Here is a 56,326-nt window from a genome sequence, read left to right as displayed (position 1 = left end):
CCGCACGCCACAGCACCTGGCGGTGAGGCAGGCATGATCCGCAGTCGACTGATCGTCTCCGGTGAAGTCCAGGGCGTGTATTTCCGTGACACCTGCCGGAGGGTGGCACGGGAGCACGGCGTGGCCGGCTGGGTACGCAACCTCCCCGACGGAACGGTCGAGGCCGTGTTCGAGGGCGAGGCCACGGCCGTCGAACGGCTGGTCACGTGGGCACGGCATGGCCCGTACGCGGCCGTGGTGGACCGAGTCCGCGTCCACGAGGAGGAACCCGAGGGGCTCGTGGGCTTCGAGATCCGCCCGACGCCCTGGGGCGGATAGGCAGAGCTCGTGTCCCTGGATGGTGCGACTGCGGTTGCCGTCCTGAGGACGAGCGTGTCGGAAAGTCGATCCGCGACAGAGCCGTTCTTCTTACAGACCCGTCCGGGAGGCGAGTGCGGCGGTGATGATCCTGAGGGCGGGGCGGTACTTCACGGTGGCGGCCAGACGGCTGAGCTCGGCGTAGGCATCCTCGTCGCCGAGCTGGGTCAGGGCGTGCACGGCGGCGCCGGCCGTCTTGGGTGATCGCGGGCCGATGCCGGGGAGGCGTATCAGGGCCGCTTCCACCAGTTGGCCCAAGGCCGCCGCGGACTGCGGATGGGCCTGTGTGAGAGCCAGTAGCGCCGCAAGGCCCTGTAGCGCGCGAGTGTTGAAGGGGTCGAGTTCGAACTCGGCGGTACCGGCGCCGTGGTGGGATTTCACAGGCGCGGTACGGGGCTCACCCACCGGGGCAAGCCAGGAGGTGATCGCCCTGCGGGCGCGGTCAGGTCCCACGTCCGCCAACAGTCCGCGTCCAAGGCGCTGCCACGTGCCGGTGGGGCGGGAGCCCTTGGCGGTCAGCGCGTGGGCGACCAGCGCATGCCACGCGGGTTCGGCCCCGGTCAGATCGGCGATCACGCGCTCGGCCCACGGCTCGCCGGGGTTGAGCACGGGCTCCACGATCCTCGCGGCGAGGGTACGGAGTTCACCGGGTGTCTCGGACGTCAGCGCGGTTCTGCGGACGGTGGCGACCACCGGATCGGGCAGTGCCCGCCCCGCCGCCTGCTCCACCTCGACCAGGCAGGTCAGCCGCCAGCCCTCCCACAGCGTCATCTTCGCCGCCGCCTGGGCCATCAGCGGCTCTTGCCAGGCGGCCAGTTGCTCGACAGGCAGCCCGTGCGCCACCAGGGTGACCAGCGAGGCGAGGTCCCGGCAGCGACCCGGGTGGTGAACGGCCGTCTCCTCCAGCCCATCGGTCATCCGTCGCAGTAGCAGGACCCGGGTGGAGGCGGGCATCTCCCGCAGCAGGCTGATCAGTTGGCCACCGTCGAACGTCCAGTCACCGTCGATGTCAGCACACAGCTGGTAGAGGTTCCTGTCCAGGCCGGTCACATCGCCGGCGTTCGCAAGCTGTCGGATCCTGGCCAGACGAGCAACCTGCTCGTTCTCCTGCAACACCGGCTACCTCTCCGCAGAACCCAGCTCGCCTTGACGACACACGACACTAGGCGAGGCCACCGACAGCGCGGCTGGCACCACCTCTGACCGGCGCAGATGACCTCGGCTACCGTCCTGCCCGCAGGACGAGGAGGCCGCCGGATCCGGCGCGAGGCGCGACACCCCGGGTCGTGCCGCACGGGGCTTGCGGTGGTTGCGGTTCGGGTTGTATTCACCCCGTTCGACGAGGTCCGGCCCATGGTCACCGTCGGACAGCCGGGACTTTCCTCGGGGCTCCACGTCCGGCTGGAGGAGCAGGCGAGTGTCCGGGATCACAGGGTGGCTCGTTGGGTGGGCGAAATGCCTTGGCCGCCGGAATGGTTGGCACCTGTACGCATTCCTGAACGCGTGCGTATCGTCCGGCACCCATGAGGAGCACCTCCGTGACCGTCACTGCGTCCTCCGCCTCCCGCGCGGCCGAGATCCTGTCCCGGCCGGTCGCGCTGAACGGGCTGACCGTCCCGAACCGCATCGTGATGGCTCCGATGACGCGCATGTTCTCCCCGGGCGGCGTCCCCGGTGAGGACGTGCGGTCGTACTACGCCCGTCGGGCGGCCGCCGGTGTGGGCCTGATCGTCACCGAGGGGACCTACGTCGGCCACGAGTCGGCCGGGCAGAGTGACCGGGTGCCGCGGTTCCACGGTGCGGAGCAGCTGGCGGGGTGGGCGAAGGTCGCCGAGGCCGTTCACGCGGCGGGCGGGGCGATCGTGCCGCAGTTGTGGCACATCGGCATGGTGCGCAAGCAGGGCGATCCGCCCTACGCCGACGCCCCCGCCGTCGGCCCCTCCGGCATCCGTGTCGACGGCACCGAGGGCACCGGCAGGGCGATGACCCGGCGCGACCTGGACGAGGTGACAGGCGCCTTCGCCGAGGCCGCCGCGGCCGCGGAGCGCATCGGCTTCGACGGTGTCGAACTGCACGGCGCCCACGGCTACCTCCTCGACCAGTTCCTGTGGGCGGGGACGAACCGCCGTACCGACGCCTACGGCGGCGGCCCCGTGGCCCGTACGAAGTTCGCGGCCGAGATCGTGGCCGCGGTCCGCGAGAGCGTCTCCCCCGAGTTCCCGGTGCTCTTCCGCTACTCGCAGTGGAAGCAGGAGGCCTACGACGCGAGGCTCGCCGAGACCCCGGAGGAGCTGGAGGCGATCCTGGCCCCGCTCGCGGCGGCCGGCGTCGACGCTTTCCACGCCTCCACCCGCCGCTACTGGCTGCCGGAGTTCGAGGGCTCGGATCTGAACCTGGCGGGCTGGACCAGGAAGCTCACCGGCAGGCCCACCATCACCGTCGGCTCGGTCGGCCTCGACGGGGACTTCGTCCGTGCCTTCATGGGCGAGGGCGCGCCGGTCCGGGGCATCGACAACCTCCTCGACCGCCTGGAGCGCGACGAGTTCGACCTGGTCGCCGTCGGCCGCGCTCTGCTCCAGGACCCGGAGTGGGCGGCGAAGGTCCTGGGGGGCCGGTTCGAGGAGCTGGAGCCGTACGACGCCGAGGCGCTGAAGACGCTGAGCTAGGGAGCCGGCGCGGGCCGCCACCCACATCGCTACGGGCGCGTCCCTCACGAGTTCGAACCCCGTGCCCTCCACACCCCGTCCGCCAGGGCGACTCCGAGGTCCCGACCACACAGTGGTCGGGACCTCCGGCGTTCTCGACAGCCGCCCGGGTAGCCCTGTGCCTGACCGGCCGCGGCAGCCCGGTTCTGGTTGTACCGCCCCCGCGGACGGTTCCGGCCATGGCCCGAACCGTCCAAGTCCGGCGTCTACCAAATGATTTGCGGCTTTGGGCAGGATCGGTCCCATGTACCTCGTTCATACCGCCCTCCAGCCCGGGGCAGCCGGCGGCCCGCTCCCCCCGGATGCCCGCGAGCTTCTCCTGGCCGCCGCGCGGGTCGAGGACCGGATCGAGCACGTCGTCCTCCACCCGCACGCGGTGCCGCACCCGGTCCTGGGGGTCTATCTGCTCGCCGACTCCATGGAGGAGGCCGAGGCGCGGGTCGCCGGTTTCTGCGACCGGGCCCTGGCCGCCGTCCGGCCGTTCACGGGGTGGTGCGCGGCCCCGCCCACCGTGCCGCTCGTCGTTCCCTTCTACGAGCGGCTGCTGGCGGAGTACGGTCGGCCCGGCCGAAACGGGCCAGGACGGCTGCCGCCCGCGTGAGGCGTTCGCACCGCGCTCGGGCTGCGGGCGACGGCCCGAGGAGGGCGGCCTGCGGGCCGGAACGGGTCGGCCCCGCGTAGCGGCTTTCCGCGCCACGCGGGGCCGACGGACCAGGTCAGCGCCCGGCCGGGACGGGCTCGGCGAGGCCGGCCGGGGTGTCCGTCGGGGTACCGGCCGGCTTGGACCGCTCGCGCATCAGGACCAGGGTGAGCCCGGCGGCGGCCAGGACGGCGAAGGCACCCGCGGTGAAGGTGGTGGACGTCGCGGTGGTGAAGGCGTCCCGGGCCGCGGCGGCCAGGCCGTCGTCGCCGGTGGACGAGGCCAGGGCGAGCGCGTCGGTGATCGCGTGGCGGCCGGCGGCCGGGGCGTCGGTGGGCATCGCGCCGGTGTAGGTGCTGGACAGGACCGTGCCGAGGATGGCCACGCCGAGCGCCGCGCCGGCCTGCTGGACGGTGTCGTTGAGCGCCGAGCCGACCCCGGCGTGCTCGGCCGGGATGGCCCCCATCATCGCGGTGGCGGCTGCGGGCATCGCCAGGCCGCAGCCGGCCCCCAGCAGCAGCATGGCCACGGCGAGCCTGGTGAACCCCTCGTCGACGGAGAGGGTCGCCAGCACACCGAACCCGCCGGCGATGACCAGCAGGCCGGAGGCGGTCATCACCCGCGGGCCGATCCGCTTGCCGAGCGAGGCGCCCAGTGCGTTGAAGACCAGGGTGGCCACGGCCAGCGGGATGAAGGAGAGACCGGTGTCGGTCGGCGAGTAGCCGAGAACGAACTGGAGGTACTGGGTCAGCACCAGCATCAGCCCGCCGTTGGCGAAGGTCAGCAGGACGAGCGAGAAGCTGGCGCCGCTGAAGACCCGGTTGCGGAACAGGCCGAGCGGGACCATCGGCGACGAGGTGCGCACCTCCCGGACCGCGAAGCCGGCCAGGGCCAGCACGGTGACGGCGAGCGCGGCGAGGGTGCCGGGGTGGGAGATGCCGTCCTTCGGGAGCACGATGATCGTCCAGACCAGTGCGGTCATGCCGACCATGGAGAGCGCCATTCCGGGGAAGTCGGGCTTGCGCCACGGTCCCTTGGACTCCGGCATCAGGACGACGGCGGCGAGGATGGCGAGCGCGGCGATCGGGACGTTCAGCAGGAAGACCGCGCCCCACCAGAAGTGGGCGATCAGGGCACCGCCCAGGACCGGTCCGCCGACCAGGCCGATCATGGCCACCGCGCTCCAGGCGGCGATCGCCCTGGGGCGTTCCTCGTCGTCGAAGACGGTGATGAGGATGGACAGGGTGCTGGGCATCACCAGGGCGCCGCCGATGCCCATCAGCACGCGGCCGGCGATGAGTTGGCCCGGGTCGGCGGCGAAGGCCGCCAGCAGTGAGGCGGCTCCGAAGAGCGTCAGCCCGACGATCATCACCCGCCGTCGGCCGAACCGGTCGGAGAGACTGCCGGAGGTCAGCAGCAGGCCGGCGAAGACCAGGATGTACGAGTCGATGATCCACTGGATGTCCTGGGCGCCGGCCTTCAGGTCCTCCGCGATCGGCGGGATCGACACCGTGAGCACCATGTTGTCGATCACCAGCACCAGGCTGCTGAGGCAGAGCACGATCAGGATGAGCCAGCGTCGCGGATGACGGTCCATCGTGAACCCTTTCGAGCGTCCGTGCGCCGCCGGGCACACGCGATGACGGATAGCGGAAGGAGCGCGGGAGAGCGGGAGGTGCGGGAAAGAGGGCGCGGGCACACCGCCCTCCGTCCCCACGGGTACAGTGTGCGCCGCTCCGCACACCGTACGGATTCCGCACACCGTTCGTAAAGTCCGAACGGTGTGCGCTTCTCGCGCTATCCTTGGCCGGGAGGCGGCCCGGCGCGCGTCGCGCCAGGCCGGAGCCCCGCTGAATCGAGAGGAGGCCGCCGTGGCGGCCAGGAAAGAGCAGATTCCGTCGGTGTGGACCCGCCCGCAGCGGGCCCGACGGCGGGACCAGCCCGCGCTCAGCCGGGAGCAGATCGTCGCCGAGGCCATCGCGATCCTGGACGCCGACGGGATCGAGGCCCTGAGCATGCGACGGCTCGGCACCCGCCTCAACGCCGGCGCCACCTCGATGTACACCCATGTGGCCAACAAGGAGGAGCTGATCGAGCTGGTCGTGGACGAGGTCCTCGGCGAGCTGCGACTGCCGGACACCACCGCCCTTCGGGGCAGCGGCAGTTCAGGTGCTGCCGGATCCGGCAGCGTCGGATCCGGAAGCGCCGACCCGGATGCCTGGCGGGCGGCCATCACCGAGTGCGCGGACGGTGTGCGCGCGACCGTCCTGCGCCACCCGTGGCTCGTCTCCGTTCTCGGGGACGTGGGCCTGGCCTACCTCGGACCGAACATGATGCGCTTCTCCGAAGCCATGCTCACCGTGCTGGAGGAGGCCGGTTTCGAACTGCTGGAGGCCAACGACGCGATGGGCGTCGTCATGGCGTTCGTCGTCGGCATGGCGACCAGCGAGGCCTCCTGGCTGACCACGATCGCCCGGCACGGCACGGACGAACAGGCCTGGGTGGAGCAGCTGCTGCCCGCCGCCAAGGAGGCCGCCCGGGGGCACCCGCGCCTGCACCGGCTGTACCTCATGCAGCAGAGTCTGGATGCCTCCGCCACCCGCGAGAAGGGCTTCGCCAACGGCATCCGGCTGGTGCTGGACGGGATCGAACTCGCCCACCGGGCCCGGACCGAGAACCGCTGAGCGCCGCGCGGCGAGTCGGTCGTCGCGTCGGGACCGGTGCCGACGGCCGGTTCACCATCGGCCGGCCGCGAGGCCAACCCCGGTGAGGCTAACCCCGGTAAAGGCCCTGAACCGCCGAATAGCCGGGTGTCGAGGCGGCCACCGGACCAGTGGCTCCCGCCCGGATCGCCGTGGCGGTTTCCACGGCGGCGGTCAGTGCGACGCGGTAGAGCAGTGAGCCGAGGCTGACCCGGGCGACGCCCAGGGCCGCGAGTCGGGCGAGGGGCGGGCCGGCGGGGGTGTAGAGGATGTTGAGCGGGACGGAGAGCCGGCCGAGCAGGACCTCGATGGCGGCGGGATCGGCCAGTCCCGGGACGAACACGCCGTCGGCTCCGGCCTGTTGGTAGCTGTCGAGGCGGCGGACGGTCTCCGGGGCGGGGCGGTCGAAGCCGGTCCAGTAGGTGTCGGTGCGGGCGTTGACGAAGAGATCGGGAGCGGCGGCCTTGACGGCTGCGATCTTCGCGGCGTGCAACGGGGCCGGAGCGAGCGTACCGTCCGGGCGGCCGTCCTCCAGGTTGATGCCGACGGCTCCGAGGGCCGACAACTCGGCTGCCAGAGCGGCGACCTCGTCCGGATCGTCGCTGAAGCCGGACTCGGCGTCGACGGAGAGCAGGAACCGGCCCCGGCCGAGGCGGCGGGCGAGCCGGAGGGTCTCCCGGCGGGTGGCCGCGGCGCCGTCGGGCAGGCCGGCCGCTGCCGCCACACCGAGGCTGGTGGTGCCGATCGCGGTGAACCCCTGCTCGGCGAGGGCGACGGCGGAGGCGTGGTCCCAGGCGTTCGGGAGCAGCAGCGGTCGGCCGGGGTGATGGTGCAGGGCGGCGAAGGGGTTCATGAGGCCTCACTCCCAACGGTGTTGGCGTTCACGGTGGCGGTAGTGGCGGTAGTGGTGGCGAGGGCGGCGGGGCCGGCAGTGGTGGCGGCACGCGGGGCGAGGGCTCCGATGACGTCCGCGTAGTAAGCGGACTCGGCGACGTGGAAAGCGAGTTGGCGGAAGGTCCAGCCGGTGCCCGGGGAATGGTCGAGCTGGTCCGGGGTGAGGGTGGCCAGACGGTTGGACCAGATCCGGGCGAGCCGGGTGAGACGGCTGCGGGCCTCGTCGAGGTCGGCCGGGGTGAAGGGGGCGAGATCCGACGGGGTGGTGGCGGCGGAGGCGTGCCAGTGGTCGGGCTGGGTGGGTTCGCCCGCGAGGCGGGCTTCCAACTCGGCCAGATGGTCGATGAGATGATCCGCGACCCGACGGATCGCCTTGTGCTGGGTGCAGGTCCGGCCGTCGACGGCGACCGGCTGGCCGTCCCAGTCCGTCCAGGTGGCGGCGAGGGCCAGGACATGGTCCACCATGGCCGGGACGACCTCGGCGGGCACGTGGCCGCTGGTCGTCGGCGTGTCGTCCGCGAACGGGCCCGCCGGGTCGGAGGCGCCGTGCAGGATGCCCGCCGCGAGGGCGAGGGCGTGCGCGCGACCCGGGCAGACGCGGGGCGGGGCGCCGAAGGACAGTGGGGGCAGGTCGGCGTTCCCGGTGGTGCGCCGGGCGGTGCTCTGGGCGGCCGCGATGTCGAGGACGACCCGGGTACCGGCGGGGAGTTCGACCCCGGCGACCGTGGTGTCGCGGGTGGCGACCCGGCGCATCTCCCGTACGGGCGGGTCGTGGCGCAGGGTCTCCGTGAGCAACGCGGCCGGGAGAACGCCCCGGGCGGCGGTGCGGCGGGCGTGCTCGACCAGGAGAGCGGTGGCATCACAGGCCTGAACGAGGAGGCCGATCCGGTTGGCCGCCCGTTCGGAGGCGAGGGGGCCGGACGCGAGGGGGTTGGATGCGAGGGGGTTGGGCGCGAGGTCGTCAGGCGCGCAGGCGGCGGACTCCGTGGCGCCGGCCGGATCCATCCGCGGCAGCAGCCAGGCCACCGCCGCATCGGCCTCGGCGTCGTCGGGCAGTTCGGCGAAGTACGCCCGCGCCACCACGACGACCGCCCTGGCGACGGCCTCCGGCTCCGCCAGCCCGAGGGACTGTGCGAGGACCCGGACCGCTCGCAGCCGGGCGTCCTGCTCGAATCCGGCCGCAGCCGCCAGGCGCAGTGCGGCGGGGTCGAGGCCGGCCAGGTCCGCCTCCACCAGGGCGCGGCGGGCGGCGTGCACCTCGCCCGTGCTGAACCGGGCCACGGTGGCGCGCAGCCAGGCCACGCCGCCGGGAGGCCCGGGGACGGCGCGCGGCGGCACCGGGTCGGGGCTGGCGAGGGCGGACGTGACGTCCTCGTACCCCTCGAACACGGCGTCGGTGGCGTCGGTGGCGACGGGAGTGACGGCGGGGGTGACGGAGGCTGGACTGGCCGAGGTGGTCATGGGCGTCACGCTAGGGGCGGCACGGTTCGGTGAGCGCCGAACCGTGCCGGGGGCACCATGGAGGCATGTCACTCGCCCAGCTCGCCGGACTGCTCGCCGATCCGACCCGCGCCGAGTTCTGCACGGCGCTGCTCGACGGCCGGGCCTGGACCGCCGGTGAACTCGCCCGGCACGCCGGCGTCGCCCCCTCCACGGCGAGCGAGCACCTGTCCCGGCTGATCGCCGGAGGGCTGCTGGCGGAGGAGCGACAGGGCCGGCACCGGTATGTCCGGCTGGCCGGCCCGGCGGCGGCAACCCTGATCGAGGACCTGTCGACGTACGCCGACACCACCGCGCCCACTCAGCCGCCACCGCGCAATCTGCGTGACTCCACCCGGATGAGCGCCGAGGCCCGTGCCCGGACCTGCTACGACCACCTGGCCGGGCGCCTCGGCGTGGCCGTCACCGACGCACTGCTGGAACGGGGGCTGGTCGCGGACCGGGACGGGCTCACCATCACCCGGCGCGGCCGGGCGTGGCTGGCCGATGTCGACATCGAGCTGCCGGACCGGACGGGCCGCAAGGGGGGCCGTCCGGTCGTCCGCAGCTGCCTGGACTGGACGGAACGCCGCAGTCACCTGGGCGGCGCGCTGGGCGCCGCGCTGTGCCGTACCGCGCTGGACCGGGCCTGGGTGGAGCGGATCGGCTCGGGCCGGGCACTGCGGGTGACGGCGGACGGCCACCGGGCCCTGCGCGAACTGCTCGGGGTGGAGATGGAATCGGGGCGGGGCGACGGCTGACCGCCGGCGGCCCACCGCCGACCGGAGAACAACCGACAGAGAACAGCTAACAGAAAACAGAAAACAGATGTTGAAAGCTGTTATCTGTTTCCTGTTACCCGCCAGCTGTCCGGCCGCAGCTCACTCGCCGTGGTGCGCCGGGCGCCCCACGCCCATCAGGCGTCCGCCATCACGGGCAGGTCGCCGGACGTCTTCCCCAGGTCGATGACGCCGAACGCGGCGCCCTGCGGGTCGCCGATCGCCGCGAACCGACCGAACGGGCTGTCCATCGGGCCGAAGTGGAGCGTGCCACCGCGCTCGGTCGCCCTGGCCACCGTGGCGTCGCAGTCGTCCACCGCGAAGTAGACGCTCACGTACGACGGCACGTCCGGCGGAAGATCGTCCGGGCCCATCTTCATCCGGCCGAGAACGGGCGCCCCATGGACATGGAAGATCTTGTAGTCCACCTGGTCGGTGTCCATCCGCTTCACGCTGAACGGGAAGACGGCGGGAAAGAAGGAGTCCGCCTTGCCCGGGTCACGGGTGAGCACCTCGGCCCAGGTGTACGAACCCGGCGCGCCCTGCTTCTCGAAGCCCTCGTGGCGGCCGGCCTGCCAGACCCCGAAGGCGACGCCGCCCGGGTCCTTGCCGATCACCATCGTGCCGAAGTCGCCGACCTGGAGCGGCCCCATCAGCACCTCACCGCCATTGGCGCGGATCCGGTCCGCGGTGGCGGCGGCGTCCGGCGAGGCGAAGTACAGGCACCAGGCCGACTGGGTCTCCTGGCCCGGCATCGGCGGCACCACGGCGGCGACCGCCTTGCCGTCCGAATACGCCTGCGTGTAGTTGCCGAACTCCGACGAGCTCTCGCTGAACGTCCATCCCAGCACGTCACCGTAGAACGCCTTGGCGCCCTCCAGGTCGGTGAACATCGCGTCGGCCCAACAGGGTGTGCCCTCAAGTCGCGCGGCCATCTCTCTGCCCTCTCCTGCGGTGGTGGCACCTGTCCGGAGGCACATCGCGGCGACTCGCCCCTGGCGATTTGCCCCGATTCGCCACAGTAGCCAGTCCGCCGCCCCACCGCGCGCTCAGCGTTACCCCAGCTCAGCGGCGCCACAGCAGTTGCCACGCCCCACCACAGCCACGCCCTACCGCAGCCGGGCCACCGAAGCACGACGACGGCCTGCCGGTTCGCACCCGGCGGGCCGTCGCTGGACCGATCTGCCGCTACCCGATCGGCGATGACACCGGCGTCGGCAGCGGAGTCGACACCCCTGCGGCCGGCGACGGCACCAGCGGCCGCGCACCCGCCGTCCCGAACCCGCTCGGGCCGGTCGGCACGAGCCCCGGACGCGGCACCGTCTCCACATCACCCGCACCCGAACCCGCCCGGGCCGGAGCCGCCAACGCCGACGCCGACGCAAGCCTTGCCGCGGACGTCCCCAGCCCCGTCGGCCCGAACGGAACCGAGCCGCCCCACGCCGCGCCCGCCGACGACGCACCACCCGGCACCGCGCCCGCCGACGACGCACCCTCCGGCAGCTCACCCACGAAGTGCCGCCGCAGGTCCGCCTCGCCGTACCGGCGGCAGTCCCGGTGCCAGATCATGATCCCGGCGAGCCAGTTCTCCAGTTCGGTCACGTACCCGTCCAGCATCGCGCGCGCCTCCGGCCCCAGGTCGAAGTCGTCGTACAGCACGGGGAACTCGTTCGCCCCGACGTGCTGGAACTGGGCCAGCCGCGAGTGCATCAGGTCGTCGACAATGCGGACGGCCGCCGGGTAGTCGCAGTTGAAGAAGTTCTGCACCACCAGCACCGCGTTGTGCACCTCGCCCTCGTACTCGACCTCCTTCTGGTACGAGTACAGGTCGTTCATCATGCAGGCGTAGTCGGCGGCCGCGTTCTCCAGCGAGCGCATCGGCCCGCTCTCGTAGATCTCCGGCGGGACGGCCTGCCCGTGGGCCAGCCGGCAGAGGCTCATGGTGAGGTCCGAACCGAAGGTCTTCCGGCGCATCTCGATGTAGTCGACCGGGTCGGGGATCCGGTGCTGTGCCTGGTTGTTGAGCTCCCAGAGCCAGCTGAGCGTCATGTCCTCGACCGCCTTGCGGAACTTCCGCCTGGCCTCGACGGTCATCGGCCCGGCGGTGCGGGCCCAGAGGTCGGCCAGGCCGCGCTCCAGGGCGTTGGTCGGCTCCGGCGGCACGCTGCCGTCCACCGGCATGAAGGCCGAGAGACGGTCGTTGGCGGCCTTGGCGCCGGCCAGGTCGCGCGTCCGCCCGAACACCACCGGGAAGTAGTCGTCGGCGTATGTTCCCCAGGTCAACCAGCCTGAGGTGAGGTCGAGTTGCTCGGCGGTCGCGTCCGGGTGGATGCCGGCCGAGCAGAGCGGGAAGTCATAGTCGGCGACCTTCTCGGCCGTCCAGATGTCCGATCCGGCCACGCCCGGCTGCGGCTCCAGCATGCCCACCCGGCCGGACCATTCCACCGTGCTGCGCCGCGAGGCGTCCAGGTGGGGGCTCAACGAGACGGTGAACGGGAGCTTGAAATCGGGCAGTTGGGACGGTCCAACCTTCTGGAACGGCACATGGCTGTGCGAACGCGCCCGCCGCACAGCCGGATCGACGCCCCCGGCCGACCCGGCACCGGACCCGCCGCCCAGCCCACCAGGCACACCGGACGCGCCGCCGGCCCGACCGCCCGCCGCCCCCGACCGCAGGATGTCCAGCGCCGACGTGCCGACCCCACCGATCGCGAACGGGTCCCACCAGTTCGACGAACCCGCCGCCGCCCCACCGCCGTTCATGTACCGGCTGGACCGCATGTGCCACTCGTGGCCGCCCGACTGCCAGTCCTGGAGGCCCTTGACGTACGCCAGGACCTTGGCGCAGCCCTCCGGGTCGAGCCCGGTCTCGGCGAACAGCGAGGGGAGTTCGGTGAACACGGTGTTCTCGAACTGCTGCAGCCGCGAGGTGAGCAGGTCGTTGACGGCGTCCGCGGCCTCCTGCGTCGAGCAGCCCAGGAAGGTCTCCAGCACGAGGACGCCGTTGCTCAGCTCGCCCTCCTCCTCGACCTCCCGCTGGTAGGAGAAGAGGTCGTTGCGCAGGTGGACACCGTCCGAGAAGGCGTCCATCAGCACTCGCAGCGGCCGCGAGCCGGAGACCGTCTTCGGCACCTCCGCGTTCGCCGCGTACTCGATCAGCCCCGCAGACCAGGGCGCGCCGCCGACCTTGCGACGCATCTCGATGTACTCGACGGGGTTGGCGATCCGGCCCGCGTTGATGTTGGCGAGCTCCCAGAGCGACTCGTTGAGCAGGTTCCGGGTGCTCTCCGCGAACCGGACCCGCCAGTCCTCACCCATCGCGGGCACGGTCCGCCGCCACAGGTCGGCCAGGCCGGCCTCGACCGGGTTGGTGGGCTCGGGCACGGGGGTGGCCGGGTCGGCCGGCATGAACAGCGGCAGGCGGTCCAGGTATGCCTTGCCGCCCTCGCGGTCGTTGGTGCGCTTGAAGATCTCCAGGAAGTGGTCGTCGAAGAAGAACACCCACACGTACCAGTCGGTGACCAGCGACAGTGCCTCGGCCGAGGCGTCCGGGTGGGTGTAGGCGCAGAGCAGGCCGTAGTCGTGGGCGTCGAGGTCCGCCCGTGTCCAGATACCCGACCCTTCCAGCATCCCCATCTCCCGTGCCCACTCGCTGGAATGGGTGCGCGCCTCCTCCAGATGGGAGTTCAGGCGCGCCGGATGCGGCACGTAGAAGGAGGGCAGTTCGAACGGCTGAGTCACCGGGCGAGCCTTTCTGGACGTGTCGAGGAGGCCGACCGGCGCGACGAAGCCGGTACGTCCAGCCACGCTTCCGCCCATAAGTCCGCCACCCGGTCGGCTCAGCATTACCCCTGAGCAACGATCTTCACCGGACAACGGGAACAGTCATATGAGATCAATCCTTTTGATCGAACTCCTGCTCCAATTACTGGCCTTCTCTGGTTCACCTGTACGGATATCCGGCCCGGCACCGCGCAGGCGGCACCGGCCGGGGCACCACGGGAGGGTCGGGCGCCACCGCCCGCCCCTCCCGTGGTGCCTCCCCCGGCTCAGCCCTCCCCGCCGCGCTCCGCCCGCCCGGCCGGATCCGCCCGACCCGCCCCCGGCGAGGTGCCGTCGACCGAGTCCCTCGTGAACACCTCCCAGGCCGCGGGCCGCTGTTCCTCCTCCCCGCCCACGTCCTCGGCAGCCGGCCGCACCGGCCCGGGCACAAACCACGACCCCGTCCAGGAGCCCGCCCCGGAGCCCGAACCCGTCCCCGGCTCCGGCCCCGGCTGCTCCGGCTCCGCCGCACCCCCCGCCGGCCCGTCCCCCGGATCCCCCAGGCTCGCCCGGATCAGCGCGGCCTCCTCCGGCCGCCCGATCGCCTCGGTGAACAGCGCCACCCGGTGGGCGTAGACGGTCCGTTCGCCGTCCTCCTCCTTGAGCTTCACATCGTCCATCAGGTCGTTCAGCGGCCCCACCACCGACGGCCCCCGCCGCCCCCCGCCGTCCACGTCCGGATGGTGCAGCGCCGCCCCGGCTCCCGGCGCCGCCCCGTCGAGGAACGGCACCGGCTGCCGGACCGGCCGGACCACCAGGTGCTCGTACAACTCGTCCACCGCCTGGTTGTTGGCGACCGCCGACAACTGCGCCAACGGGCCGATCAGGTCCACCGCCCGCGTCACCTCCTCGTCGTTCCGGGCCAGCCACCACACCACCGCGCTGCCGGGCGACTTGAGCACGTCGTCACCGAGGTAGGCCCGCTTGTTCCGCTCGTACCGCCGCTCGTGCTCCCAGACCTCCTCGGCCTTGCGCACCTCGGAGAGCTTGCCGAGCCGGTCCCGGTCCGCCTCCGGCAGGCCGAGCCCGACCCGCCCGGCCATCGCCACCACCAGCCCGGAGGCGTCCGGGCTCTGCGTGCCGAGCACCCCGTCCAGCCGGTGCCGGACGAGGTCCAGCCGCGCCGGGTGCTCGTACTCGGTGACGGCACGGGCGCGGGCCAGGACGGTCTCGACGGCGAGGCTGCCCGGGTTGGCGTGGACCAGTCCGCTCCGGTTGTGCAGCGGCCGCCACCAGACCGTCGCCGAGAAGACGAAGTCGTAGTCCGGCACCCCGCTGGGCAACGCGACCCCCTCCACCCGGGCTTCCTGGTACGGAAGTTCGGCCGGAGCTTCCGGCGGAACCACCGCCGAGGGATACGGCGGAGGCGAGGGGACCACCCCCTCCCCCTCCGGACCGCGCACGGTCAACTGCGTGACCAGCAGGGCGATCACGGCCGCCGCAACGACCCACACCCACACGGGCCAGCCCAGCCCCCGCCCGACACCGACGGGCACCAACCCGGCCGCGGCGGCCAGGGCGGCGGTGCGGGCCTTGTTCCTGGAGTGCGTGGAGTTCACGGTGTCCTCTCCTCGGTGCGGCGCGCCCCGGACGCGCCGATCGGCTCAATGCCCTGCGCGAGATCGATCTTCTGCCAGAACCGGGCCGCCACTTCGGCCCGGCTCGGCTGCCCCTCCGTCCGGTCCGGGGCGTTCGCCCAGTCGTGTGCGACCAGGTAGAGCCGACTGAGCCGGTCGGCCCACCCGTCGGCCGCGTCGACCAGCACACCCATCAGCCGCTCCCGTTCCTGCGGCGCCACCGACCGCATCGCCGACAGCCACCGCTCGACCGTCGGCCCCCACCGCTGCGCGGGGGCCACCGCCAGCACGCCCCGCCACCCCCGCACCATCGCGGCCGCGGGCACCCACGACAGCGACGGATCGGCCAGTTCCAGGAAGAGCCCCGCATCCGGTGAGTCCGGCCGCCCCGCCTCCAGCCCGTCCCACAACCGGGCCAGCAGCTTCGCGTACAGCCGCGGATCACGCCGGACCAGCTCGAACAGGGCCTCCCGGGCGTCGGGGGGGCCGCTCTCGGCAGTCCCGCGTGCGAGATGGTGCAACCGGACGAGTGCCTGGTCAGGGTGGGTCGGCGCCATCACGTCCAGGCAGATCCGCGCGAGGACCCGGACCAGGTTCGGATGCAGGCCCGAGGTGACCGACCAGTCGTAGATCCTCGCCCGGAAGGCCGAGCCGAACCGCTCATGTGCCAGCCCCCGGGCGAGCACCTCCATCGCTTCGGGCATCAGCCTGGTCTCCGCCGCCCACTGGTCAGCCAGTGTGTAGAGAGGTCCCAACGTGGCGACCCGCAACGACTGTTCGGTGAACCGGGCGACCAGATTCCGCCGGTCGTCCGGGCCCAGCAGCCCCTGTCCCCGGACCGTATCCCCCACCCAGTTCCGGAAGGATTCCCGCAGATCGGGGTAGTACGTCCAGAAGTGGGAGCGGACCGCCGCGTCGTAGGCCAGCGAGTCGAACCGGACCCGTCCGTCGCGGTCGACCTCGACTCGCAGGGCGTTCAGCCGTTCGGTCAGATCGGTACGGTCGAGCCGGGGCCGCTCGTCGGGTGGATGCCTCAACGTGACCAGCAGGTCGTCGGCTTGCCGGAACACCACGTCGGCGGGCGCCCCGTTCAGCATCGCCGCGGTCAGCAGCAACGCCCGCTGGCGGCCCTCGCCGAGTGCGGCCACCTGCTCGGCCACCTCCTTGCTGCGGTCGCTGAGCGCTTCGGCCGCCTGCTTGGCCCAGGACTCGAAGTCGCCACCCGCCCCTCCCCCCGAGCGGGCCTGCGCCACCAGGGCGGCCAGCCGCTGCAGTTCCCGCATCGCGGAGCGCTCCAGCAACTCCGCGAGCACCGAGGCCCGCAGATCCGCCGGCGGGATGCCGATGCCCGCGTGCACCAGGTGACGGGCCAGCACCACATCCCCGCGCGGGCGCTCGATCGTCGCCATCAGCTGCCGGAAGTCCGGTCGGAGCAACTGCTCATGCCCGTAGGGCAGTACGACCACCAGTCGGGCTCCGCGCCGCTCCACCGTGTCCCAGTACGCGGACAGCAGCGGCTGAGCGTCCAGATACTCCTGCTCGGAGGCCCCGGAGAGATCGAACAGTAGCCGGTCTCCGGACGCCAACTCCGTCATGTCGTCCCGCTTGTCGGTCAGGGAGACCTCGCGGAACCGGTCGTCATCCCCACCCAGCCGGTGCAGCAGCATGACGGCGGCGGTCCTCCGCCCGCTACCGGGAGGCCCGGACAGCAGGACGGTCGTACCGGCGTTCTCCAGCCGCTCGGCCGCGACTCCGTAGCCTGGTGGAGGGACGAATCTCTGACTCAGCCAGCGTCGTTGCTCCCGGGCCATGCGCCGTGGATCGCTGCCGGTGCGGACCAGCCGATCCGCACCGGCGATCAGGTAGTGGAAGTGGTTGTGCTGATCGCCGGGCCCGGTGTGCGTCGGCCCCTGGGCCTCGCCGATCCAGGTCCCGTCACCACCATCGGTCACCGCTGGCCGTCCTCGCCGTGGCGGCGTCCGCCGAACTGATGCCTGATGTCGCCGCCCTGCTCGACGTAGCTTCCGCCGTCCCCGTTGAACTGCACGCCCCCGTGCTGCACCTTGTTGTGCTGGTCCCCCGTTCCCGTGTGCAGCGGACCGCTCGCGTTGTTGACGAAGGTCCCCAGGTCGCGGCTGGCGTTGCCGACGCCCCCGTCGTAGTCCCTCGCCTGCACCACGCTGCCGTCCACCCGGCCGGTCCGGACGCGGCTTTCCGGCTCCACCATCGTCTGGGCGATCTGCCGCTCCGCCTCGGCGAGTTGGGGAAGCGCCTCGGCCAGGTCGTCGCCGATCCTGGCGAGGTCGGCCTCCGCGTTGCGGGTGTCCAGCCGGCGGTACTGGCAGTCGGCCAACTCGCCCAGCTCGGCCGGGAGGTCGCGCCGGTTGAGGCGCGTCGCCCGGCCGATCAGGACCGGCACGACCAGCGCACCGCTCTCGAACGCCTCCACGATCTCCCGCCTGGTCCAGTCCTCCGGGTCGTCCAGCGCCCGTCGCCCGTCCGCCGTACGGGCGTCCGCCCAGTGCGCGCCGATGACGGCGATCAGCACGCTGCTGCGGCGGACGGCGGTCAGCAGTTCCTGCGGGAAGCGGCGGCCGACCTTGATGGACTTGCTGGCGCGGAACACCCGCTCGCTGCCGAAGCGGCGCGACAGCTCGCGCTCGATGAGGGTGGCGCCGGTGTCCTCGTCGGTGGTGCGGTAGTTCACGAAGATGTCGGGCATGAGGGATCACCTCTCCAGTGAGTGACGGCAGGATCGGGCCCGGGGTGTGTCGAGGCTTCGACCGGCCTGTGGGTGAAACACCTGCGGATGGAGCGCTACCGGCAGGACGGCTGCGGACGGCGCGGCTCGGGCAAGGCGCCTACGGGTGCAATGCCTTCGCGAGCGCGGGCTGGAGGTCGAGCACGGCCCGGTTGGCCCGGAACCGCGCCAGCTCACGGGCCAGCCGCTCCACGTCGGTCCTGATGGTGGCCGACCGGAGCGCGGGAACGAGCGGCAGCAGCTCCGCCGCCAGCGTGCAGGCGTGCTCGGCCTCCCCGGTGGCCGCGTGCGCGAGGGCGCGCCGGAGGCCGTACCGGGAGCGGCTGCGAACGGCGTGCGGGGGGATCCGCGTGTACTCGTGGTCGAGCACCTCGGCGGCCTGCGCGGGGCGGCCGAGGTCGTAGAGACACCAGCCGGTGACCATGGCTGCCGGGTCGACGAGGTTGGTCGTGCCGAGGACGGGCGCGACGGGTCCGTCCTCCGCCGCCGCCCTGGCCAGCAGTTCGCGCGCCCGGTCGAGGCTGCGCAGGCTGGCCGTGTGGTCGCCGGCCAGGGCGTGGCCCTGGGCCTCCCGTTGGGCGGCGAGGCCCCTGATTCTGGGCGGCAGGTGTCCGCCCTGGGCCTGGGCGACGAGTTGGACGGTCTGGTCGGCGTCGCCCGCGTAGAAGGTGACCAGCGCCCGGCGGACCAGCGCGTACGAGGCGAGGTCCCGGTCGCCACCGGCTTCGGCGAGTTCCACCGCGCGGGCGGTCCACCAGAGCGCGGACGGGTTGTCACCGCTCTCCTGGGCCATCCAGCCCGCGTACTCGGCGTACCGGGCGGCCAGTCCCAGCAGCCTCGGCCGGCTCGACGCGTCGGCCTGGACGGCGAGTTCGCGCAGGGTGTGCGTCTGCACGGTGAGGAGCGGCAGCAGCATGCCGGGGTCGGTGGTCTGGCCGAGCCTGCGCATCTGGTCGAACTGCGCGCGGAAGATTCCCACCGGGGAGCTGTCCCCCGACGGCTCCGCCCCCGCACCGGCCCCGACTCCGGCACCAGTACCACCGAGCACCGCAGCCGCCGCAGGCCCCGCCGCCCCGGCCGCAGTGGCAACCCCAGCTCCCAGCAGCGACGTTGCCCCCACCGTCAGCAGTTGGCGCCGTCCGAGCCCCCCGGGCCAGCGGACGCCGTCGCGGCCGACCCGAAGCAGCCAGGCTTCGTCGTCGGTCGCGGCGCCGTCCACCCCCGTCCCGCGCTCGGGGGATTCGGACGGCACCAGTCTCTCCAGCTCGCCGCCGGCGGCGAGCTGGGCGTCACAACGGCGGGCCAGGTCGAACGGCGGCGTCTTGTGACCGCGTTCGATCTTGCTGAGATGGCCCTTGCTGTAACTGAGCAACTCCGCGAGCCGGGTGAGCGTCAGTCCGGCGGCGAGCCGCCGTCTGCGCAGTTCCGGACCGAACTCATTGGATGCGTGCATGCCAACCCCCTCTCTGGAACCGTCCGCCCGTGGTTCTGCGTCCTGGGCCGGAAGCGGTCTCCCCTCGCTTCCGCATGAATCTTGGCATGCGACTGAGGGGGGTGGACCGGGAATGGCGGCGTTTCCCGTTTCCTCTTTTCCAGGTGCCGATTTAGGGGCGTCTCGGCCTGAGGACAAAGGGAGTTAGCGACAAGTCCATTGAGAGGAGAGCCCAAAGCGCCCGGCGGAGGGATCACCCGGCGCGCGCGCCGCCACCTGCGCCGAGGCTTGCGCCCGCGCACGCGCCTGCCACCAATTCACGCCCGGGGAGCCGCCCGGGAGCCGCCCGCCGAACCGGAGTTCAGGCACCTGCGGACGGCCACCTCGCGAACGCGGATGAACGAGCACCGACCCGGGTGAACGAGATCGGACCCGGGCGGCCCGGGCGCACCCGGCGGAGCGAAACAGAAGGGCCGAAACAGAAAAGCCGGAGCGGAAAGGCGGACCGGTCCGGCGCGACGGGACACCTACCGCGCGTCGTCCTCCCCGCCGCGACGGCGGCTCCAGGCCGCCATCCAGTCCTGGCCCCAGGGGATGCCCACCATCAGCGCGGCCGCGTTCACCATCCACCAGACCAGGCGGCGCAGGCCCGGCTGGCCGGGGCCGACCAGGAGGGCCGCGACGGTGGAGATCCCGACGGAGGCTCCGACGACCAGCAGCACCGCCGCCACCTCCGCCCAGGCCGACGGCTCCGCGCCCGAACCCTCGGTCCGATCAGAGAGAAGGCGCGTTCGAGAGTGGCCTGGCGACGACGGAAGAGGTCCACGACTGTCACGGCGCTCGTCGGCCGTCATCCTGCCCAGCATGCTCATGGAGGAGACTCCTCGGGTTTCTCGGATCTTTCCGGGAAGGTCAGGACTTGGCGGCGGCCGGCTGCCGGCCGGCGGGCCGGCGGGCCGGAGTGGACCGAAGCGCCGCACGACGACGACGCCGGGCGACCGGCGGGCAGCCCCACCACTCACCATCCACGCCCACGGCGCGGCGCCCCCGTGACACCCGAACCACCCGGACCGCCCGGACCACTCACACCGCCCGGACCACCCCACACCCCGGCCCAAGACCAAGACCAAGACCAAGACTGATTGTTCGTCATATCTACGCCACCCCCGTTCGTTGACGATCCACCCCGGATCCTCGACAGCCGGCCTTGTCTGCGGACATGCCATGTCACCCCGAAGGCGGTGCCCGTCACGCGGAAGCGGCAAAGTTTCGCCAATCCCTTGCGAATTGAGTGTCGTCCTGTGACCGTGTAATAACCAAGGGTTTCCGCAAGACCTTTCAGACACTCTTATGGCAGGGAGGTGGGCGCAGGTGGTACGCCGGAAGGCCGACACCGGCGATCGGCCGAGGACCTGGGGAGATGAACTCGCCTACTGGCGAAGCGCATCCGGTCTCCGCCAGGACGAACTGGCGAAGCTGATGAACATTCACCAGACACGCGTGTCCCAGTTCGAACTGGGCAAGTCGCCACCGACGCTCGAAGATGCCACAAGGTTCGACAACGCTTTGCACGCGGGCGGCCAACTGATCAGAAGCTATGAACTGGTCGCCCCCTACTTGCACGATTATCACCCGGACTGGTTCCAGGAGTTCGCGAAGTCCGAGGCCCAGGCGAGCGTGATTCGCGAGTTGCATACCGGCCGCGTCTCCGGACTGCTGCAAACCGAGAGCTACATGAGGGCCCTCTTCGCCGCCCACAACGAAAACCTGGGCACCGCGGAGATCGATGCGCTGGTGCAGGGGCGATTGGACCGACAGGAACGCCTTCTCCTGCCCCGCGACGCCCCGATACTCGTTTCGATCCAGGAACAGGCGACTCTGGAACGCGTGATCGGCGGCCCGGACGTCATGCTCGCACAACTGAATCATCTCCTGGCCAGAATGCGACGCCGCAATGTGGTCGTCCAGGTCCTTCCGTTCGACGCGGCCGCAAGCGCGCGAATGTCCGGGATGGTGCTGCTGGAGATGCCGTCCGGCCGCAGCCGCGTCTATTCCGAGAGCCTGACCCGGGGCCACTTCATCGACGAGCCCGAACAGGTTCGGAATTGGGCCGCCGACTACGATCGGATCAGGGCAGCGGCGCTGTCGGAAGCCGAGTCGGTCCGACTGATCCACCGCGTCATGAGAGGACTTCGCATCCATGTCCCAGGTGCCCGACCTGACGAACGCGACCTGGCGCAAGAGCAGCCACTCGGACGGAAACGGCGGCAACTGCGTCGAAGTGGCCCACGACTTCCCCCTCCTCGTCCCCGTGCGTGACAGCAAGGACCCCCACGGCCCCGCCCTCGCCTTCCCCTCCGATTCCTGGCGGGCCTTTCTCACCGGCCTCCACTCCGGCGACTTCGGCACGGTCTGAGCACGGCCCGAGCACGGTCCGAGTACCGCCCGCCAAATCTCCCGCCGAACCGCCCCCGAACCGCCCCCGAACCGCCCGACGGACCACTCCGGGCGGGTCTAGCACAGAGGATGGATCGTTCTGCAACGAACCAACCAGTTATTTCAAGGTGTTGCCAGGTAAGCCGAACCCCGCCCACGGGCGTGTTGACCCCCTCCTCTCCTCCGCCGTCCACCAGACTGGACGGCGACCACCCGCGTCTCCACACTCCGAGAAGGGCCTGCCCATGAACGTCACCGTGCGGCTCGCGCAGCAGCCTGAGGCCGACGAACTGCTCGGGCGCAGCCCACTCGCCGCGCTCGTGGGGATGCTGCTCGACCAGCAGGTCCCGATGGAATGGGCGTTCACCGGCCCGCTGACGATCGCTCAGCGACTCGGCCACGAAGACCTCGACGCGCACGAGATCGCCGTCTACAACCCCGAGGCCTTCGTCGCCCTCCTCTCCGACAAGCCCGCCGTGCACCGTTATCCGGCCGCGATGGCCAAGCGGGTGCAACAGCTCTGCCAGTTCCTGGTGGCGCAGTACGACGGCGACGCGGCCGGCGTCTGGCGGGGCGCGGCGACCGGCAAGGAACTGCTGAGCCGCCTCAACGCCCTTCCCGGGTTCGGGAAGCAGAAGTCGCAGATCTTCCTCGCGCTGCTCGGCAAGCAGTACGGCGTGACGCCGGACGGCTGGCGCGAGGCGGCGGGCGCGTACGGCGAGGAGGGTTCGTACCGCTCGGTGGCCGACATCACCGGCCCGGAGACCCTGGAGAAGGTGCGCGCCCACAAGCAGGAGGTGAAGCGCGTCGCCAAGGAGGCCAAGGCCAAAGCCACCGCCTGAGACCTCACCCCGCGCCTAATCGCGGACCCGGGCCCGTGCCCCGGATCCCAGGCCCGCCGCCCCTGAGCCCCTCATGACACCCGCCGGTACACGTACCGCCCCCGGATCGCCCGGTTGAAGTACCGCCCGTGGCTCTCCGCCGCCATCAACTCCCGGTGCACCCGGGCCGGCACGTCCGCGTACGTGTACACGTGCCCGCCGGTGAACTCCAGCTCCAGCGCCCGCGCGGACCGGTCGTAGCCGACCGAGAGCAGGAGCGACGAGTCCACCGGCGTACGGTTCATGGCCTTCCCAGTGTGTGCACGGGGGCCCCGGCCGCGCATCGCGACCGGGGCCCCCGAGCACCCGCCTCAGATCAGAACCGGCGTCTGCTCCACGTCCGCCGTCGGCTCGCCGGAGGCCGCCCCGGAGGCCGGCTCGGACCCCGCCGCCGCACCCGCCGCGGCGCCCGCCCCGGAGGCCGCCGCGCCACCCGTCCGCTTCGGCAGCGCGAACATCAGCAGGAACACCACCGTCAGCACCCCCACGACCCACCACAGCGCATGGACGAACGCCCCGCTGAACGCCGTCCCCACCGCGTCCGGAGCCGGCGCCTCGTCCATCGCGCCGAAGAACGCCACCGAGACCAGCCCGAGCCCCAGCGCCAGCCCCAGCTGGTTGACGGTGTTGATCAGCCCGGACGCCGACCCGGCGTGCTCACGCGGCACCTCCGCCAGCACCGCGTCCGTGATCGGCGCGACGATCAGCCCCATCCCGAGGCCCATCACCACCAGCGGCAGCACCATCTGCCAGGCGGTGATGGCCGTCCCGTACCGCTCGGCCTCCCAGATGTACGTGACCACGCCGGCCGCCATCACCAGCGCGCCGCTCTGGAGCACCTTCCGCCCGAACCGCGGCACCAGCTTCTGCACGGACAGCCCGGCCGCCGTCGAGACCGCGATCGAGAACGGGATACCCGTGGTCCCGGCCTTCAACGGGCTCCAGCCGAGGCCGATCTGCATGTACAGGGTCCAGACCAGGAAGAAGATCCCGGTGACCACGCCGAAGGTCAGCTGCACCCCGATGCCGGCCGCGAAGCTCTTCACCCGGAACAGCGACAACTCGACCAGCGGCGAGCCGTCCCGCCGCGTCTTGACCCGCTCGTAGGCGACGAACAGCGCGAACACCGGCAGGCTCCCGGCCATCGAGAGGTGGCCCCAGAGCGGCCAGCCGGCCTCCCGGCCGTGCGTCAGCGGGTAGAGCAGCATCAGCAGGCCCACGCTGGCCAGTACGGTGCCGAGCAGGTCCAGCCGCAGCGCCTGCTCCGCCCGCGACTCCCCGATGAAGCGGCGGCCCAGCAGCAGCCCGGCCACCCCGACCGGCAGGTTGATCAGGAAGATCGGCCGCCAGCCGAGGCCGAACAGGTCCCACTCCGTCAGCAGCGCGCCGATCAGCGGGCCGGAGACGGCGCCCAGGCCGACGATCGCGCCGAACAGGCCGAACACCTTGCCGCGCTCCTCCGCCGGGAAGGTCGCATGGATGATCGACAGCACCTGCGGCACCATCAGCGCGGCCGTCCCGCCCTGCAGGACCCGCGTCGCGACCAGCATCTCGGCGCCGGTCGCCAGACCGCAGAGCGCCGAGGCGATCGTGAAGCCGCCGATTCCGATCAGGAACAGCCGCTTGCGACCGTAGATGTCACCCAGCCGGCCGCCGGTGATCAGGCCGATCGCGAAGGCCAGGGCATACCCGCCGGTCACCCACTGGATGGCGCTGAAGGAGGCGCCGGTGTCCTCCTGGATGCTCGGTATCGCGACGTTCACGATGGTGACGTCCACCAGGTCCATGAAGGAGGCGGTCATCACGATCGCCAGGGCGATCCACCTCCGCCGGTCGACCGCCGCCGGGTCCTTCGTCCTCATTCGCTGCTCCTCGTTCTCGCTCTTCGGCACGTCGGCGACGATAGGGGGGATATAGGCCAGATCCTGACCCACTTGTCCGGCATCCTGGACGGTATGACCGACACCCCGGCGCGGCTGCTGAGCCTGCTCTCCCTCCTCCAGACCCCGCGCGAGTGGCCCGGCAGCGAGCTGGCCGAGCGCCTCCAGGTCAGCCCGCGGACGATCCGCCGGGACATCGACCGGCTGCGCGAGCTGGGCTACCCGGTGCGGGCCACGATGGGCGCCGTCGGCGGCTACCGGCTGGTCGCGGGGACGGCGATGCCGCCGCTGCTGCTGGACGACGAGGAGGCGGTGGCCATCGCGGTCGGGCTGCGGGCGGCGGCCGGGCACGCCGTGGCCGGGATCGAGGAGGCGTCGGTCCGTGCCCTGGGCAAGCTGCTCCAGGTCCTGCCGGGCCGGCTGCGGCAGCGGGTCGGCGCGCTGAACACGGCCACCGTGCCGCTGCTCAGCGGGGACGGGCCGACCGTCGAGCCGGAGGACCTCACCGTGCTCGCCAACGCCGTGACCAACCGGGAGCGGCTGCGCTTCGGCTACCGGGCCGGCGACGGTGCCGAGACCAGGCGCCAGGTGGAGCCCAACCGCCTGGTCTCGGCCGGCCGGCGCTGGTACCTGGTGGGGTACGACCTGGACCGGGACGACTGGCGGCTCTTCCGGGTGGACCGGATCAGCGAACCGTTCGCGACCGGCGCCCGGATCACCCCGCGCGAACTGCCCGCCGAGGACGCGGCGGCCTATGTGGCGAGCAAGCTCCGCCGGCTCGCTCCGACGCACACCCTGGTGGCGACCCTGCACCTGCCCGCCGCCGAGGCAGGGCGCTGGTTGAACCGCCACGGCGACTGCGAGATCGAACCGATCGACGAGCACAGCTGTCGGCTCCGCTCCAGGGCGGACTCACTGGAGTGGCTGGCGATGCGGCTGCTGATGCTCGGCTGCGAGTTCGAGGTCCACGAGCCTCCGGAGATGTCCGCCCTTCTGCGCGAGCTGGCCGCCCGCGCCGCCCGCGCCGGACGGGCGGGCGACCAGGCGGGCGACCAAGCAGACGACCGGGCCGACAGCCTCAGACGCCGAACTCGGCCGTGATCACCGCGCGGGCCAGCGTGTGGAAGGTGATGTTGAAGCCGACCTGGGCCGGCGGGATGTCGGCGGCGACATCCAGCGCGTCCACGTCCAGGGCGTGCACGGCGAACGCGTACCGGTGCGCCGGCCCGGGCGGCGGGGCGGCGCCGTCGTACTTGTTGGCCGGGAAGTCGTTGCGGGCGTGGAAGGAGGCCTCGCCGGGCAGGTCGGCGTCCGAGGCACCGGCGCCGCGCGCCAGGCCGGCGGTGTCGGCGGGCAGGTTGAGCGCCAGCCAGTGCCACCAGCCGGAGCCGGTCGGGGCGTCCGGGTCGAAGCAGGTGACGGCGATGCTCCGGGTGCCCTCCGGCAGGCCCGACCAGGCCAGCTGCGGCGAGAGGTTGCCGCCGGAGTAGCGGAACTCCTCGGCCAGCTCGCCGCCTTCGGTGATGTCCTCACTGGTCAGTTCGAAGGACGGCACCTGCGGCAGGAACTCGTACGGCAGCGGCGGACGAACGCTCATGGATGATCACCTCTCGACAGGCTGGCTGTTGCTGAAGACCGGGCCGGGGGACCGGCCGAGGGCCGGGCCGAAGATCGGGCCGGATGACGCGCCTCACTTTAGGGGGTGCGGGCCGGATCGGGCTCGGCCTAGAGTCGGCACCATGGCCTCGGACGACCGCACCGGTTCCCCACTCCCCCTCGACCCCGCGCGCATGATCGCCGATGCGCGCCGGGCACTCTTCACGATGGTCGGCGTGATGGCCGTCGTCTGGGCGTTGCAGCTGGTGAACTGGCTGGACGACTACGGCCTGAGCAGGGACTACGGCGTCATGCCGCAGCAGATCGACCGGCTGCCGAACGTGGTCACGGCGCCCTTCCTGCACTGGAACTGGGCCCATCTGGAGGCCAATTCGGGGCCGCTGTTCGTCTTCGGCTTCCTGGCGGCCTACCGGGGGGTCAAGAAGTTCCTCGGGCTGACCCTGCTGGTCGCGCTGACCAGTGAGCTGACGGCCTGGATCTTCGACAAGCCGAACTCCATCGGCGTCGGCGCGAGCGGCGTGGTCTTCGGGTACTTCGGCTACGTGGTGCTGCGCGGGCTCTTCGACCGCAACCTGATCGACACGCTGATCGGCCTGGTGCTGGGCGCCTCCTACGCCTACATGGTCACCGGCGCGCTGCCGGGCGTCGCTCCGGGGATCAGCTGGGCGGCCCACCTCGGCGGTCTGGTCGGCGGCTTCGCGGGCGCCTGGATCTTCCGGGACCGTGGCCCGAAGCCCGCCGACGGCAAGGCGGCCGCTCTCCCGACGCGGTCCGGCGCCGCCGGCAGCGGTGCTCCCACCAGCGGCGCCCCCGGTTCCAACGCCGCCCTGCTCAAGGAACTGGACGACCTCGGCCTCTGAACGCCGACCGCTCTCCTCGGGCCGCTCTCCTCGGGCTGCCACCCTCACGCCGCTGACCTCGGGCGACGCCGCCCGCGCCCGTCTCCGCCAGGTATAGACCAATCCACACCCGGCGGCTAGCGTGAGAGGGCACCCGTCCCCCTGCTCCGGAGCCGCACCGTGGAGTCGTCCGTCCTCGCCTTCGCCACCGACCTGCTCGACGAGGGCGCCGACACCTTCTTCGGCAACCTCACCGCCCGGGCCGGGGTGGGCGGCGTCACCCTCGCCTCCGTCTACCACGAGGCCAGGGACGTCTTCCCGCACAACCCGCACCGGGTGATCCGCTACCTGGAGCCGGGCGCCGCCTACTTCCGCCCCGACCCGGCGCGGTGGACCGGCCGACGGCTGCGGCCCGTCCCCTCCACCGCGATCGGCGACCGCGACCCCTTCGCCGAGGCCGCCGCCGAGGCGCGGCGCCGCGGGCTGAAGCTGCACGCCTGGACGGTGTTCTGCCACAACGACCGGCTCGGCTTCGAACACCCGGACTGCGCGCCCGCCAACGCCTTCGGCGACCGCCACCTCACCGAGCTCTGCCCGGCCAATCCGGAGGTCCGCGAGTACGCGGTGACCCTGGTCGCCGAACTGGCCCGCTACGGCGTGGACGCGATCCGGGCCGAGTCGCTGCACTTCCACGGGCTGCGCCACGGCTACCACCATGAGCGCTACTTCGAGGAGCTGGGCCCGGTCGCCGAGGCGCTGCTCGGCATCTGCTTCTGTGACCACTGCCGGACCGCCGCCACCCGCGCCGGCGTGCCCGCCGACGAGGTGGCCGAGGCCGTCCGGGGCGAGTTGCGCCGCCGGCTGGCCGACGACGCCGCGGCCGCCGAGCCGGGTGCGCTGGACGAGCTGGCGGGCGGCGGCCTGGCCGCCTACGTCGACGCCTCCGCCGCGACCGTGACCTCGCTCGCCGCCGAGGTGGCCGAGGCCGCGGAGCGGTACGGCATGCGGCTGAGCTTCATGGACGGCGGCGGCCCCGGCAAGGGCTGGCTGTCGGGCATCGACCTGCCCACGCTCGCCAAGGCCGCCCACCAGATCGAGACGCTCGGCTACGCGAAGACCCCGGAGGCCGTCCGCGAGAAGATCGCCGCCTTCGCTCTGCACGGCGTCCGCCCGCAGGACATGGCGGTCATCCTCCGGCCGATGGCCTCGGACTGCGACGGCCCCGCCAACCTCGCCGCCAAGATCGCCGTCCTCCGTGAACTGGGGGTGCCGGAGGTCGAGTTCTACAACTACGGCCTGATGCGGCTCTCCTCGATGGACCGGATCGGCGCCGCTCTGGCCGGATAACGCCCCTGGTCAGCGCAATCCGCCCTGGCCATGTCAAGGTTGAGAATCTAGGCTCCCCCTCGTTGTGATCTTCCAACGAGGGGGAGCCCCCATGCCACCGTCGAACGGCCGGATCAGCCGCCGCACACTCATGACCGGAGCCGCGGGCACCGCCGGAGCAGCCCTGGCCGCCTCGGTCTCCACCGGCGAGGCTGCCGCCGCCTCGACCACCTCCGAAGCCACTGCCGCCGCAACCGCCGTCCCCGCGCCCAACCCGTACCCGCTCAAGCCACCGCACCAGATCGAGGCCGAGACGCTGATCGACCACCTGCGGCTGCGCCCCTGGAGCCACAACGCCAACCAGTACAAGACCGCGGGCGAGTTCGACGACGTCCACACCAGCGTGACCTGGGGCACGGCCGGCCATCCGGAGGAGTTCTCCAACCTCTCCCAGTGCTCGTCCTTCCTCACCCTGGTGCTCCAGCGCGCCTACGGCGGCACCGTACCGGTCGACTCCCCCGACCGCCCGCTCCCCTGGCCGGCCGCCAACTACGGCTGGGCGACCCGGGAGTACTTCCAGCGCTACTTCCGGACGGACCGGCCCTTCCCGACCGCCGAGCTGTTCCAGCAGGGCTTCGCGAACGCGGCCGACATCCCGCACTTCACCGCCGTCACCAAGCCGGTCAACCTGCGCCCGGGCGACCTGGTCGCCCTCGACTACGACCCGGCCTCGACCACCACCCCGTACACCGGACACATCGTCATGATCCGGGAACGCAGGGGCACCTGGCCCGACCCGGTGGACGCACAGGTGGGCGCCGGCGTGGTCCCGTACATCTTCGAGATCATCGACTGCACCAGCGACCCGCACGGCAACCCGAAGCCGAGCGGCGCCACGGAGCTCTACCGCGCCTTCCCGGACACCCGGATCGAGGAGAGCGCCGACCCGAGCGGCCAGCCGGTCTGGACGGAGCACAACGGCGCCGGCTACGGCCACATGATCTTCTACGCGGATGCCGCCACCAAGCTGTTCGCCGGCTACCGCTGGAGCGTCAACTCGTCGACGCCCCGCAGGATCGCCGACCGACCGATCTCGGCGGCCCGCGTCTACCTGGGCTGACCCGCACGGCCACCCACGCCCCGGCCGGGTCGAAGCCGCCGCGCACCCGTGCCGGACGGCCGGTCACCGCCGGCGTTTGGACGTCCCGAACAGGCTCCGCGAGATCTCCCGCCCGAGCTGCGTCCCGGCCGTGCGGGCAAAGGACTTGAGCGCCGGGCTGCTCAGCAGCGAGCCGAGCAGCCCGCCGCCCTCCGGCTCCGCCCCCTTGCGGGACGCCGGCCGCCCGGTCCGCCCGGCCCCCGGCTCCGGGGCCGGCACCGGCGCGGGTTCCGGCCGGGCCGCCCGGGCGGCCAGCTTCTCGTACGCCGACTCCCGGTCGATCGCGTCCTTGTAACGGCCCGTCAGTTCGGATCGGTCCACCAGCGCCTGCAGCGCGGCCGGTTCGACCGGGCCCATCAGCGACCGCGGCGCCCGCAGCCGGGTGGCCGCCACCGGTGTCGGCGCGCCCTTCTCGGAGAGCACGGTGACCACGGCCTCACCGGTACCGAGCGAGGTCAGCACCTCGCTCAGCTCGTACGCCGACCGGGGGAAGGTGGAGACGGTCGCCCTGAGCGCCTTGGCGTCGTCCGGTGTGAAGGCGCGCAGCGCGTGCTGCACCCGGTTGCCCAGCTGGGCGAGCACATCGGCCGGAACGTCCTTCGGCGTCTGGGTGACGAAGAAGATCCCCACCCCCTTCGAGCGGATCAGCCGCACGGTCTGGGTGATCGCCTCCAGGAAGGCCTTGGACGCGCCCTTGAAGAGCAGGTGCGCCTCGTCGAAGAAGAACACCAGTTTGGGCTTGTCCAGGTCCCCGACCTCGGGCAGTTCCTGGTAGAGGTCGGCGAGCAGCCACATCAGGAAGGTGGAGAAGAGCCGGGGCCGGTCCTGCACCGCGGGCAGCTCCAGCACCGAGACCACACCCCGCCCGTCCGGCGCGGTCCGCAGCAGTTCGGCGGTGTCGAACTCGGGCTCCCCGAAGAAGGCCCCGGCGCCCTCGTTCTCCAGCATGGTGAGCGAACGCAGGATCACCCCCGCCGTCGCCGCCGAGAGGCCGCCGATGCCCTTCAGCTCCTCCTTGCCCTCGGGCGAGGTCAGGAAGGTGATGACGGCGGCGAGGTCCTTGAGGTCGTCCAGCTCCAGCCCGCCGCGGTCGGCGTAGTGGAAGACCAGACCGAGCGAGGACTCCTGGGTCTCGTTCAGGTCCAGCACCTTGGCGAGCAGCAGCGGCCCGAAGCTGGTGACGGTGGCCCGGATCGGGATGCCCGCGCCCCGGCCGCCGAGCGAGAAGAACTCCGTCGGGCAGCCCCGCGCCGACCAGTTCTGGCCGACCTCGGCCGCGCGGGCGGCGGTGCGCGCGCTCGGCGTGCCGGGTGCGGCGACCCCGGAGACATCGCCCTTGACGTCGGCGAGGAAGACCGGGACGCCCTGCTCGCTGAGCTGTTCCGCGATCAGCTGGAGGGTCTTGGTCTTTCCGGTGCCGGTGGCGCCCGCGACCAGCCCGTGCCGGTTGAGCACGCCGAGCGGGATCCGCACCTGGGCGTCCGGGTAGGCGGTGCCGTCCAGCAGCACCGCGCCGAGGTCGAGGGCCGGTCCGGCGAAGGCGTACCCGGCGGCGATCTCCCGGACGGCGGGCGGCACCACCGCCGGCGGGGCCGCGGCGGGCGGACTGGGGGCGGAGGACGGCGGCTCGGCGGTGGACATCGGGGCACACTCCCGGGCAGAACAGGGACGACGTTCGCGACATTTCCCATGAAACAGCCGCAATCGCCCGCTCGCAGCTCACACGGGAGCGCGTGGCGGCGCCACGGCTGCTGCGCCGGCCGCCGCCCTAACGGTAGGCTTTCCGTGTGATCTTCAAGCGCATCGGCAATGGGCGGCCGTACCCGGATCACGGCCGGACCAGCACCCGCCAGTGGGCGGACGTCGCCCCGCGTCCGGTGCGGCTGGACCAGCTGGTGACCACCAAGGGACAACTGGACCTGGAAACACTCCTGGCGGAGGACTCCACCTTCTACGGAGACCTCTTCGCCCACGTCGTGAAGTGGCACGGCGACCTCTACCTGGAGGACGGGCTGCACCGCGCCGTACGGGCCGCGCTGCAACAGCGGCAGGTACTGCACGCCCGCGTCCTCGAAATGGAGTGACGGGTCCCGCCCGCACAACCCCCGTACCGCCCTCCGGCCACCTCCGGAGGGCGGTCTACTCATACGCCGGTACCTCCTTTCGGGTACCGACGTACTCCAGATGATGATCGTTTAGTACCTTCGCAGGCGTACGGCACTAATCTGCTGACTACGGCCGCGACCCGCGGCGAACTCCCACCTTCCGGGCGGGATTCGCCCCCACGCGTCGGCCGGACCCGTCACTCGAACCCCGCCCCGGCACGAGGGGGAGACAAACCGTGAGCATGTTGACTCCCCAAGGCCTGAAGGGGAAGCAGTACCGCATCACCGGCAACGCCTATCCGCGGCTGGGCCGGCCGCCGAAGAAGAGCCGCAAGGTACTGGCCCTGATCGGTGCTCTGCTCGCGCTGGCCCTGATCGGCCTCGGCGGTGTCCAGCTCTGGGACATCTTCAGCGGCAAGGGCAGGAACGCCTCCGCCCAGGCCTGCGAAACCCCCTCCGGCAAGGCGCTGGCCGCACCGGCCCAGGACGCCTCCCCGGACGCGCCCGGCGCCTCCGCCGCACCGGCCGACCCGCACGCCATCCCGCAGCCCGCCACCGTCACGGTGAACGTCTACAACGCCACCGCCAAGGCCGGGCTGGCCGCCCGGACCGCCGAGGAGCTGAAGAAGCGCGGCTTCGCCATCGGCAAGGTCGGCAACGCGCCCGCCGAACTGGACAAGAAGGTGCCCGGCACCGCCCAGGTGATCGCCGGCCCGGCCGGGGTGGGCGCGTCCACCCTGCTCGGCTCACAGATCGCCGGCGCCACCACCACGGCCGACGCCCGGACCGACGCCACCGTGGACTTCGTGATCGGCGACAGCTACAACGCCCTGCTGGACGAGACCCAGGCCGCCGCCGCCCTGGCCCTCGCCACCAAGCCCACCCCGGCCCCCAGCACCACGGGCAGCTGCTGAGCCCCGGTCCGCACCCCGCGCTCGAACGGACGAGAGCCCCCCGGCCGGCCGGGGGGCTCTCGTGTGTCCGAGGACGAGGTGGAAGAGGTGCTCAGCCCGCGGTGCCGTACAGGCGGTCGCCCGCGTCGCCGAGGCCGGGAACGATGTAGCCGTTCTCGTTGAGCCGCTCGTCGACGGCGGCGGTGACGACGGTGACCGGCATCCCGGCCAGTTCCTTCTCCATCACCGCGACGCCCTCGGGGGCGGCCAGCAGCACGACGGCGGTGACATCGGTGGCGCCCCGCTCGATCAGCATCCGGATCGCCGCGACCAGCGTGCCGCCGGTGGCCAGCATCGGGTCGAGCACGTACACCTGGCGGCCGGAGAGGTCGTCCGGCATCCGGGTGGCGTAGGTGGAGGCCTCCAGGGTCTCCTCGTTGCGCACCATGCCGAGGAAACCCACCTCGGCGGTCGGCAGCAGCCGGGTCATCCCGTCCAGCATGCCCAGGCCGGCCCGGAGGATCGGCACCACCAGCGGGCGGGGGTAGCTCAGCCGGGTGCCGGTGGTGACCGCCACGGGCGTGGTGATCTCCACCTCGTCGGTGCGGACGTCCCGGGTGGCCTCGTACGCGAGGAGGGTCACCAGCTCGTCGGTGAGGCGACGGAAGGTCGGTGAGTCGGTGCGCTCGTCGCGCAGGGTGGAGAGCTTGTGGGCGACCAGGGGGTGGTCGACGAGGTGGATCCGCATGTCTCGACGATAGCCCGGGACCGGACACCCGTACGACACGCCGCGACCCGCCCGGATGACCCGGCGGCCGACCCGGTGCCCCGCCGGGCTCACTCAGTCATGACACGCCGTGACGCACCGAGAAGGTGAGGACGGAAAGGCCTCCTGTGGTATCAATCGGGCCGATTTGGGAATGTGACCTCTTATGACGAGCAACCCGAGGACCGGGGACGGCTCGGCGGACGAGCCCACGGGCCCGTCGGGCGGCCTCTCGGCCCCGCCCCCGGACCATCCGGAGACCGAGGCGGAACGCCGCAAGCGGCGGGCCGTGTTCCTGCGCGAACTCGCCGAGGCACGCGAGCTGCGCGAGCGGGTCCAGCCCCGGCGGACCAAGGAACGCCGCATGCGCGAAGCCATGCGGATGCGAACCTTCCGAATCTGACGGGCCCGACGGCCGTCCACCGGCTCCCGGCCGGCGCTTCCGACACGACCTGCAAAGACGCGCTGCAGAACACCCCCCGCAAAGGCGGGCTTTCTGTCACGATTCCGATGGGACGGTCCGAACAGCGGACCGCCTCTGGCGCGGGGGCGGCCAGATTCCGCGTTGCCCAAACGCGCCGACAGCCGAGACCGAGATCTGGGAGTGTCCCTGGTGGCGTACTTCGCTGCAGTGCTTGCTCGCACCGAGGACGGGTGGGATGTGAGCGAGACGGAGCTCGACGACGTCGAAACCCTGGCCGATCTGGCGGATCTCGCCCGCGCGGCCTCGCAGGGCGACGACAGCGTCCTGGTCTTCATCGAACAGGAGGATGCCTGGTTCGCCATCGTCCGGGTGGACGGTGAGGAGGATCCTCGAATCTTCGTGTCGGACGGCGCCGCGGCCGCCCGCAGTTCCTACGGCTCCGTCCTCACCGACGAGCTGGTCGACCAGGCCGGCGAGAGCGAGTTCGGCGACCTCGACAACCTGGTCGCCGAGCTGGAGGACGAGACGGAGGCGCAGGAGGAGGACGAGGAGGAGGCCGCCCTGCGGGGCGGCGTCCCGGTCGGCCCGCTCGGCGACGCCCACCTGCTCACCGAGTTCGGGCTCTCCTCCGACGAACTGCTGGCCCTCAGCGGCGAGGGCGCGGTGCCGGGCGACGCCCTGGAGGAGATCGCCGAGGCCCTCGGCTGCGGCGAGGTCCTGGAGGCGGTCCGGTAGCGGCCGGTGCCCATCGCCGGATGCCGGACACTGGATGCCATGCAGTCCGCCTCCGCCCCGCAGACAGACCCGCAGCCAGACCTCCAGCAGATAGCCCCGCGGATAGCCCCGCTGCCCGCCCCCGTCCGCCCCGACCCGGTCCGTGACCGCTGGGCGGCGCCGATGCGCCTCGCCATCGCCGAGGCCGCGCTGGCGCCGGCCACCGGGGACGTCCCGGTCGGGGCGCTCGTCCTGGGCCCGGACGGCGAGGTGATCGGACGCGGCCACAACGAGCGCGAGGCGGTCGGCGACCCGACCGCGCACGCCGAGGTGGTCGCGATCCGGCAGGCTGCCGAGAACCTGCGGACGGCCGCCCGCGCCACGCCCGGCGGACGGCGCGAGGGCGAGTGGCGGCTGACCGGCTGCACACTGGTCGTCACCCTGGAGCCCTGCACCATGTGCGCGGGCGCCATCGTGCTGTCCCGGATCGACCGGGTGGTCTACGGCGCCCTCGACGAGAAGGCCGGTGCGGCCGGCTCGCTCTTCGACGTGATGCGCGACCGCCGGCTCAACCACCGCCCCGAGGTGATCCGGGGCGTCCTCGCCGAGGAGTGCGGCGCGCAGCTGCGCGGGTTCTTCGACACCCACCGCTGACGCCCACCACTGACACCCGCCGTTGAACGGGCGCCCCGATACGGATTTCGTGACGGCGCCACCCGTCCGGTAGAGTTCCCCTCGGTAGCGTGTCCGAGCGGCCAAAGGAGCACGCCTCGAAAGCGTGTGTGGGGGCAACTCCACCGTGGGTTCGAATCCCACCGCTACCGCCAGCATCACGAAGGGCCCCGACCGGAGACGGTCGGGGCCCTTCGTCGTTCCACCGTTCGTTCCGCGCCACGCCGGTGCGCCGCGCCGACCGCCGGACATGGAAAAGCTCCGTACCCGGGGCCGATGACCACCAACGCCCGGCGAGTACGGAGCCTGGAGGGGGGAGCGGTTCGGGGGGATGACCGCTCCCCCGGGCGGAGTCCCACAACCGGGGCCGCGTCGGGGGGAGTCGCGGCGCCCGGTCCCACAGCGGGGAACTCCGGATCCACGTGCCGGGGGATTCCTGCCAGATCCTCGGCACATCACCCATCCTGCTTCACCACCCGCCTCCGGGCACCCGGAGAAAGGCCCCACTCACGGGGACCTTCGTCCCGCCGGGTGAACGCGTCGCACACTTGATGGGCCGTCCGGTGGATAAGCTGCCACTGCAGAGGGACGTTCGGGGACCGAATGGCGGCGACCCACGGCAGGGAGGAAGGTCATCAGATGGCGCAGGCGAAGAAAATCGGCATGGTTCTCCTGCTCATCTTCGTGCTCTACACGATCATCACCTCGCCGACCCGGGCCGCCGAGCTCGTGCAGCTGGGGTTCGAGGGGATCTCGAACGCGGCCAAGGCGGTCGGCACCTTCATGACCGGGCTGGTGAAGTAGCCGGGGTCGCTCGTTCGGCCCCGGGGGCACCGGCTACGGTGGGCGGGACCCTCAAACCCCGTCCGCTAGGAGCGGCATCGTGATCCGGCACCTGGTCCTGTTCAAGCTCAACGAAGGCGTCGGCAAGGACGACGAGCGCGCGGTCGCCGGCGCCAAGGCGTTCGAGGCGCTCGGCTCGGTCATCCCCGAGCTGCGCGAGTGGGAGTGCGGCTGGAACACCACCGACCGTGACATCGCCTACGACTACGCGATCAACAGCCTGGTCGAGGACCGCGAGACGCTGCAGTCCTACATCGCCCATCCGGCGCACCAGGCCGCGGCCGGCCAGTGGCGCGAGTTCGCCACCTGGGTGATCGCCGACATCGAGGTCTGATCCCGGAGCACCCCCCGGACGGCCTGCGGCGCCCTGCCCGAGACCCGGGCGGGGCGCCTCGCCCTGTCCGCGAACGCCCCTCCGGGCACCCTCCGCCGGGCCCGGCGCGGCGCCGGCCCGGCACCAACACACCTCAGCGCGGTGCTTGCCCGCCTGCGCCCGCCTTGTGATGCTATGACCGGTTTTGCCGGACATGGCGAGGTGGTGAAACGAGACGCGACACCCGCTCCGCAGGTCCCATCATTGTCGACTTCGGGAGGGGTGACGTGTCCGTGCGGACACCAGGGAGTGCGCCGGGCACCGGCACCGGACCATCCGCCGCGCAGCCACCTGCGCAACCACCTGCGCAACCCCCCGCGCAGGCCGCCGTACGCCCGGCGGCACAGCCCGGGGACGAGGTGCTGGCCGCCGTCATCGGCCCGGCCGGCGAACTGCGGCCGGACGGCCTGCGCGGCCCCGGCGGCCGCCCCGTCGTGGACGTCCGGACCCTGACCCGGGTGCTGTTCGAGCGGCTCGCCGAGCTGCCCCCGGACACCCCCGAACGGGAGCGGGTCAGGGCCGCGCTGATCGAGGTCAACATCCCGCTGGTCCGCTACGCGGCCACCCGCTTCCGCAGCCGCAGCGAGCCGATGGAGGACGTGGTCCAGGTCGGCACGATCGGCCTGATCAACGCGATCGACCGGTTCGACCCGACCCGGGGGGTGCAGTTCCCGACCTACGCGCTGCCGACCATCCTCGGGGAGATCAAGCGGTACTTCCGGGACAACGTCCGCACCATGCACGTACCACGCCGGCTCCAGGAGCTCTGGGTGCAGGTCAGCGGGGCGATGGAGGAGCTGACGGTGGTCCACGGGCGGGCGCCCAAGGTGCCCGAGATCGCCGCCAGCCTGCGCATCCCGGAGGAGGACGTCCGGGCCTGCCTCGACGCCGGACGGGCGTACAACGCGGCCTCACTGGAGGCGGCGCAGGAGCACGAGGGCGGGCTCGCCCTGCTCGACCGGCTCGGCTACGAGGACTCGGCGCTGGCCGAGGTCGAGCACCGGGACATGGTCCGCCACCTGCTGGTCCAGCTGCCGGAGCGGGAGCGGCGGATCGTCATGCTGCGATTCTTCGCCAACCTGACGCAGTCGCAGATCAGTACCGAGCTGGGGATGTCCCAGATGCATGTCTCACGGCTGCTCTCACGCATCCTGACCCGGCTTCGGACCGGCAACTCCTGGGAGGAGTAGGCCCCGCAAACCCGCCGGAACCCGGCGAACCGACCGGCCGGATCAAGATTGCTGCGCGTTACCGAGGCGTGACATCTTGCGACGTTCGGGTTTGCCGTGGACCGTGTTCCGGTATGGAGGGGGAGGGCGTCGCCGGGAACCATCGCGCGACGGCACCCGTTCAACTGTCAGTCACGAGGGGGTGGGTGCATGTCCGGCGAACTGGGCACTGCGGAGATCCACGCTGGTCAGGCCAATGGCACGGCGGTCGCCGTCGACCGGATCCCGCTCCAGCGGGGCCCGGCCGCACCGCCCGGGACCGGCCCGGAGCCCGAGGCCGCTCCGGGAGCCGCGCCCGCTCCGGAGGCACCACCCGGCGCCGGGCTGGACACCCGGACGCTCTCCCGCTCGCTCTTCCTGCGGCTGGCCGCCCTGGAAGCCGGCAGCGAGGAGCACACGTACGTCCGCGACACCCTGATCGAGCTCAACCTGCCGCTGGTCCGGTACGCCTCGGCGCGTTTCCGCAGCCGCAACGAGCCGATGGAGGACATCGTCCAGGTCGGCACGATCGGCCTGATCAAGGCGATCGACCGGTTCGACCCGGAGCGCGGGGTGGAGTTCCCCACCTTCGCGATGCCCACCGTGGTCGGCGAGATCAAGCGCTTCTTCCGGGACACCAGCTGGTCGGTCCGGGTGCCGCGGCGGCTCCAGGAGCTGCGGCTGGCGCTCACCAAGGCCGGCGACGAGCTGGCCCAGCGGCTGGACCGCTCCCCCACCGTCGCCGAGCTGGCCGGCTGCCTCGGCGTCAGCGAGGAGGACGTGGTCGAGGGCCTGGCGGTGGGCAACGCGTACACCGCCAGCTCGCTGGACTCCAGCCCGGGCGAGGAGGACGGCGACGGCCCGCTGGCCGAGCGGCTCGGCTACGAGGACCTCGCCCTGGAGGGCGTGGAGTACCGGGAGTCGCTGAAGCCGCTGCTGGCCAAGCTGCCGCCGCGCGAGCGCCGGATCATCATGCTGCGGTTCTTCGGCAACCTCACCCAGTCTCAGATCGGCGAGGAGATCGGCATCTCCCAGATGCACGTCTCCAGGCTGCTGACCAAGACCCTCACCCAGCTGCGCGAGGGCCTGATCAGCGAGGGCTGAACCGACGGCCGGGCCGGGGCGGGCGGGCTCCCGGCCGGCCTACGGCTCCAGCAGGTTGGCGCGCAGGCCCGCCAGCACCTCGTCGTCCAGCCCCAGGCCGTCCTGCCAGAACTTGTCGAAGGTGACCCAGCCCGAGGCGACCTCCTCGAAGGCCGCCTCCAGGTAACAGCGCTCCGCCCGGAAGACCGGGAGCAGCAGCTCCGGCTCCCGCATCAGACCGCGGGTGCCGAAGCCGTCCACGACGGCCTCCACGATCGCGGCGGAGCGCTCGTTGGTCAGCAGGTAGTCGGCGAAGACCGTCTCGCGGTCCACCCCGAGAGCGGTGAGCAGGACGGCCGCCGTCCAGCCGGTGCGGTCCTTGCCGGCCGAGCAGTGGAACAGCAGCGGTGGCCCGTCCGGCGCGGCCAGCAGGCGCAGCACGGTGGCGAAGCGCTCGCGGGCCACCGGGTCGGTGACGAACCAGCGGTAGAGGCCGGTCATCATGGCGGTGGCCCGGCCGTCGCCGAGCAGCGCGCGCTGTCTCTCCGGGCTGCGGTCGGCCAGGGCGTCGCGCAGCGCGACGTAGATGTCGAAGTGGGCGGCGAAGACCGGCAGATGGTGCAGGGTCACACCGTCCGGGGTGGTGCGCTCGACGGTGATCGGGGTGGCGGACAGCTCGGCGGCCGCGATCTCGGCGACCGGCAGGCCGGGGATGCGGTCCGGTCCGGCCTCGCGGACCTCGTCGAGGCTGCGCAGATCGACGACCTGGCGCAGGCCGAGCACCCCGAGCAGGCGGAGGTCCTCGTCGGTGAGCCGGTTGAGGCCGTCGCTGCGCAGGGCGACGCCGTGCCGCAACCGCCGGCCGTCGGCCGTCCGGTAGCCGCCGAGGTCACGGGCGTTGACGGCCCCGCGCAGGCCGAGGGTCCGGGCGGCCTCGGCCGCCCGCGCCGACGGCTGCGTCGTTTTCCCGGCGTGCTGGATTGCGGGGGTCTCGGTCTGCTGCTCGGTCACGCGACGGCCTCCATTGGATATTCGGGCTCCGGCATGGCACAAGCCGCCGGATATTGCATGAACCTGCCCACTGGAAGCGGCAGATGTGCAAGAGTGTCATGCGCGACGCCGCCAGTGTAGGGTGCCGCCGAACCGCCTCCGCCATACGATGCGTGACCAGCGGTAACACTCCGGCTCCGGTCTTTAATTTTCAATTCGTTATTTGCGCAACCAGTGCGGTTCCGGCCACAATCGGCGCCTCCATGGCATCGCCATGAACGTTGGTAACAGATTCGCTGCACTCCCGCCTTTTCGGTCCCAATCGGGGCGGAGTCTCCACCAGGATGGGCGCGGGCAGTCTGCTGCCCCGCGAACAGCGACAGGGCAGGCGAGTGCCGAGCAGCGGAGCGCTCTGCCCAGGGGAGGAACACACATGGGTCGAGCGACCCGAAGAGTTGCCGTCTGCGCGGCGGCCGTGCTGCTGGCCGGTGGCCTGCAGACGTCCCTCGCACACGGTGTCACCACGGCCCCCAGGATCGACCTCACGGTCCTGGTGATCGACGACGGCGGGCCCGCGACGGCGGCCATCGCCGCCGAGCTGAAGAGCCAGGGCACGCCCTACAAGCTCATCAACCTCAACGACGCCAACCGCCCGGTGATCGACGCCGCGTTCCTCAGCGACACCGTCAACGGGCAGCCGCGCGGGAAGTTCCAGGGCGTCGTGATGCCCAACGACAACCCGTTCGCGGCCGGGTCGGCCGAGATGGCGGCCCTCGCCGCCTACGAGGCCGCCTTCGGCGTCCGCCAGGTCGACGCCTACACCTACGCCCGCCCGGACGTCGGTCTCAACTGGGCCCAGAACCCCGGCTACATGGGCAGCCTCGACGGCTTCCAGGCGGCGGTCACCACCGCCGGCACCGCCGGCCCGTTCGGCTACCTCAAGGGCGCCGTCCCGTTCGAGGACAACGACCCGGCGGTCAGCGAGAGCTACGGCTACCTGGCCACCCCGCTCGGCTCGCTGCCGGCCGGCGCGTCCTTCACGCCGCTGGTCGACGTGCCGATCCCGGGCTCCACCGCCCGCGGCTCGCTGGTCGGCGAGTACAGCCACGACGGCCGCAAGGAACTGGTCGTCACCTTCGTCTACAACCAGTACCAGCAGCAGTACCGGCTGCTGGCACGCGGCATAGTCGACTGGATAACCCAGGGCGTCCACCTCGGCTACGACCGCAACTACTTCGCGGCCCACGTGGACGACGTCTTCCTGGCCGACGACCGCTGGGACACCGTGCTCAAGTGCACCCCCGGTGACGTCACCTGCCCGCCCGGCACCCCCGAGACGGCCAACCCGATCCGGATGACGACCGCCGACGCGCAGCACGCCAAGCAGTGGCAGACCGACAACGACTTCACCATGGACATGGTGTTCAACGGCGGCGGCAGCGAGGACTGGAAGGCCGACCACAACACCACCACCGACCCGGTGGTGAACCAGATGATCGCCGACCAGACCAGCTACCGGTGGATCAACCACACCTACACGCACCCGTACCTGGGCTGCCTGCAGGACGTCTCGGTGGTGCCGTGGAAGTGCACCAAGAACGCCTCCGGCAGCACCGTCTGGGTCGACCAGGCCACCATCTCGTCCCAGGTCAAGAACAACATCGACTGGGCCGCGGCGCACAGCCTGGGCATCGACAGGACGGAGCTGGTCACCGGTGAGCACTCCGGCCTGCTGACCGCTCCCCAGGAGACCAGCGACAACCCGTACCTGGCGCCCGCGCTGGCCGCCAACGGCGTCAAGTGGACGGCCAGCGACGCCTCCCGCGAGTCCGCCCAGCGGGCCGTCGGCTCGTCCGTGCTGACCGTGCCGCGTTACCCGATGAACGTCTTCTACAACGCCGGCACGGCGAAGGAGCAGACGGACGAGTACAACTGGATCTACACCAGCACGGCGAACGGCGGCAGCGGCGTCTGCGAGAACAACGCCAACTCCACCTGCCTGCCCACGCCGCTGGACGTCAACACCGGCTACCAGTCGTACATCGTGCCGCTGGAGGCCCGGATCGACCTCGGCCACGTGCTGAGCAACGACCCGCGGCCGCACTTCGTCCACCAGTCGAACCTGTCCGAGGACCGGATCGTCTACCCGGTGCTGGAGAAGGTGCTCTCCACCTATCGTTCGCTGCACGCCGACAACGCGCCGATCGTGAACCTGCCGCAGCGCGAGATCGGCGCGGAGTTCCAGCGCCGCGCGGCCTGGAACACGGCCCTCGCCTCCGGCCAGGTCACCGCCTACCGGGTCGGCGAGACCGTCACGGTGGTCGCCCCGACCGGCGTCCAGGTCCAGGCCACCATGCCAGCCGGCACCACCCAGACGATGACCATCGGGTCGGCCGCGTTCGGCACCGCGTACGCCGGTACGCTGTCCGGCTGGGTGAAGCCCGGTCAGCTGCAGAGCAGTGTCACGCTCAAGCTGACCGCGGCCGGAACCCCGGCGGCCCCGGCCGTCGCCGCGCCGTCCGCCGCCGCCAAGGCGGTGCCGGCTCCGGCGCCGGCCGACAAGAAGGTGGTGCCCCAGGGCACCGTCGACGCCGTCCCGGCCGGCCCGGGCGACACCGCCCGGACCGACGCCCCGACGCTGGTCCCCGGCAGCGGGGCTCCGGTGGCGGGCAAGGGCGTCGTCACGAGCAGCAGCACCAACGGCAACGCCAAGGGCGGCGCCAAGGGCGGTCAGGCCTCCGGGGGGAAGGCCGAACCCGCCAGGAAGACCGCCGGCCAGCCCGGCACCCGCTAACAGGTGATACCGGTGGTGGGGGCGGGCCGTCCCCCGGCCCCACCACCGGCACCCGGACCGGCCACCCAGGCCGGACGCTTGACGCAAGGACAGGAGGGGGGACAAGCATGCGCGTCACCCTGCTCACCGAGGGAACGTATCCACACCAGCACGGCGGTGTGAGCGTCTGGTGCGACCAGCTCGTCCAGGGCATGCCGGACGTCGACTTCGACGTCATCGCCGTCACCGGCACCGGCCACGAACCGCTGGCCTGGGAGCTGCCCGCCAACGTACGGTCCGTCACGACCGCGCCGCTGTGGGGCCCGCCCTCCGAGGCGAGGGCGCCACGCGGCAAGGAGATGCGCCGTTTCCTCAACGCGTACGAGCGCTTCCTGCACTCCATCCTGGACCCGGTCTACACCACCCACTTCGGCACCGAGCTGTACGGCTTCGCCGACCTCGCCCGGCGCGGGCTGCTCAGCCCGGCGCTGCGCAGCGAGCGCGCCCTGCGCACCCTCCAGCACGTCTGGACCCGCGACTACCTCTCCACCGCCGTCTCCCGGCCCACCCTGCACGACGCGCTGAACGCCACCGACCTGCTGGAGCACGCGCTGCGCCCGCTCTCGGTCGAGCCGCCGCAGGACGGCGTCGCGCACGCCGCCAGCGGTGGCCTGGCCACGCTGCCGGGGCTGATCGCCTCACAGCAGTACGGCGTACCGTTTCTGCTCACCGAGCACGGCATCTACCTGCGCGAGCGCTACCTCGGCTACCGCACCGGCCCCTACCGCTGGCCGGTCAAGGCGCTGCTGCTCGGCTTCTACCGGATGCTCGCCGAGGAGAGCTACCGGCGGGCCGCGCTGGTCACCCCCGGCAACCGGTACAACCGGCGCTGGGAGGAGCGCGGCGGCACGCCGTCCGCCCACATCCGCACCGTGTACAACGGCGTGGACCCCGCCGCCTTCCCGCCGGCCGGGCCGGAGCCGGAGACGCCCACGCTCAGCTGGGCCGGCCGGGTCGACCCGATCAAGGACCTGGAGACCCTGATCCGGGCCTTCGCGATCGTCCGGCACGAGATACCCGAGGCGCGACTGCGCCTGTTCGGCGGCACGCCCAAGGGTGGCGAGGCGTACCGCGACACCTGCATAGCCCTGGCCGCCGAGCTCGGCATCGCCGACTCGGTGGCCTTCGAAGGCCGCGTCGCCGACATCACCGACGCGTACGCGGCGGGGAACGTGGTGATGCTCTCCAGCATCAGCGAGGGCTTCCCGTTCACCCTGATCGAGGCCATGTCCTGCGGCCGTTCCACCGTCTCGACCGACGTGGGCGGCGTGCGCGAGGCCGTCGGCGACACCGGTCTGGTCGTCCCGCCGCGCGAACCCGAACCGATGGCCGCCGCCGCCCTCGAACTGCTCCGCGACCCGGAACGCCGGGCCCGGCTGGGCGAGCAGGCCCGGCTGCGGGTGATCGAGCAGTTCACCCTCCGGCAGAACATCGACGGCTTCCGCGGCATCTACACCGAACTCCTCGGCACCGCCCGCTGGCTGCCGAACGGCGTGGTCGCGGTCGACGACGCCATCCCGGTCGACGACGGCGCACCCGCCGCGGACTGGGCGCAACCGCTGGCGGTTGCGCGGCGCAGCGAGGTGGGCGCATGAGCGGTCCTCTTCGCCTGGTTCCGGACGAGGCCGGCCCCGAGTGGGCCGAGCAGACCGTCCAGTTGCGCACCCTGCCGCGCAAGCGCCGCCGGCCGGTGCTGCCTGAGCAGCGTCCCGAGCCCGAGGAGCAGCTGGAGCTCTCCCCGGACCCGCTGGACGAGCTCGCCGAGCGGCTCGCCGACGTCTGCGCCGATGCCGTCCACCCGTACGAGATCGCGGCCTTCCTGGAGTCCGACGGCCTCTCCGACGAGCAGGCCGGGCTGCTGTACGGCCGCCCCGACGCCTTCACCGTCGCCGAGGAGCTGTTCGAGAAGGTCCAGCGCCGCTACCCCGGTCCGAGTTCGGAGTTCGCCAACCCCTGGCGGGCCGACCCCTGGCGCTGTGTGGTGCGCGGCCTGGTGTTCGCCCTGCCGGGCCTCGGCTACCTGCTCGGCGCCAACCTGTTCGCGGCCACCCGGATGCGGTTCGGCCTGCCGTCGGGGATGCTCGCGCTCTCCGTCGCCACCCTGGTCAGCTGGTCCTGGAACCAGGCACTGGCGCACCGCTCGTACGCCTGGCTCGGCCGTGGCCGGCGCCGGGCGGCCGGGATCTGCCTGGCCGTCGGCGCGCCGCTGGGCGCGCTGATCGCGGCCACCGCCGGGTACGTGGTCGGCGGGCCGCTCGGCTCGCTCTGCTTCGCCGCCGGGCAGTCCGGCTATCTGGCCGCCGCCACCGTGCTGCTGGTGCTGGGCCGGGAGAAGTTCCTGCTGCTGGCGCTGGCGCCGTCCGCGCTGGGCGCCGGGGTGGTGCTCGCCGTGGACGTGCCGCAAGTGGTCCGGACCGTCGTCCTGCTGGCCTCGCTGGGGCTGGCGGCGGGGCTGGCCACCCGCGAGATCGTCCGCTGCCTGCGCAGCGAGCAGGACGCCACCGTGCTGAAGCTGCCGCTGCGGCACGAGCTGCCGCACCTGCTGTTCGGCCTGGCGGTCGGCACCCTCACGCTGATCGCCGGCCTGGGTGCCACCATTCACCAGGCCGTCCGCACCGGCGCGGCCGAGGGGGCGTCCGCCAGCCCGACCGGGCCGGCCATGATCGCGCTGACGCTCAGCCTCGGGCTCGCCGAGTGGCTGCTCTTCCGCTACCGGGCGATGGCCGTGGCCACGCTGCGCACCAGCCACACCGCCGGGGAGTTCACCCGCCGCACCGGCGGCGTGCTGCTCGGCTGCCTGTTCATCTACCTCACCACCGTGGCCGCGCTGGACGCAGCCGCCACCGTGCTCTGGCCCGGCGCCCCGGCGCTCGGTGTACCGGCGCTCGGTGCGCTGCTGCTGCTCGGCGGCTCACTCTGGCTGGCGCTGCTGCTGAACGCCTTCGGGCTCAGCTGGAGCACCGCCCTGATCTGTCTGGCCGCCGCGGGCGCCGAGTGCGCCGGGCTGCTGACCGGTGTGGATCCGACGCTCCTGCAGCTGTTCGGCTGCGGGGCGGCGGCCGTCGTCCTCACCGCCATCGCCGGGCCTGTGCTCGGCCGCACCACCAAGCACCGCTGAGACAGCACCGCCGAACGACAGCGCCGCTGGCCCCAGCACCGCTGAACACACACGACAGCCGAACCGAACAGCACCGAACACGGCCGAGCCGCCACGAACCCGCTCGGCCGTCCCCGAACCCAGAAAGCGAACTCCCAGCATGAGCAGCGTCGCCGTCACCGGAGCCGAGGGTTTCATCGGCTCCCACCTCGTCGAGACCCTCGTCGCCGACGGTCATCAGGTCCGCGCCATGGTGCAGTACAACTCCTTCTCGTCCTTCGGCTGGCTGGAGACCCTGTCCGAGGAGGTGCTGGACTCGGTCGAGATCGTCCTCGGCGACGTCCGGGACCCGGGCTCGGTCAACGGCCTGGTCAAGGGCACCGAAGCGGTCTACCACCTGGCCGCGCTGATCGCGATCCCGTACTCCTACCGGGCCCCGCACTCGTACATCGAGACCAACGTCACCGGCACCCTCAACGTGCTGGAGGCGGTGCGCCACCTGGAGATCCCCCGCCTGGTGCACACCTCCACCAGCGAGACCTACGGCACCGCGCAGACCGTGCCGATCACCGAGGACCACCCGATCAACACCCAGTCCCCGTACGCCGCCTCCAAGGCCGGCGGGGACCGGCTGGCCGACAGCTACCACGCCAGCTTCGAGACCCCGGTCGTCACGCTGCGCCCGTTCAACACCTTCGGCCCGCGCCAGTCGATGCGCGCCGTCATCCCGACCGTGATCGCCCAGCTGGCCGCCGGCGAGCGCGAGATCACCCTCGGCGACCTGCGCCCGACCCGCGACTTCACCTTTGTGAAGGACACCGCGAACGCCTTCCGCACGGTCGGCACCGCCCCCGCCGAGACCGTCGTCGGCAAGACCTTCAACGCCGGCACCGGCGGCGAGATCTCGGTCGGCGACCTGGTCGCCCTGGTCGGCAAGCTGATGGACGTCGACCTCACGGTGAAGGAGGACGAGCAGCGCATCCGCCCCGCCAACTCCGAGGTGATGCGCCTGGTCGCCGACGCCACCCGGCTGCGCGCCGCCACCGGCTGGGCTCCGCGGTTCTCCCTGGAGGAGGGCCTGGAGCAGACGATCGAGTTCTTCCGGGACCCGGCCAACCTGGCCCGCTACAAGACCGGTCTCTACAACGTCTGACCCCGCCGCGCTCCTCCCTCCCTGCCAGCACCGATTTCCAAGGCTCCTGTCGCACCATCATCCGTGGGGGAAACACCATGCACGCAGTGATCCTGGCCGGCGGTAAGGGCGTACGCCTTCGCCCCTACACCACCGCGCTCCCCAAGCCACTCGTCCCGATCGGCGACCAGCACGCGATCCTGGAGATCGTGATGCGCCAGCTCGCCGCCGCGGGCTTCAAGACCGTCACCCTCGCCATCGGCCACCTCGGCCACATCATCCGCGCCTACGTCGGCAACGGTTCACAGTGGGGCCTGCGGGTCGGCTACGCCGTCGAGGACAGCCCGCTCGGCACCATGGGCCCGCTGCTCACCATGCAGGACCGGCTGCCCGAGCACTTCCTGGTGATGAACGGCGACATCCTCACCGACCTGGACTTCGCCGGGGTGCTCAGGCACCACGAGGCGTCCGGGGCTCCGCTCACCATCGCCACCTACGCCCGCCAGGTGAAGATCGACTTCGGTGTGCTGACCTCCGAGGCCGGCCGCATCACCGGGTTCCAGGAGAAGCCGAGCATCGACTACCGGGTCTCGATGGGCGTGTACGGCGTGTCCCGCTCGGCCCTGGCCTCGTACACCCCCGGCCTGCCACTGGGCTTCGACGAGCTGGTGCTGGACCTGCTGGCCACGCAGACCCCGCCGTCCGCCTACGAGTTCAGCGGCTACTGGCTGGACATCGGCCGCCCGGACGACTACGACCGGGCCAACGCGGAGTTCGCGGTCAACCGCTCGCTGCTGCTGCCCGGCGAGCCGGTCGAGGGCCTGTACGCCGTCCCCGGAAGCGGCTCGGAGCTGTCGATCCCGGCCGCCCGCACCGCGCCGGACGCCGTCGAACAGCCCGCGACCGCCGCCGCGGGCCCCGAGAACGACGGACGGGCCGCGTGAGAATCCTGCTGCTCGGCGCGGACGGCTTCCTCGGCCGCCACGCCGCCGCCGTCCTGCGGTCGCTGCCCGGTGCCACCGTGCTGACCGCCGGGCGGCGGCCCGACCACGACCTCCGGCTGGACCTCGCCACCGCCCGGACCGGCCCGCTCGGCGAGGAACTGGCCGCGCTGGCGCCCGACGCGGTGGTCAACTTCGCCGGCGCGGTGGCCGGCAGCGCCGTCACTCTCGCCGAGGTCAACGCGCGCGGCCCGGCCGTGCTCGCCGAGGCCCTGCGGCAGGGCGCCCCGGCGGCGCGCCTGGTGCACATCGGCTCGGCCGGCGAGTACGGCGTCTGCGCACCCGGGAGCTCGCTCGCCGAGGACGCCGACGCCCGCCCGGTCGGCGTGTACGGCGCCACCAAGCTGGCCGGCTCCCTCGCGGTGGCCGGTTCACCGCTGGACGCCGTGGTGCTGCGGGTGTTCAACCCGGTCGGCCCGGGAGCACCGGCGGGCTCGCTGCCCGGCCGGCTCGCCGCGGAACTGCGCCGGGCCGCCCCGGACGGGGCCGACGGGGTGGTGAAGGTCGGGGATCTCTCGGCCCACCGCGACTTCGTCGACGCCCGGGACATCGCCCGCGCGGTCGGTCTGGCGGTCACCGCCGAGGGTCCGCTGCCCCGGGTGCTCAACCTCGCCTCCGGGCGGGCGAAGCCGGTCCGGGCGATCGCGGACGGCCTGGTCGCGGCGGCCGGCTTCACCGGCCGGATCGACGAGAGCGGCGCCGGCTCCGAGCGCTCGGCCGCCGTCTCGTGGCAGCAGGCCGATGTCTCGGCCGCCGCCCGGGCCCTCGGCTGGCAGCCGGAGACCGGCCTCGCCGACACCCTGCGCGACCTCTGGCTCGGCACCGCCGAGCCCGTCCCCGCCCCGGCCGTCGCATGACGGGCGGCAGCCACCTCGACGGCCGCCTGCTGGTGCCGCTGTACGTCCACCCCGCGGTGGACCCGGCGGCCTGGCAGGCGGTCGCCGCCGCCGACCCGGGCCGGATCGCCGCCGTCGTGCTCAACCTCGCCGACGGCCCGGGCGAGACCCCCGACAACGTCTTCGCCGAGGCCGCCGAGGAACTGCGCGCGGCCGGCCTGCCGCTGCTCGGCTACGCCGACACCGACTACGGCCGGAGGCCGCACGCGGCCGTGGTCGCCGACGTGCTGACCTACCGCCAGCGGCACGGGATCACCGGCGTCTACCTCGACCAGGTCGCCACCCACCCGGGCGCGCTGGCCCACTACCGGCGGCTGGCCACCGCGGCCCGGGCCGCCGGGTGCGGCACCGTGGTGTTCGGCCACGGCGACCACCCCGACCCCGGCTACGCCGAGGTCGGACTCGCCGACCTGCTGGTCACCTTCGAGGGCGACTGGGAGACGTACCGCTCGATGGCCCTGCCGGTGTGGACCGGCCGGCACGCGGCCGCCCGCTTCTGCCATCTCGTGTACGACGTGCCCGCCGAGCAGGCCCGGGACGCCGCCGCGCTGATCGCCGCCCGCCGGGCCGGCGTCGGCTGCGCCGTCCCGGGCGCCGGGGAGAACCCCTGGCGCACCCTGCCGTACGGCCTGACCGCCGCCGAACTGGCCTGATCCGAACCGGAGTTCGAGCACCCGTGACCCGCCGCACCCGGCCCCTGCCGGCCGCCATCGCCCTCGCCACCGCCCTGCTGGCGACCTCGTGCAGCTCAGGCTCGGACACCGGGGACGACCCCTCGGCCGATGCCACCGGCGCCCAGCCGCCCGCGGCCACCGCCACCCCCGACCCCGGGGCGTCGAGCGGCCCGGGCACCCCCGGCACCCCGGACGCGCCGTCCACCCCGGGCACCCCGGGCACCCCGCCCAGCACCGTCCCGGGCACCCCGGCCACCGCCCCGGGCACCCCGGCCACCGGCACGCCGGGCACCCCCGGCGGCGGCACCGCGCCGGGCACCACCACCCCGGGCGCCACCCCGCCCCAGCCCGCCGGCGCCCGCTGGCAGCCCGCGCCCGGCCTCGCCTGGCAGTGGCAACTCGGCGACGGCGTCGACCAGTCGGTGGACGTACCGGTCTACGACATCGACGGCTTCGAGAACGACGCCTCGGTGGTCGCCGCGCTGCACGCCAAGGGCCGCAAGGTGATCTGCTACATCAACGCCGGCTCCTGGGAGGACTTCCGCCCCGACTCCGCCGCCTTCGCCAAGGCCCTCCAGGGCTCCGGCAACGGATGGAAGGGCGAGAAGTGGTTCGACATCCGGAAGATCGACCAGCTGAAGCCGCTGATGGCCGCCCGCTTCGACATGTGCAGGGCCAAGGGCTTCGACGCCATCGAGCCCGACACCATCGAGGCGTACAACCAGAAGAGCGGCTTCCCGCTGACCGCCGAGGACCAGCTCCGGTACAACCGCATGCTGGCCTCGCTCGCCCACGAGCGCGGGATGGCGATCGGCCTGAAGAACGACCTGGAGCAGATCCCGGCGCTGGTCGGCGAGTTCGACTTCGCGGTGAACGAGGAATGCGCCGAGTTCAACGAGTGCGACCGGCTCTCGCCCTTCATCCAGGCGGGCAAGGCGGTCTTCCATGTCGAGTACAAGCTCGGCACGGAGAAGTTCTGCGCCCGGACCAAGGGTCTGGGCTTCAGCTCGATGCAGAAGAAGCTCGAACTGGACGCCTGGCGACGGCCCTGCTGAGAGCCACGGACATGGCGGGCGCCGCCAGGCGGTCCACCGAGGGGTTACTTGACCGCCAGCCAGATGACGGTACCCAGAACGGCCACCGCGACGACCGCGATCAGCGCGATCACACCGGTGCGGTTGCCACCGCCGCCGCCGCTGCTGCCGTAGGTGGAGACGGAGCCCGGTGCCTGAGGTGCCGGGGTCTCGTCGACGAACGCCCGGAACATCTGGGTGCTGCCGGCGGGGTCGTAGTCGTTGTCAGCCATGGCACGGACTCTAACGAATCCGCGCGCCCGGCCGACACCCCGGACCCTCCTCCGGCCCTCACCACCCGCGAGTGCAACAACGGTGCGACAAGCGGGTGAAGCCTGTCCGGATCATGGAATGCGGGCCACCGTGATCGGGTTGACTCCGACCATGACCGAAAACCACAGTGACGCCGGGCGCAGTGTGCAGCTCGGCACCTCCGACCTCGCCGTCCACCCGCTCTCCCTCGGCGGCAACGTCTTCGGCTGGACGGCCGACGAGGAGCAGTCCTTCGCCGTGCTCGACGCCTACGCCGCCGCCGGCGGCAACTTCGTCGACACCGCCGACGTCTACTCCTCCTGGGTGCCCGGCAACACCGGCGGCGAGTCCGAGACCATCATCGGCAACTGGCTGCGCAGCCGGGGCAACCGCGACGACATCGTGATCGCCACCAAGGTCGGCCTCCACCCCGAGGCGCTCGGCCTGGGCGCGGCCAACATCAAGTCCTCCGTCGAGGGTTCGCTGCGCCGTCTCGGTATCGAGCGCATCGACCTCTACTACACCCACCAGGACGACGACACCCCGGTCGAGGAGTTCCTCACCGCGCTGGACGAGCTGGTGAAGGAGGGCAAGGTCCGCGAGATCGGCGCCTCCAACATCGGCGCCGAACGGCTCGCCGAGGCGCTGGCCTTCTCCGAGCGCGAGGGGCTGGCCAAGTACGTCGCGGTCCAGCCGCACTACAACCTGGTTTCCCGCGCCACCTTCGAGGGCCCGCTCGCCGACGTGGTCGCGGAGCACGGCCTGGCCACCGTGCCGTACTACGCGCTCGCCTCCGGCTTCCTGACCGGCAAGTACCGCCTCGGCGGTGCCGGGGTGGCGAGCGCCCGCTCCGAGGGCGCCGCCCGCTACCTGGACGACCCGCGCGGCCCCAAGGTGCTGGAGGCGCTGGACACCGTCGCGGGCGAGCACGGCGTCGAGCCCGCCACGGTCGCCCTGGCCTGGCTGACCGCCCGCCCGACGGTCGCCGCCCCGATCGCCAGCGCCCGTACGGTCGAGCAGCTCCCACCGCTGCTGGCCGCCGCCTCGCTGCGGCTCACCCCCGAGCAGACGGCCCTGCTGGACAGGGCCTCCGCCTGAGCGCACCGCAGGTCCCCGCACGCCCCGCAGGCTGCGAACACGCCCCCCGTACGGGTCCTGTTCGCAGCCTGCGGGCGTTTTCGCGCACGCGGACCAGCCGTTCACGGCCGGAACGCGCCATGATGAACCATGGTCCACGAACGACCGGGTACCGAGCAGGACTTCACCGACCACACGGCCACCTGGCGCCGGTCGGCCGGCCAACCCGTCCGGGGCGGCCTGTTCGACGGCGCGGACGGCACGACGTACCCGCGGCCGGGCCCCGGCACCACGGCCGGCCCGGAAGTGACCGTCACCCCGGCCGAGCTGAGAGCCCGGGCCGGCACCGTCGACGAGATCCACGCGTGCTTCTCCGCCGTCGACGACCGCGCCCAGGAGTGGACCACCACCGCGTACGGCACGCTCGGCGGCTGGCGGACCGGACCGGAGCTGCGGGCCCGCGCGATCCGCTGGGACAACCAGGTGGCGACGCTGGGAAACACGCTCCACGACATCGCCCGGCGGCTGCGCACCACCGCCGACGCCTACACGGCGACGGAGGACGCGACCGGGCGGAACCTCTCCGGCGAACGGTGACGGGGCCGACCATGCTGAGCTACGAAGCCGTGACCACGGCCCGACTCGACACGCTGAACGGAGCCGCCGAGGAGTGGCGGGCGCTGCGCGGCCGCTACCTCGGACTGAAGGACCGGCTGACCGGCGAGGTCGTGACCGCGCTGGCCGGCGGCTGGGAGGGCGAGGCCGCGACCGAGGCCAGGGCGCTGATCCGGCGGGCCGCCGAACAGATCGAGGCCGCCGCCCAGGAGTCCGCGGACCTCGCCGGCCTGCTGGCCGACGCCGCCGGGCAGTTCGGCGAGGCCCAGCGCCGGCTCAGGCGGCTCGCCGACGAGGACGCCCCCGCCGGCCATCTGAAGGTGGCGCCCGACGGGACGGTCACCGACGTCCACCCGCTCCTGCACGACGAGTCCGCCCGGCACCAGCCGGACTTCCGGACGGCCTTCCTGCCCGGGCGGAGGCAGGCGGTCGACGACCTGGTCCACCGCATCGAGGCGGCACTGCGGCAGGCCACCGAGGCCGACGAGGCCGCGGCCTGGGCCCTGCGCTCCGACCCGAACGGCGCGGCCGACGACTCCTTCAACACCAGCGGCTGCCGCAGCCTGGACGAGGCCCGGGCGGCCCGCGCGGACCTCGGCGAGGCCCTCGCCCTGGCCGGAAAGGGCGGCGCCCTCTCCACCGCGGAGCTGACCAGGCTGAACGCCCTGCTCGACCGGCGCGGGAGCGACCCCGCCTTCGCCGAGGAGTTCGCCGTCACGCTCGGCCCGCAGGGCACCCTGGACTTCTGGCGCGACGTCAACGACCCGGCGAAGGCCGGCGCGTACGGCGGCGGGCGCGGCGAGGCCGTCCGGCGCCTCCAGACCTCGCTGGGCACCACCCTCGGCACCGCGACCCAGAGCCGCGGCCGGGCCATGCGGGACTGGGAACACGAGATCATCAGGCTCGGACCACGGGTCCGGAACCGCCCGGGCGGCGGCCCCACACCCTACGGCTACCAGCTGATGAGCAGCCTGCTGCGCTCCGGGGCGTACGACTCCGACTTCCTCAACGCCTACGGCGAGAGCCTGCTCGCCTTCGAGCGCGGCTCCGGGATCGGCCCGCAGGCCATCTGGGCCCCGGACTCCACCCAGCCGACGTGGGACCACCTCGGCGAGGGCCGCGGCGGCGACGCGGTGGCCGGCTTCCTCACGGCCCTGGGCCGCAACCCGCAGGCCTCGACCCGCTTCCTCGACCCGGGCGACCCCCGTCGCGGTGACCACCTGGCCTACCTGCTGAACGGCCGCCACTGGCCGGAGGAGCTGGTCGCCGGCGCCCGCGCCACCGGCCACCACTCGCTCGGCCTGGCCGTCGAGGCGGCCGCCACCGGCGACCGCCCGGGCCGGGAGGACGCCGTCAGGCACCACACCGAGGCCCAGGCCCGGGTGATGCGCGACACCGTCGGTCTGCTGGACGCCGGCATCGGCCACGAGAGGCTCCCGGACGGCCTGCGGCGCCCGCTCGCCGACGCGCTGGCCGACTACGCCGCCGACACCCACGACATCCTCTCCGGCACCAACCGCGCCGCCAAGGACCACGCGGGCGGGAACACCGGCGGCGTCTGGACCGACCAGGAGACCGGCGGAACCAGGATGGCCACCGACAAGGGCTCGCTGATCCGGCTCCTGCGCGGCGTCGCCGACGACCCGGACGCCCACCAGACCGTCCGCCGGGCCGAGCTGACGCACGTGGCCCAGCAGCTCTCCCAGCTCCCGCCGACCACGGCCGAGAAGGAGTGGAAGGGCCTGATGGCCAACTCCTCCGTCGCCCTCGGGGTCATCGACGCCGTCCAGGCCGACGCCATCCTCGACCAGCGCGACGACGACACCAAGGTCGAGGCCTGGAAGGCCAAGACCATGTACGCCGGGGTCGGCACCCCGCTCTCGCTCGTCCCCGTCCCCGGGATGGGCGAGGCCGCCCAGCGCTTCCTCAGCGCCGGGCTCACCCAGTGGCAGAGCAGCGCCACCGACGAGATCAACGCGGCCGCGGCCGGCCGGATCGAGCGGAACACCCTCACCGGCGGCGACGGCGGAAGCGGCCACGAGGGGATCAGCGCGATGGTCGAGACGTGGCAGACGGAACGACGGCGGCAAAGCCCCGACGCCCTCGACGTGGACTGGGACGAGCAGCAGATGCGGACGGTCTACGACACCGGCCGCTCGGACGCCGCCACCGCCCTCGGCCGCGGCGGCGAGAACAGCTAGGAGCATTCGCCGGGTCAGGCCCCGGCGGGGGCCCGGGCCGTGTCCCCGGAGGGCCCGGGCCGCGACGTCCTACGGACGCCCGAAGTGGGTCGGGTAGTAGCCCTGGCTCAGGCTGGAGATCCGCACCGTCGTCCCCGGCCTGGGCGCCTCGACGAACTTGCCGCCGCCCAGGTAGATCCCCACGTGGTGGATGCCGGAGGCCCGGCCGCTGTCCGACCAGAACACCAGATCGCCGCGGCGCAGCTGCCCGGCGCTGATCGGCGTGGTGGCCGCGTACTGGTCGTCGGCCACCCGCGGCAGGCTGATCCCGCTGCGCCGGTACGCCTGCTGGACCAGCCCCGAGCAGTCGTAACCGGACGGGCCGTTGCCACCCCAGACGTACGGCTTGCCGAGCTGGGCGAGCGCGTAGTCGATCGCGGTCTCCACGCTGCCGGAGGCGGGCGCGCTGTCGGCGGCGGGCCGGGTGGCGGGCTGGGCAGGGGCGGGGGCCGAACCGCCGCCGGACTGGCCGGTGCGGCTCAGGTAGACGTCGTAGTGGCTGGTGTACCGCCACTCCCCGCTGCCGTTCTTGAACCAGTACTTGGAACCGTCCCAGCCCTGGGTGATACCCGAGGAGGAGGCCGAGCCGTTGGAGGCGGCGGCCCCGCCGGAGCCGCCCGAGCCGGCGGACTTGCCGGTGCGGCCGGCGTAGACCTCGTAGTGGCTGGTCCAACGCCACTCGCCGTCGGCGTTCTTGAACCAGTACTTCGACCCGTCCCAGCCCTGCTTGCCGGCCGCGGCCTGCGCGGACCCGGCGCCGGCCGTCAGACCGACCACGCCGGCGCCGGCCAGCACGGTGGTGGCAAGGCAGGTATTTCGCACGGCGCGGTGTATTCGGCCGCCACCGCCCGCCGCGGGGCGGGCGGTGCGCGGCCGGGCCGCGCAGTTCGGGCAGGCGCAGCCCTCGATCGCGGGGATGCCGCCGAGGCTCTCCTCGAAGCCGATCAGTGCGGTGTCGGCGTCGAAGCCGGCTTCCGTGCCGGTGGCTATCCTCATGCCGGTCGTCCTTCCTTCCGCCCGGCCCGGGTGGCCGGGGACGGTACCGAGGCGGCCACTCCGGCCGGGGCGACGAAGGCGACCAGCAGCTGTTCCATCAGCGCGCTGCGGGCGGCCTCGTCCAGTTCGTGCGTGGTGGCGCGCTCCAGCCGGCGGACGGCGAGCGCCGCCGCCTCCACGGCGTCGTCCACCAGCACGGTGCGCAGGCCCGCGTCCAGGTCGGCCAGCCGGCGCCGGCGCATCGACTCGGCCACCTCGGGCGCGTAGTCCAGTGCCAGCGGCTGCACCGAGTAGACCTCCATGCCCGCCGGGGCGACCTCGGCGGCCAGCCCCCGGGTCAGCTCGTCGGCGAACCACTGGCCGTCGCGCAGCGCGGGCCCGGGCGCCGCGTTGCTGTCGCACGGCAGTGTGGACGCGGTACGGGTCAGCACCGCCTGCACCTGCTCGCGCAGGTAGCTCTCGTGGTCCTCGATCGCCAGCAGCACGCGGGCGGTGTCCTTGACCCGCCAGACGATCAGCAGCCGGACGACGATCGGTGTGCCGGTGCGGTCGACCACCTTGACCTGTTCGCTGCGCCAGTGCCGCAGCCGGACGTCCACCCGGCGGCGGCGCAGCAGCGGGTTCACCCAGACCAGGCCGGTCCGGCGGACGGTGCCCCGGTAGCGGCCCCAGCGGGTGAGCACCCGGGTCTCGCCGCCCGCGTTGGCCAGCAGCCCGGCGAGGGAGAGCACGATCAGCAGCCCGGCGGCGGTGACGGCCGCGATGGACTGGACGGTCACCTCGGCGTGGCCGTTCTCCCTCGCGGCGGTGCCGCGCAGGTCGGGCAGCGCGTCCCAGTAGGGGATGACACCGTCGCGCAGCAGCACCAGCAGGACGGCGGCCACGCCGACCAGCAGGGTCAGCAGGGCGATCCAGCCCGGCAGGGCGGCGGCGCTGTGCTCCCGCAGTGCCTGGTCGGCACGCGGGGGGCGGCGGGAGGCGGTGGCGGGGACCGCGCCGGCCGGGGTGGCCTCCAGGCTGTCCAGGTTCGCCGGGCCGGCCGTCTCCAGCGGGTCGCGCAGGTCGATCGGGGTACCCGTCGAC

52 protein-coding genes, 1 tRNA gene and 1 pseudogene (2 of these 54 cut by a window edge) are annotated in these 56,326 nt (G+C 72.5%); 34 read left to right on the top strand and 20 right to left on the bottom strand.

Translation table 11 applies throughout. From position 1 onward, the window contains the following. A protein-coding gene (locus tag AB0P06_RS00725; RefSeq protein WP_363603984.1) for a DUF72 domain-containing protein crosses the window boundary here: on the top strand, positions 1–37 show its end. The gene continues 740 nt to the left of window position 1, outside the view; the window shows 37 of its 777 coding nt (coding positions 741–777); its start codon lies beyond the left edge, outside the window; it ends in the stop codon at positions 35–37. Then, the gene (locus tag AB0P06_RS00720; protein WP_363603983.1) at positions 34–318 is read left to right on the top strand and encodes an acylphosphatase; all 285 of its coding nucleotides are present in this window, start codon (positions 34–36) and stop codon (positions 316–318) included. The genes AB0P06_RS00725 and AB0P06_RS00720 overlap by 4 nt, the downstream gene beginning before the upstream one ends. A 90-nt stretch (positions 319–408) precedes the next feature. On the opposite strand, the gene AB0P06_RS00715 is transcribed toward AB0P06_RS00720, so the two are convergent. After that, the gene (locus AB0P06_RS00715) at positions 409–1,473 is read right to left on the bottom strand and encodes a hypothetical protein (RefSeq protein ID WP_363603981.1); all 1,065 of its coding nucleotides are present in this window, start codon (positions 1,471–1,473) and stop codon (positions 409–411) included. A 422-nt stretch (positions 1,474–1,895) separates the two neighbouring features. On the opposite strand from AB0P06_RS00715, the gene AB0P06_RS00710 reads away from it, so the two are divergent. After that, entirely contained in the window at positions 1,896–3,023 is a 1,128-nt protein-coding gene (locus AB0P06_RS00710; protein WP_363603979.1) for an NADH:flavin oxidoreductase, read from the top strand. A gap of 283 nt (positions 3,024–3,306) precedes the next feature. Beyond that, entirely contained in the window at positions 3,307–3,663 is a 357-nt protein-coding gene (locus AB0P06_RS00705; RefSeq protein ID WP_363603978.1) for a hypothetical protein, read from the top strand. 115 nt (positions 3,664–3,778) lie between these two features. Here AB0P06_RS00705 and AB0P06_RS00700 read toward each other — a convergent pair whose 3' ends face one another. Beyond that, positions 3,779–5,299: an MFS transporter gene (locus tag AB0P06_RS00700; RefSeq protein ID WP_363603976.1), complete on the bottom strand. Its 1,521-nt coding sequence runs from the start codon at positions 5,297–5,299 to the stop codon at positions 3,779–3,781. Between the two features lie 274 nt (positions 5,300–5,573). On the opposite strand from AB0P06_RS00700, the gene AB0P06_RS00695 reads away from it, so the two are divergent. Further along, complete coding sequence (locus tag AB0P06_RS00695) at positions 5,574–6,386, top strand: TetR/AcrR family transcriptional regulator C-terminal domain-containing protein (protein WP_363603975.1); 813 nt, start codon at positions 5,574–5,576, stop codon at positions 6,384–6,386. Positions 6,387–6,474: 88 nt separating this feature from the next. On the opposite strand, the gene AB0P06_RS00690 is transcribed toward AB0P06_RS00695, so the two are convergent. Together AB0P06_RS00690 and AB0P06_RS00685 are read right to left on the bottom strand one after the other, a co-directional pair. Further along, positions 6,475–7,257, bottom strand: coding sequence for an isocitrate lyase/phosphoenolpyruvate mutase family protein (locus AB0P06_RS00690; RefSeq protein WP_363603974.1), 783 nt, complete (start codon positions 7,255–7,257; stop codon positions 6,475–6,477). Further along, positions 7,254–8,759, bottom strand: coding sequence for a hypothetical protein (locus tag AB0P06_RS00685; RefSeq protein ID WP_363603972.1), 1,506 nt, complete (start codon positions 8,757–8,759; stop codon positions 7,254–7,256). The genes AB0P06_RS00690 and AB0P06_RS00685 overlap by 4 nt, the downstream gene beginning before the upstream one ends. A 65-nt stretch (positions 8,760–8,824) precedes the next feature. On the opposite strand from AB0P06_RS00685, the gene AB0P06_RS00680 reads away from it, so the two are divergent. Next, positions 8,825–9,538 carry a winged helix-turn-helix domain-containing protein gene (locus tag AB0P06_RS00680; RefSeq protein WP_363603971.1) on the top strand — a complete coding sequence of 238 codons (714 nt, stop codon included), beginning with the start codon at positions 8,825–8,827 and terminating at the stop codon, positions 9,536–9,538. Positions 9,539–9,693: 155 nt separating this feature from the next. Here the strand turns inward: AB0P06_RS00680 and AB0P06_RS00675 are convergent, their stop codons facing one another. The 7 genes from AB0P06_RS00675 to AB0P06_RS00645 form a co-directional block, all read right to left on the bottom strand. Next, positions 9,694–10,491 carry a VOC family protein gene (locus AB0P06_RS00675; RefSeq protein WP_363603969.1) on the bottom strand — a complete coding sequence of 266 codons (798 nt, stop codon included), beginning with the start codon at positions 10,489–10,491 and terminating at the stop codon, positions 9,694–9,696. Between the two features lie 253 nt (positions 10,492–10,744). Further along, entirely contained in the window at positions 10,745–13,297 is a 2,553-nt protein-coding gene (locus tag AB0P06_RS00670) for a terpene synthase family protein (RefSeq protein ID WP_363603966.1), read from the bottom strand. A 308-nt stretch (positions 13,298–13,605) separates the two neighbouring features. Then, positions 13,606–14,937 carry a hypothetical protein gene (locus tag AB0P06_RS00665; protein ID WP_363603964.1) on the bottom strand — a complete coding sequence of 444 codons (1,332 nt, stop codon included), beginning with the start codon at positions 14,935–14,937 and terminating at the stop codon, positions 13,606–13,608. Then, positions 14,934–16,907, bottom strand: coding sequence for a hypothetical protein (locus AB0P06_RS00660; protein ID WP_363603962.1), 1,974 nt, complete (start codon positions 16,905–16,907; stop codon positions 14,934–14,936). The genes AB0P06_RS00665 and AB0P06_RS00660 overlap by 4 nt, the downstream gene beginning before the upstream one ends. After that, positions 16,904–17,677: a toll/interleukin-1 receptor domain-containing protein gene (locus tag AB0P06_RS00655; protein ID WP_363603960.1), complete on the bottom strand. Its 774-nt coding sequence runs from the start codon at positions 17,675–17,677 to the stop codon at positions 16,904–16,906. Before AB0P06_RS00655 ends, AB0P06_RS00660 begins: the two co-directional genes overlap by 4 nt. Before the next feature lie 139 nt (positions 17,678–17,816). After that, entirely contained in the window at positions 17,817–19,169 is a 1,353-nt protein-coding gene (locus tag AB0P06_RS00650; protein ID WP_363603958.1) for a helix-turn-helix transcriptional regulator, read from the bottom strand. Between the two features lie 506 nt (positions 19,170–19,675). Continuing rightward, positions 19,676–19,870, bottom strand: a complete 195-nt coding sequence (locus tag AB0P06_RS00645; RefSeq protein ID WP_363603956.1) for a hypothetical protein — start codon at positions 19,868–19,870, stop codon at positions 19,676–19,678. Between the two features lie 649 nt (positions 19,871–20,519). On the opposite strand from AB0P06_RS00645, the gene AB0P06_RS00640 reads away from it, so the two are divergent. The 3 genes from AB0P06_RS00640 (at position 20,520) to AB0P06_RS00630 (ending at position 22,426) form a co-directional block, all read left to right on the top strand. Next, on the top strand, positions 20,520–21,467 hold the full coding sequence (locus tag AB0P06_RS00640) for a helix-turn-helix transcriptional regulator (protein ID WP_363603955.1): 948 nt from the start codon (positions 20,520–20,522) through the stop codon (positions 21,465–21,467). Continuing rightward, positions 21,430–21,564, top strand: coding sequence for a DUF397 domain-containing protein (locus AB0P06_RS00635; RefSeq protein WP_363603953.1), 135 nt, complete (start codon positions 21,430–21,432; stop codon positions 21,562–21,564). Before AB0P06_RS00640 ends, AB0P06_RS00635 begins: the two co-directional genes overlap by 38 nt. 265 nt (positions 21,565–21,829) lie before the next feature. Beyond that, positions 21,830–22,426, top strand: coding sequence for an HhH-GPD-type base excision DNA repair protein (locus AB0P06_RS00630; protein ID WP_363603952.1), 597 nt, complete (start codon positions 21,830–21,832; stop codon positions 22,424–22,426). Positions 22,427–22,497: 71 nt separating this feature from the next. On the opposite strand, the gene AB0P06_RS00625 is transcribed toward AB0P06_RS00630, so the two are convergent. Next, positions 22,498–22,710 (bottom strand): KTSC domain-containing protein, encoded by a 213-nt coding sequence (locus AB0P06_RS00625; protein ID WP_363603951.1) that lies wholly within the window; start codon positions 22,708–22,710, stop codon positions 22,498–22,500. Between the two features lie 66 nt (positions 22,711–22,776). After that, the gene (locus tag AB0P06_RS00620) at positions 22,777–24,327 is read right to left on the bottom strand and encodes an MFS transporter (protein ID WP_363603950.1); all 1,551 of its coding nucleotides are present in this window, start codon (positions 24,325–24,327) and stop codon (positions 22,777–22,779) included. A gap of 93 nt (positions 24,328–24,420) precedes the next feature. On the opposite strand from AB0P06_RS00620, the gene AB0P06_RS00615 reads away from it, so the two are divergent. Further along, a complete protein-coding gene (locus tag AB0P06_RS00615) occupies positions 24,421–25,446 on the top strand; it encodes a YafY family protein (protein WP_363603949.1) in 1,026 nt (341 codons plus the stop codon). On the opposite strand, the gene AB0P06_RS00610 is transcribed toward AB0P06_RS00615, so the two are convergent. Beyond that, positions 25,424–25,942: a YbhB/YbcL family Raf kinase inhibitor-like protein gene (locus tag AB0P06_RS00610; RefSeq protein ID WP_363603948.1), complete on the bottom strand. Its 519-nt coding sequence runs from the start codon at positions 25,940–25,942 to the stop codon at positions 25,424–25,426. The two genes, AB0P06_RS00615 and AB0P06_RS00610, sit on opposite strands and share 23 nt — an antisense overlap. 142 nt (positions 25,943–26,084) lie before the next feature. Between AB0P06_RS00610 and AB0P06_RS00605 the strand changes: the two genes are divergently transcribed. From AB0P06_RS00605 to AB0P06_RS00595, 3 genes are all read left to right on the top strand, one after another. Continuing rightward, a complete protein-coding gene (locus tag AB0P06_RS00605; RefSeq protein WP_363603947.1) occupies positions 26,085–26,822 on the top strand; it encodes a rhomboid family intramembrane serine protease in 738 nt (245 codons plus the stop codon). Between the two features lie 159 nt (positions 26,823–26,981). Continuing rightward, entirely contained in the window at positions 26,982–28,148 is a 1,167-nt protein-coding gene (locus tag AB0P06_RS00600; protein ID WP_363603945.1) for a hypothetical protein, read from the top strand. Between the two features lie 91 nt (positions 28,149–28,239). Next, positions 28,240–29,247, top strand: a complete 1,008-nt coding sequence (locus tag AB0P06_RS00595; protein WP_363603943.1) for a hypothetical protein — start codon at positions 28,240–28,242, stop codon at positions 29,245–29,247. 63 nt (positions 29,248–29,310) lie between these two features. On the opposite strand, the gene AB0P06_RS00590 is transcribed toward AB0P06_RS00595, so the two are convergent. Further along, the gene (locus AB0P06_RS00590) at positions 29,311–30,927 is read right to left on the bottom strand and encodes a helicase HerA-like domain-containing protein (RefSeq protein ID WP_363603941.1); all 1,617 of its coding nucleotides are present in this window, start codon (positions 30,925–30,927) and stop codon (positions 29,311–29,313) included. A gap of 146 nt (positions 30,928–31,073) precedes the next feature. On the opposite strand from AB0P06_RS00590, the gene AB0P06_RS00585 reads away from it, so the two are divergent. Both AB0P06_RS00585 and AB0P06_RS00580 read left to right on the top strand, forming a co-directional pair. Then, positions 31,074–31,370 carry a type II toxin-antitoxin system VapB family antitoxin gene (locus tag AB0P06_RS00585; protein ID WP_030061387.1) on the top strand — a complete coding sequence of 99 codons (297 nt, stop codon included), beginning with the start codon at positions 31,074–31,076 and terminating at the stop codon, positions 31,368–31,370. A 263-nt stretch (positions 31,371–31,633) separates the two neighbouring features. Beyond that, positions 31,634–32,305: a LytR C-terminal domain-containing protein gene (locus AB0P06_RS00580; RefSeq protein ID WP_363603939.1), complete on the top strand. Its 672-nt coding sequence runs from the start codon at positions 31,634–31,636 to the stop codon at positions 32,303–32,305. Positions 32,306–32,396: 91 nt separating this feature from the next. On the opposite strand, the gene upp is transcribed toward AB0P06_RS00580, so the two are convergent. After that, complete coding sequence (gene upp / locus AB0P06_RS00575; protein ID WP_363603938.1) at positions 32,397–33,032, bottom strand: uracil phosphoribosyltransferase; 636 nt, start codon at positions 33,030–33,032, stop codon at positions 32,397–32,399. A 184-nt stretch (positions 33,033–33,216) separates the two neighbouring features. Between upp and AB0P06_RS00570 the strand changes: the two genes are divergently transcribed. The 8 genes from AB0P06_RS00570 to AB0P06_RS00535 all read left to right on the top strand — a co-directional run bounded on the left by AB0P06_RS00570 (position 33,217) and on the right by AB0P06_RS00535 (position 38,388). Next, entirely contained in the window at positions 33,217–33,453 is a 237-nt protein-coding gene (locus tag AB0P06_RS00570; RefSeq protein WP_363603936.1) for a hypothetical protein, read from the top strand. 258 nt (positions 33,454–33,711) lie between these two features. Continuing rightward, positions 33,712–34,209 (top strand): hypothetical protein, encoded by a 498-nt coding sequence (locus AB0P06_RS00565; RefSeq protein ID WP_363603934.1) that lies wholly within the window; start codon positions 33,712–33,714, stop codon positions 34,207–34,209. 162 nt (positions 34,210–34,371) lie between these two features. After that, on the top strand, positions 34,372–34,842 hold the full coding sequence (locus AB0P06_RS00560; protein ID WP_363604199.1) for a nucleoside deaminase: 471 nt from the start codon (positions 34,372–34,374) through the stop codon (positions 34,840–34,842). Between the two features lie 83 nt (positions 34,843–34,925). Then, positions 34,926–35,015, top strand: a tRNA-Ser gene (locus AB0P06_RS00555). Between the two features lie 484 nt (positions 35,016–35,499). Beyond that, the gene (locus tag AB0P06_RS00550; RefSeq protein WP_363603933.1) at positions 35,500–35,664 is read left to right on the top strand and encodes a hypothetical protein; all 165 of its coding nucleotides are present in this window, start codon (positions 35,500–35,502) and stop codon (positions 35,662–35,664) included. Between the two features lie 79 nt (positions 35,665–35,743). Beyond that, a complete protein-coding gene (locus AB0P06_RS00545; RefSeq protein ID WP_363603932.1) occupies positions 35,744–36,037 on the top strand; it encodes a Dabb family protein in 294 nt (97 codons plus the stop codon). Between the two features lie 272 nt (positions 36,038–36,309). Continuing rightward, complete coding sequence (locus AB0P06_RS00540; protein ID WP_363604198.1) at positions 36,310–37,266, top strand: RNA polymerase sigma factor SigF; 957 nt, start codon at positions 36,310–36,312, stop codon at positions 37,264–37,266. Positions 37,267–37,455: 189 nt separating this feature from the next. Further along, positions 37,456–38,388 carry an RNA polymerase sigma factor SigF gene (locus AB0P06_RS00535; RefSeq protein ID WP_363603930.1) on the top strand — a complete coding sequence of 311 codons (933 nt, stop codon included), beginning with the start codon at positions 37,456–37,458 and terminating at the stop codon, positions 38,386–38,388. 39 nt (positions 38,389–38,427) lie between these two features. On the opposite strand, the gene AB0P06_RS00530 is transcribed toward AB0P06_RS00535, so the two are convergent. After that, positions 38,428–39,378, bottom strand: coding sequence for a tyrosine-protein phosphatase (locus AB0P06_RS00530; protein ID WP_363603929.1), 951 nt, complete (start codon positions 39,376–39,378; stop codon positions 38,428–38,430). A 412-nt stretch (positions 39,379–39,790) separates the two neighbouring features. Here AB0P06_RS00530 and AB0P06_RS00525 point away from each other — a divergent pair, with 412 nt between their 5' ends. The 8 genes and pseudogenes from AB0P06_RS00525 (at position 39,791) to AB0P06_RS00490 (ending at position 50,045) form a co-directional block, all read left to right on the top strand. Continuing rightward, positions 39,791–42,151: a hypothetical protein gene (locus tag AB0P06_RS00525; protein WP_363603927.1), complete on the top strand. Its 2,361-nt coding sequence runs from the start codon at positions 39,791–39,793 to the stop codon at positions 42,149–42,151. 107 nt (positions 42,152–42,258) lie between these two features. Then, positions 42,259–43,785, top strand: coding sequence for a GT4 family glycosyltransferase PelF (gene pelF, locus AB0P06_RS00520; protein WP_363603925.1), 1,527 nt, complete (start codon positions 42,259–42,261; stop codon positions 43,783–43,785). Beyond that, positions 43,782–45,308, top strand: coding sequence for a hypothetical protein (locus AB0P06_RS00515; protein ID WP_363603923.1), 1,527 nt, complete (start codon positions 43,782–43,784; stop codon positions 45,306–45,308). The genes pelF and AB0P06_RS00515 overlap by 4 nt, the downstream gene beginning before the upstream one ends. A gap of 139 nt (positions 45,309–45,447) precedes the next feature. Continuing rightward, a complete protein-coding gene (locus AB0P06_RS00510; protein ID WP_363603922.1) occupies positions 45,448–46,440 on the top strand; it encodes an SDR family NAD(P)-dependent oxidoreductase in 993 nt (330 codons plus the stop codon). A gap of 77 nt (positions 46,441–46,517) precedes the next feature. Then, positions 46,518–47,225 (top strand): annotated as a pseudogene (locus AB0P06_RS00505) (sugar phosphate nucleotidyltransferase); the annotation flags it as partial. A gap of 134 nt (positions 47,226–47,359) precedes the next feature. After that, positions 47,360–48,277 (top strand): NAD(P)-dependent oxidoreductase, encoded by a 918-nt coding sequence (locus AB0P06_RS00500; protein WP_363603920.1) that lies wholly within the window; start codon positions 47,360–47,362, stop codon positions 48,275–48,277. Further along, positions 48,274–48,969 carry a spherulation-specific family 4 protein gene (locus AB0P06_RS00495; RefSeq protein WP_363603918.1) on the top strand — a complete coding sequence of 232 codons (696 nt, stop codon included), beginning with the start codon at positions 48,274–48,276 and terminating at the stop codon, positions 48,967–48,969. The genes AB0P06_RS00500 and AB0P06_RS00495 overlap by 4 nt, the downstream gene beginning before the upstream one ends. Before the next feature lie 23 nt (positions 48,970–48,992). Further along, positions 48,993–50,045, top strand: coding sequence for an endo alpha-1,4 polygalactosaminidase (locus AB0P06_RS00490; protein ID WP_363603917.1), 1,053 nt, complete (start codon positions 48,993–48,995; stop codon positions 50,043–50,045). 44 nt (positions 50,046–50,089) lie between these two features. Here the strand turns inward: AB0P06_RS00490 and AB0P06_RS00485 are convergent, their stop codons facing one another. Then, positions 50,090–50,296 carry a hypothetical protein gene (locus AB0P06_RS00485; RefSeq protein ID WP_363603915.1) on the bottom strand — a complete coding sequence of 69 codons (207 nt, stop codon included), beginning with the start codon at positions 50,294–50,296 and terminating at the stop codon, positions 50,090–50,092. 151 nt (positions 50,297–50,447) lie between these two features. Between AB0P06_RS00485 and AB0P06_RS00480 the strand changes: the two genes are divergently transcribed. The 3 genes from AB0P06_RS00480 to AB0P06_RS00470 all read left to right on the top strand — a co-directional run bounded on the left by AB0P06_RS00480 (position 50,448) and on the right by AB0P06_RS00470 (position 54,208). Then, positions 50,448–51,413, top strand: coding sequence for an aldo/keto reductase (locus AB0P06_RS00480; protein ID WP_363603914.1), 966 nt, complete (start codon positions 50,448–50,450; stop codon positions 51,411–51,413). A gap of 129 nt (positions 51,414–51,542) precedes the next feature. Next, positions 51,543–51,989 carry a type VII secretion target gene (locus AB0P06_RS00475; protein WP_363603912.1) on the top strand — a complete coding sequence of 149 codons (447 nt, stop codon included), beginning with the start codon at positions 51,543–51,545 and terminating at the stop codon, positions 51,987–51,989. 11 nt (positions 51,990–52,000) lie between these two features. Then, a complete protein-coding gene (locus AB0P06_RS00470) occupies positions 52,001–54,208 on the top strand; it encodes a hypothetical protein (RefSeq protein WP_363603910.1) in 2,208 nt (735 codons plus the stop codon). A gap of 69 nt (positions 54,209–54,277) precedes the next feature. Here AB0P06_RS00470 and AB0P06_RS00465 read toward each other — a convergent pair whose 3' ends face one another. Then, complete coding sequence (locus tag AB0P06_RS00465; RefSeq protein ID WP_363603909.1) at positions 54,278–55,243, bottom strand: C40 family peptidase; 966 nt, start codon at positions 55,241–55,243, stop codon at positions 54,278–54,280. Further along, positions 55,240–56,326, bottom strand: partial view of an SPFH domain-containing protein gene (locus tag AB0P06_RS00460; RefSeq protein ID WP_363603908.1) — the 3' portion only. 173 nt of this gene lie beyond the right edge of the window; only the last 1,087 of its 1,260 coding nucleotides appear in the window; its start codon lies beyond the right edge, outside the window; its stop codon occupies positions 55,240–55,242. Before AB0P06_RS00460 ends, AB0P06_RS00465 begins: the two co-directional genes overlap by 4 nt.

Origin of the sequence: Kitasatospora sp. NPDC088351, from assembly GCF_040685575.1 — a bacterium.
Lineage (GTDB): Bacteria > Actinomycetota > Actinomycetes > Streptomycetales > Streptomycetaceae > Kitasatospora.
The sequence above is the reverse complement of the archived record's forward strand: the minus strand, read 5'-3'. Positions and strand labels throughout refer to the sequence as shown.

Excerpts from the sequence above, each read along its gene's own strand:
- AB0P06_RS00720 (WP_363603983.1), top strand. The coding sequence starts at position 34 with ATGATCCGCAGTCGACTGATCGTCTCCGGTGAAGTCCAGGGCGTGTAT.
- AB0P06_RS00705 (WP_363603978.1), top strand. The coding sequence starts at position 3,307 with ATGTACCTCGTTCATACCGCCCTCCAGCCCGGGGCAGCCGGCGGCCCG.
- AB0P06_RS00700 (WP_363603976.1), bottom strand. The coding sequence starts at position 5,299 with ATGGACCGTCATCCGCGACGCTGGCTCATCCTGATCGTGCTCTGCCTC.
- AB0P06_RS00690 (WP_363603974.1), bottom strand. The coding sequence starts at position 7,257 with ATGAACCCCTTCGCCGCCCTGCACCATCACCCCGGCCGACCGCTGCTG.
- AB0P06_RS00685 (WP_363603972.1), bottom strand. The coding sequence starts at position 8,759 with ATGACCACCTCGGCCAGTCCAGCCTCCGTCACCCCCGCCGTCACTCCC.
- AB0P06_RS00680 (WP_363603971.1), top strand. The coding sequence starts at position 8,825 with ATGTCACTCGCCCAGCTCGCCGGACTGCTCGCCGATCCGACCCGCGCC.
- AB0P06_RS00675 (WP_363603969.1), bottom strand. The coding sequence starts at position 10,491 with ATGGCCGCGCGACTTGAGGGCACACCCTGTTGGGCCGACGCGATGTTC.
- AB0P06_RS00655 (WP_363603960.1), bottom strand. The coding sequence starts at position 17,677 with ATGCCCGACATCTTCGTGAACTACCGCACCACCGACGAGGACACCGGC.
- AB0P06_RS00650 (WP_363603958.1), bottom strand. The coding sequence starts at position 19,169 with ATGCACGCATCCAATGAGTTCGGTCCGGAACTGCGCAGACGGCGGCTC.
- AB0P06_RS00630 (WP_363603952.1), top strand. The coding sequence starts at position 21,830 with ATGAACGTCACCGTGCGGCTCGCGCAGCAGCCTGAGGCCGACGAACTG.
- AB0P06_RS00625 (WP_363603951.1), bottom strand. The coding sequence starts at position 22,710 with ATGAACCGTACGCCGGTGGACTCGTCGCTCCTGCTCTCGGTCGGCTAC.
- AB0P06_RS00620 (WP_363603950.1), bottom strand. The coding sequence starts at position 24,327 with ATGAGGACGAAGGACCCGGCGGCGGTCGACCGGCGGAGGTGGATCGCC.
- AB0P06_RS00615 (WP_363603949.1), top strand. The coding sequence starts at position 24,421 with ATGACCGACACCCCGGCGCGGCTGCTGAGCCTGCTCTCCCTCCTCCAG.
- AB0P06_RS00610 (WP_363603948.1), bottom strand. The coding sequence starts at position 25,942 with ATGAGCGTTCGTCCGCCGCTGCCGTACGAGTTCCTGCCGCAGGTGCCG.
- AB0P06_RS00605 (WP_363603947.1), top strand. The coding sequence starts at position 26,085 with ATGGCCTCGGACGACCGCACCGGTTCCCCACTCCCCCTCGACCCCGCG.
- AB0P06_RS00595 (WP_363603943.1), top strand. The coding sequence starts at position 28,240 with ATGCCACCGTCGAACGGCCGGATCAGCCGCCGCACACTCATGACCGGA.
- AB0P06_RS00590 (WP_363603941.1), bottom strand. The coding sequence starts at position 30,927 with ATGTCCACCGCCGAGCCGCCGTCCTCCGCCCCCAGTCCGCCCGCCGCG.
- AB0P06_RS00580 (WP_363603939.1), top strand. The coding sequence starts at position 31,634 with ATGTTGACTCCCCAAGGCCTGAAGGGGAAGCAGTACCGCATCACCGGC.
- upp (WP_363603938.1), bottom strand. The coding sequence starts at position 33,032 with ATGCGGATCCACCTCGTCGACCACCCCCTGGTCGCCCACAAGCTCTCC.
- AB0P06_RS00570 (WP_363603936.1), top strand. The coding sequence starts at position 33,217 with ATGACGAGCAACCCGAGGACCGGGGACGGCTCGGCGGACGAGCCCACG.
- AB0P06_RS00560 (WP_363604199.1), top strand. The coding sequence starts at position 34,372 with ATGCGCCTCGCCATCGCCGAGGCCGCGCTGGCGCCGGCCACCGGGGAC.
- AB0P06_RS00550 (WP_363603933.1), top strand. The coding sequence starts at position 35,500 with ATGGCGCAGGCGAAGAAAATCGGCATGGTTCTCCTGCTCATCTTCGTG.
- AB0P06_RS00535 (WP_363603930.1), top strand. The coding sequence starts at position 37,456 with ATGTCCGGCGAACTGGGCACTGCGGAGATCCACGCTGGTCAGGCCAAT.
- AB0P06_RS00525 (WP_363603927.1), top strand. The coding sequence starts at position 39,791 with ATGGGTCGAGCGACCCGAAGAGTTGCCGTCTGCGCGGCGGCCGTGCTG.
- pelF (WP_363603925.1), top strand. The coding sequence starts at position 42,259 with ATGCGCGTCACCCTGCTCACCGAGGGAACGTATCCACACCAGCACGGC.
- AB0P06_RS00515 (WP_363603923.1), top strand. The coding sequence starts at position 43,782 with ATGAGCGGTCCTCTTCGCCTGGTTCCGGACGAGGCCGGCCCCGAGTGG.
- AB0P06_RS00510 (WP_363603922.1), top strand. The coding sequence starts at position 45,448 with ATGAGCAGCGTCGCCGTCACCGGAGCCGAGGGTTTCATCGGCTCCCAC.
- AB0P06_RS00495 (WP_363603918.1), top strand. The coding sequence starts at position 48,274 with ATGACGGGCGGCAGCCACCTCGACGGCCGCCTGCTGGTGCCGCTGTAC.
- AB0P06_RS00485 (WP_363603915.1), bottom strand. The coding sequence starts at position 50,296 with ATGGCTGACAACGACTACGACCCCGCCGGCAGCACCCAGATGTTCCGG.
- AB0P06_RS00480 (WP_363603914.1), top strand. The coding sequence starts at position 50,448 with ATGACCGAAAACCACAGTGACGCCGGGCGCAGTGTGCAGCTCGGCACC.
- AB0P06_RS00475 (WP_363603912.1), top strand. The coding sequence starts at position 51,543 with ATGGTCCACGAACGACCGGGTACCGAGCAGGACTTCACCGACCACACG.
- AB0P06_RS00470 (WP_363603910.1), top strand. The coding sequence starts at position 52,001 with ATGCTGAGCTACGAAGCCGTGACCACGGCCCGACTCGACACGCTGAAC.
- AB0P06_RS00465 (WP_363603909.1), bottom strand. The coding sequence starts at position 55,243 with ATGAGGATAGCCACCGGCACGGAAGCCGGCTTCGACGCCGACACCGCA.